This window comes from Streptosporangium sp. H13245 (assembly GCF_055690525.1).
Map to the genome: position 1 here is coordinate 1 of NZ_JBSZKT010000047.1, position 56882 is coordinate 56882.

At 72.4% G+C, this 56882-nt stretch carries 54 protein-coding genes; 34 read left to right on the plus strand and 20 right to left on the minus strand.

All coding sequences use genetic code 11. The features are described 5' to 3' along the window. From ACW9TB_RS35870 to ACW9TB_RS35880, 3 genes are all read right to left on the minus strand, one after another. On the minus strand, positions 1–662 hold a 662-nt coding region (locus ACW9TB_RS35870), incomplete at its 3' end, for an MFS transporter (RefSeq protein ID WP_472752564.1). 44 nt (positions 663–706) lie between these two features. Next, positions 707–1480: an SDR family NAD(P)-dependent oxidoreductase gene (locus ACW9TB_RS35875; RefSeq protein WP_472752565.1), complete on the minus strand. Its 774-nt coding sequence runs from the start codon at positions 1478–1480 to the stop codon at positions 707–709. Between the two features lie 14 nt (positions 1481–1494). Further along, positions 1495–1977: a MarR family winged helix-turn-helix transcriptional regulator gene (locus tag ACW9TB_RS35880; protein WP_472752566.1), complete on the minus strand. Its 483-nt coding sequence runs from the start codon at positions 1975–1977 to the stop codon at positions 1495–1497. Positions 1978–2095: 118 nt separating this feature from the next. On the opposite strand from ACW9TB_RS35880, the gene ACW9TB_RS35885 reads away from it, so the two are divergent. From ACW9TB_RS35885 to ACW9TB_RS35900, 4 genes are all read left to right on the plus strand, one after another. Then, positions 2096–5359 carry an efflux RND transporter permease subunit gene (locus tag ACW9TB_RS35885; protein ID WP_472752567.1) on the plus strand — a complete coding sequence of 1088 codons (3264 nt, stop codon included), beginning with the start codon at positions 2096–2098 and terminating at the stop codon, positions 5357–5359. A gap of 146 nt (positions 5360–5505) precedes the next feature. Next, positions 5506–6936: an adenylosuccinate lyase gene (purB, locus tag ACW9TB_RS35890; protein ID WP_472752568.1), complete on the plus strand. Its 1431-nt coding sequence runs from the start codon at positions 5506–5508 to the stop codon at positions 6934–6936. Positions 6937–6971: 35 nt separating this feature from the next. Continuing rightward, a complete protein-coding gene (locus ACW9TB_RS35895; protein WP_472752569.1) occupies positions 6972–7697 on the plus strand; it encodes a GNAT family N-acetyltransferase in 726 nt (241 codons plus the stop codon). A gap of 119 nt (positions 7698–7816) precedes the next feature. Continuing rightward, on the plus strand, positions 7817–8782 hold the full coding sequence (locus ACW9TB_RS35900; protein WP_472752570.1) for a DUF4037 domain-containing protein: 966 nt from the start codon (positions 7817–7819) through the stop codon (positions 8780–8782). Here the strand turns inward: ACW9TB_RS35900 and ACW9TB_RS35905 are convergent. Continuing rightward, a complete protein-coding gene (locus tag ACW9TB_RS35905; protein ID WP_472752571.1) occupies positions 8779–9084 on the minus strand; it encodes a DUF3817 domain-containing protein in 306 nt (101 codons plus the stop codon). The genes ACW9TB_RS35900 and ACW9TB_RS35905 overlap by 4 nt on opposite strands. A gap of 320 nt (positions 9085–9404) precedes the next feature. Here ACW9TB_RS35905 and ACW9TB_RS35910 point away from each other — a divergent pair, with 320 nt between their 5' ends. Then, the gene (locus tag ACW9TB_RS35910; RefSeq protein ID WP_472752572.1) at positions 9405–11306 is read left to right on the plus strand and encodes an ABC transporter ATP-binding protein; all 1902 of its coding nucleotides are present in this window, start codon (positions 9405–9407) and stop codon (positions 11304–11306) included. Between the two features lie 29 nt (positions 11307–11335). Here ACW9TB_RS35910 and ACW9TB_RS35915 read toward each other — a convergent pair whose 3' ends face one another. Further along, positions 11336–12175: a MerR family transcriptional regulator gene (locus tag ACW9TB_RS35915; protein WP_472752573.1), complete on the minus strand. Its 840-nt coding sequence runs from the start codon at positions 12173–12175 to the stop codon at positions 11336–11338. A gap of 23 nt (positions 12176–12198) precedes the next feature. Continuing rightward, complete coding sequence (locus ACW9TB_RS35920; protein ID WP_472752574.1) at positions 12199–13128, minus strand: zinc-binding dehydrogenase; 930 nt, start codon at positions 13126–13128, stop codon at positions 12199–12201. Positions 13129–13263: 135 nt separating this feature from the next. Between ACW9TB_RS35920 and ACW9TB_RS35925 the strand changes: the two genes are divergently transcribed. Further along, the gene (locus ACW9TB_RS35925; RefSeq protein WP_472752575.1) at positions 13264–13821 is read left to right on the plus strand and encodes a TetR/AcrR family transcriptional regulator; all 558 of its coding nucleotides are present in this window, start codon (positions 13264–13266) and stop codon (positions 13819–13821) included. 148 nt (positions 13822–13969) lie between these two features. On the opposite strand, the gene ACW9TB_RS35930 is transcribed toward ACW9TB_RS35925, so the two are convergent. Both ACW9TB_RS35930 and ACW9TB_RS35935 read right to left on the minus strand, forming a co-directional pair. Then, positions 13970–14923 carry an NAD(P)-dependent alcohol dehydrogenase gene (locus ACW9TB_RS35930; protein WP_472752576.1) on the minus strand — a complete coding sequence of 318 codons (954 nt, stop codon included), beginning with the start codon at positions 14921–14923 and terminating at the stop codon, positions 13970–13972. Positions 14924–15479: 556 nt separating this feature from the next. Further along, on the minus strand, positions 15480–16550 hold the full coding sequence (locus tag ACW9TB_RS35935; RefSeq protein WP_472752577.1) for a tyrosine-type recombinase/integrase: 1071 nt from the start codon (positions 16548–16550) through the stop codon (positions 15480–15482). Between the two features lie 613 nt (positions 16551–17163). Here ACW9TB_RS35935 and ACW9TB_RS35940 point away from each other — a divergent pair. Together ACW9TB_RS35940 and ACW9TB_RS35945 are read left to right on the plus strand one after the other, a co-directional pair. Beyond that, positions 17164–17439: an isoamylase early set domain-containing protein gene (locus ACW9TB_RS35940; protein ID WP_472752578.1), complete on the plus strand. Its 276-nt coding sequence runs from the start codon at positions 17164–17166 to the stop codon at positions 17437–17439. A gap of 628 nt (positions 17440–18067) precedes the next feature. Continuing rightward, the gene (locus ACW9TB_RS35945) at positions 18068–18271 is read left to right on the plus strand and encodes a hypothetical protein (RefSeq protein ID WP_472752579.1); all 204 of its coding nucleotides are present in this window, start codon (positions 18068–18070) and stop codon (positions 18269–18271) included. Here ACW9TB_RS35945 and ACW9TB_RS35950 read toward each other — a convergent pair. The 3 genes from ACW9TB_RS35950 to ACW9TB_RS35960 all read right to left on the minus strand — a co-directional run bounded on the left by ACW9TB_RS35950 (position 18258) and on the right by ACW9TB_RS35960 (position 20508). Then, positions 18258–19142: a hypothetical protein gene (locus ACW9TB_RS35950; protein WP_472752580.1), complete on the minus strand. Its 885-nt coding sequence runs from the start codon at positions 19140–19142 to the stop codon at positions 18258–18260. The genes ACW9TB_RS35945 and ACW9TB_RS35950 overlap by 14 nt on opposite strands. 23 nt (positions 19143–19165) lie before the next feature. After that, positions 19166–19699, minus strand: coding sequence for a SigE family RNA polymerase sigma factor (locus tag ACW9TB_RS35955; RefSeq protein ID WP_472752581.1), 534 nt, complete (start codon positions 19697–19699; stop codon positions 19166–19168). A gap of 383 nt (positions 19700–20082) precedes the next feature. Continuing rightward, positions 20083–20508, minus strand: coding sequence for a BlaI/MecI/CopY family transcriptional regulator (locus tag ACW9TB_RS35960; protein ID WP_472752582.1), 426 nt, complete (start codon positions 20506–20508; stop codon positions 20083–20085). Positions 20509–20590: 82 nt separating this feature from the next. On the opposite strand from ACW9TB_RS35960, the gene ACW9TB_RS35965 reads away from it, so the two are divergent. From ACW9TB_RS35965 to ACW9TB_RS35975, 3 genes are all read left to right on the plus strand, one after another. After that, on the plus strand, positions 20591–21523 hold the full coding sequence (locus ACW9TB_RS35965; RefSeq protein WP_472752583.1) for a M56 family metallopeptidase: 933 nt from the start codon (positions 20591–20593) through the stop codon (positions 21521–21523). A 423-nt stretch (positions 21524–21946) separates the two neighbouring features. Beyond that, complete coding sequence (gene efeO, locus ACW9TB_RS35970) at positions 21947–23083, plus strand: iron uptake system protein EfeO (protein ID WP_472752584.1); 1137 nt, start codon at positions 21947–21949, stop codon at positions 23081–23083. Between the two features lie 5 nt (positions 23084–23088). Then, the gene (locus tag ACW9TB_RS35975) at positions 23089–23808 is read left to right on the plus strand and encodes an ABC transporter substrate-binding protein (protein WP_472752585.1); all 720 of its coding nucleotides are present in this window, start codon (positions 23089–23091) and stop codon (positions 23806–23808) included. 30 nt (positions 23809–23838) lie between these two features. Here ACW9TB_RS35975 and ACW9TB_RS35980 read toward each other — a convergent pair whose 3' ends face one another. Next, positions 23839–24966: an AbrB family transcriptional regulator gene (locus ACW9TB_RS35980; protein ID WP_472752586.1), complete on the minus strand. Its 1128-nt coding sequence runs from the start codon at positions 24964–24966 to the stop codon at positions 23839–23841. Next, complete coding sequence (locus ACW9TB_RS35985) at positions 24963–25745, minus strand: COG4705 family protein (RefSeq protein ID WP_472752587.1); 783 nt, start codon at positions 25743–25745, stop codon at positions 24963–24965. The genes ACW9TB_RS35980 and ACW9TB_RS35985 overlap by 4 nt, the downstream gene beginning before the upstream one ends. 130 nt (positions 25746–25875) lie before the next feature. Between ACW9TB_RS35985 and ACW9TB_RS35990 the strand changes: the two genes are divergently transcribed. Both ACW9TB_RS35990 and ACW9TB_RS35995 read left to right on the plus strand, forming a co-directional pair. Next, complete coding sequence (locus ACW9TB_RS35990) at positions 25876–26541, plus strand: response regulator transcription factor (protein WP_472752588.1); 666 nt, start codon at positions 25876–25878, stop codon at positions 26539–26541. Further along, a complete protein-coding gene (locus tag ACW9TB_RS35995; RefSeq protein WP_472752589.1) occupies positions 26538–27854 on the plus strand; it encodes a sensor histidine kinase in 1317 nt (438 codons plus the stop codon). The genes ACW9TB_RS35990 and ACW9TB_RS35995 overlap by 4 nt, the downstream gene beginning before the upstream one ends. Before the next feature lie 22 nt (positions 27855–27876). On the opposite strand, the gene ACW9TB_RS36000 is transcribed toward ACW9TB_RS35995, so the two are convergent. Then, a complete protein-coding gene (locus ACW9TB_RS36000; protein WP_472752590.1) occupies positions 27877–29196 on the minus strand; it encodes a sensor histidine kinase in 1320 nt (439 codons plus the stop codon). Between the two features lie 67 nt (positions 29197–29263). Between ACW9TB_RS36000 and ACW9TB_RS36005 the strand changes: the two genes are divergently transcribed. The 20 genes from ACW9TB_RS36005 (at position 29264) to ACW9TB_RS36100 (ending at position 51234) form a co-directional block, all read left to right on the plus strand. Beyond that, the gene (locus ACW9TB_RS36005; protein WP_472752591.1) at positions 29264–30520 is read left to right on the plus strand and encodes an MFS transporter; all 1257 of its coding nucleotides are present in this window, start codon (positions 29264–29266) and stop codon (positions 30518–30520) included. A 147-nt stretch (positions 30521–30667) separates the two neighbouring features. Next, positions 30668–31243: a DedA family protein gene (locus ACW9TB_RS36010; protein ID WP_472752617.1), complete on the plus strand. Its 576-nt coding sequence runs from the start codon at positions 30668–30670 to the stop codon at positions 31241–31243. A gap of 57 nt (positions 31244–31300) precedes the next feature. Then, the gene (gene efeU, locus ACW9TB_RS36015; RefSeq protein ID WP_472752592.1) at positions 31301–32140 is read left to right on the plus strand and encodes an iron uptake transporter permease EfeU; all 840 of its coding nucleotides are present in this window, start codon (positions 31301–31303) and stop codon (positions 32138–32140) included. A gap of 36 nt (positions 32141–32176) precedes the next feature. After that, complete coding sequence (locus ACW9TB_RS36020; RefSeq protein ID WP_472752593.1) at positions 32177–32560, plus strand: BlaI/MecI/CopY family transcriptional regulator; 384 nt, start codon at positions 32177–32179, stop codon at positions 32558–32560. After that, on the plus strand, positions 32557–33453 hold the full coding sequence (locus ACW9TB_RS36025) for a M56 family metallopeptidase (RefSeq protein WP_472752594.1): 897 nt from the start codon (positions 32557–32559) through the stop codon (positions 33451–33453). Before ACW9TB_RS36020 ends, ACW9TB_RS36025 begins: the two co-directional genes overlap by 4 nt. A gap of 373 nt (positions 33454–33826) precedes the next feature. Then, positions 33827–34900: an iron ABC transporter substrate-binding protein gene (locus ACW9TB_RS36030; RefSeq protein WP_472752595.1), complete on the plus strand. Its 1074-nt coding sequence runs from the start codon at positions 33827–33829 to the stop codon at positions 34898–34900. 131 nt (positions 34901–35031) lie between these two features. Then, positions 35032–36525 carry an ABC transporter permease gene (locus ACW9TB_RS36035; RefSeq protein WP_472752596.1) on the plus strand — a complete coding sequence of 498 codons (1494 nt, stop codon included), beginning with the start codon at positions 35032–35034 and terminating at the stop codon, positions 36523–36525. Then, positions 36522–37589: an ABC transporter ATP-binding protein gene (locus ACW9TB_RS36040; protein ID WP_472752597.1), complete on the plus strand. Its 1068-nt coding sequence runs from the start codon at positions 36522–36524 to the stop codon at positions 37587–37589. The genes ACW9TB_RS36035 and ACW9TB_RS36040 overlap by 4 nt, the downstream gene beginning before the upstream one ends. A gap of 64 nt (positions 37590–37653) precedes the next feature. After that, positions 37654–38337, plus strand: coding sequence for a response regulator transcription factor (locus ACW9TB_RS36045; RefSeq protein ID WP_472752598.1), 684 nt, complete (start codon positions 37654–37656; stop codon positions 38335–38337). 190 nt (positions 38338–38527) lie between these two features. Then, entirely contained in the window at positions 38528–39154 is a 627-nt protein-coding gene (locus ACW9TB_RS36050; protein WP_472752599.1) for a hypothetical protein, read from the plus strand. Then, positions 39151–39801, plus strand: a complete 651-nt coding sequence (locus tag ACW9TB_RS36055; RefSeq protein ID WP_472752600.1) for an ABC transporter ATP-binding protein — start codon at positions 39151–39153, stop codon at positions 39799–39801. Before ACW9TB_RS36050 ends, ACW9TB_RS36055 begins: the two co-directional genes overlap by 4 nt. Further along, entirely contained in the window at positions 39798–40433 is a 636-nt protein-coding gene (locus tag ACW9TB_RS36060) for an ABC transporter ATP-binding protein (RefSeq protein ID WP_472752601.1), read from the plus strand. Before ACW9TB_RS36055 ends, ACW9TB_RS36060 begins: the two co-directional genes overlap by 4 nt. Next, positions 40427–43060, plus strand: a complete 2634-nt coding sequence (locus ACW9TB_RS36065; protein WP_472752602.1) for an FtsX-like permease family protein — start codon at positions 40427–40429, stop codon at positions 43058–43060. Before ACW9TB_RS36060 ends, ACW9TB_RS36065 begins: the two co-directional genes overlap by 7 nt. 13 nt (positions 43061–43073) lie before the next feature. Further along, positions 43074–43748: a phosphatase PAP2 family protein gene (locus tag ACW9TB_RS36070; RefSeq protein ID WP_472752603.1), complete on the plus strand. Its 675-nt coding sequence runs from the start codon at positions 43074–43076 to the stop codon at positions 43746–43748. A 118-nt stretch (positions 43749–43866) separates the two neighbouring features. Further along, positions 43867–44718: a hypothetical protein gene (locus tag ACW9TB_RS36075; protein ID WP_472752604.1), complete on the plus strand. Its 852-nt coding sequence runs from the start codon at positions 43867–43869 to the stop codon at positions 44716–44718. Then, on the plus strand, positions 44712–47396 hold the full coding sequence (locus tag ACW9TB_RS36080; protein ID WP_472752605.1) for an outer membrane protein assembly factor BamB family protein: 2685 nt from the start codon (positions 44712–44714) through the stop codon (positions 47394–47396). The genes ACW9TB_RS36075 and ACW9TB_RS36080 overlap by 7 nt, the downstream gene beginning before the upstream one ends. 233 nt (positions 47397–47629) lie before the next feature. Then, a complete protein-coding gene (locus ACW9TB_RS36085) occupies positions 47630–48175 on the plus strand; it encodes a hypothetical protein (RefSeq protein WP_472752606.1) in 546 nt (181 codons plus the stop codon). Continuing rightward, the gene (locus ACW9TB_RS36090) at positions 48172–49323 is read left to right on the plus strand and encodes a peptidoglycan-binding protein (RefSeq protein WP_472752607.1); all 1152 of its coding nucleotides are present in this window, start codon (positions 48172–48174) and stop codon (positions 49321–49323) included. The genes ACW9TB_RS36085 and ACW9TB_RS36090 overlap by 4 nt, the downstream gene beginning before the upstream one ends. Then, positions 49310–49975 (plus strand): ABC transporter ATP-binding protein, encoded by a 666-nt coding sequence (locus tag ACW9TB_RS36095; RefSeq protein ID WP_472752608.1) that lies wholly within the window; start codon positions 49310–49312, stop codon positions 49973–49975. The genes ACW9TB_RS36090 and ACW9TB_RS36095 overlap by 14 nt, the downstream gene beginning before the upstream one ends. Next, a complete protein-coding gene (locus ACW9TB_RS36100; RefSeq protein WP_472752609.1) occupies positions 49972–51234 on the plus strand; it encodes an ABC transporter permease in 1263 nt (420 codons plus the stop codon). The genes ACW9TB_RS36095 and ACW9TB_RS36100 overlap by 4 nt, the downstream gene beginning before the upstream one ends. An 8-nt stretch (positions 51235–51242) precedes the next feature. Here ACW9TB_RS36100 and ACW9TB_RS36105 read toward each other — a convergent pair whose 3' ends face one another. From ACW9TB_RS36105 to ACW9TB_RS36125, 5 genes are all read right to left on the minus strand, one after another. Continuing rightward, positions 51243–51917 (minus strand): response regulator, encoded by a 675-nt coding sequence (locus ACW9TB_RS36105; protein ID WP_472752610.1) that lies wholly within the window; start codon positions 51915–51917, stop codon positions 51243–51245. Then, positions 51914–53416, minus strand: coding sequence for a HAMP domain-containing sensor histidine kinase (locus ACW9TB_RS36110; RefSeq protein ID WP_472752611.1), 1503 nt, complete (start codon positions 53414–53416; stop codon positions 51914–51916). Before ACW9TB_RS36110 ends, ACW9TB_RS36105 begins: the two co-directional genes overlap by 4 nt. A 248-nt stretch (positions 53417–53664) precedes the next feature. After that, on the minus strand, positions 53665–54384 hold the full coding sequence (locus tag ACW9TB_RS36115) for a hypothetical protein (RefSeq protein ID WP_472752612.1): 720 nt from the start codon (positions 54382–54384) through the stop codon (positions 53665–53667). Then, complete coding sequence (locus ACW9TB_RS36120; RefSeq protein ID WP_472752613.1) at positions 54381–54896, minus strand: SigE family RNA polymerase sigma factor; 516 nt, start codon at positions 54894–54896, stop codon at positions 54381–54383. The genes ACW9TB_RS36115 and ACW9TB_RS36120 overlap by 4 nt, the downstream gene beginning before the upstream one ends. Positions 54897–55041: 145 nt before the next feature. After that, on the minus strand, positions 55042–55923 hold the full coding sequence (locus tag ACW9TB_RS36125; RefSeq protein WP_472752614.1) for an SDR family NAD(P)-dependent oxidoreductase: 882 nt from the start codon (positions 55921–55923) through the stop codon (positions 55042–55044). Positions 55924–56020: 97 nt separating this feature from the next. Between ACW9TB_RS36125 and ACW9TB_RS36130 the strand changes: the two genes are divergently transcribed. Next, positions 56021–56455: a MarR family winged helix-turn-helix transcriptional regulator gene (locus tag ACW9TB_RS36130; protein ID WP_472752615.1), complete on the plus strand. Its 435-nt coding sequence runs from the start codon at positions 56021–56023 to the stop codon at positions 56453–56455. 206 nt (positions 56456–56661) lie between these two features. Here the strand turns inward: ACW9TB_RS36130 and ACW9TB_RS36135 are convergent. Then, positions 56662–56882 (minus strand): calcium-binding protein (locus tag ACW9TB_RS36135; protein WP_472752616.1); only part of this gene is annotated, 221 nt, incomplete at its 5' end.

Below are 56882 nucleotides of genomic sequence, written 5' to 3' on the forward strand. Positions count from 1 at the left end.
CGCCTGCGGGCCGCGGCCATGTCGCCGCACAGCGCCAGAGCCTTGATCAGCCGCAGGGTCAGCAGCAGCCGTTCCCTGGTGCTGTCGGGCGCGGGGGGTGGGGTGGGGAGGAGGTGGTGGCGGGCGTACAGGGACAGGAGGGCGAGGGGGATGGCGACGGTGGTGAGGGTGGTGGCGGCGCTGAGGTTGAGCCAGGCGAAGAGGGTGCCGATGCCGGCGCCGGTGAGGCAGCCGATGCTGAACATGCCGTGGAAGGAGGACATGATGGGGCGGTTGTAGGCGCGTTCGACGTCGACGCCGTGGGTGTTCATGGAGACGTCGAGGAAGGCGTTGGTGAGGCCGAAGAGGAAGAGGGTGGCGATGAGGGCGGGCAGGGTGGTGGCGTGGCCGGGGGGGATGATGGACAGTGCGGTGGCGATGGCGGCGGGGGTGATGAGGCGGGCGCTGCCGAGGCGGTCGGTGAGGTGTCCGGCGAAGCGCATGCCGGTGACGAGGCCGATGGCGATGGCGAGGAGGCCGTAGCTGAGCTGGCCGTCGGTGAGGTCGAGGGTGTGTTTGATGGCGGGGATGCGGGCGGCCCAGGCTCCGGTGGTGATGCCGAGGAGGGTGAAGAAGTAGGAGACGGCTTTGCGGGCGTTGGCGGGGTGGTGGGTGGTGGTCATGGTGGCGGGTCCGGGGCGTGGTGGGGCGGGCGGCCGTGGTGGGGTCAGTGGACGGAGAAGCCGCCGTCGACGCAGATGGCCTGGCCGGTGATGTAGGCGCTGGCGTCGCTGGCGAGGAGGACGGCGATGCCGGCGAAGTCGGCGGGGTGGCCGTTGCGGCCGGTCATGGTGCGGGCGGCGAGTTCTTCGACGCGGCCGGGGATGGCTTGGGCGGGTTCGGTGAGGGGGGTGAGGACGAAGCCGGGGATGATGGTGTTGGCGCAGACGCCGTGGGGGGACCAGGCTTCTGCCTGGGAGCGGGTGAGGCCGGTGATGGCGGCTTTGGAGATGCCGTAGGCGCCGCTGTCGCCGAAGGCTTTGTGGGATTGCTGGGAGCCGATGTTGATGATGCGGCCCCAGCCTCGGCTGGCCATGCGGGGGCCGAAGTGCTGGCCGAGGAGGTAGGGGGCGGTGATGTTGACGGCCATGGTTTTTTGGTAGTCGTCGGTGGTGAGTTCTGCCATGGGGTGGCGGATGTTGTTGGCGGCGTTGTTGACGAGGATGTCGATGTCGCCGAAGAGGGTGGGGGCGTGCTGGCAGATGCGGGTGATGTCGTCGGGGTTGGCGAGGTCGGCGGTGATGGCGGCGGCGGTGATGTTGTGGTGGTGGAGTTCGGTGAGGGTTTGGGTGAGGTGGGTGGTGCGGCGGGCGACGATGATGACGGCGGCGCCGGCGTGGCCGAGGGCGTGGGCGATGGTGTGTCCGATGCCGGAGCTGCCGCCGGTGACGAGGGCGGTGCGGCCGGTGAGGGAGAAGAGGGTGGTGGTTGGTTCTGTCACGGGGACTGAACCTATCATCCGACCTTTTTGTGGGGGTGGTGGTTGTGGAGGGTGAGGGCCGCTTGCTGGAGTTTGTCGATGATGGTGGACAGGTCGCGCAGGGTGGGGGTGTCGAGGTGGCGCAGCAGGCGGCGGAATTCGGTGAGGCCGGCGTCGGCGATCTGCTCGGTGAGGGCGCGTCCGGCGGGGGTGAGGGTGACGCGGCGGATGCGGCGGTCGTGGGGGTCTTCGCGGCGGGTGACGAGGCCGTGGGCGACGAGGCGGTCGACGATGCCGGTGACGGTGCCGAGGCCGACGTCGAGGTGGGTGGCGAGGTCTTGGCCTGAGGCGGAGTCCTGGCCGGAGAGGATCATGACGACTTTGAGCTGGCGCATGGTCAGGTTGGAGTCGAAGAGGGGGGATGGGGCGCTGTGCTGGGCGAGGAGGCGGCCCAGGGCGCGTTGGGTGGCGCCGATCTGGTTGATCAGTTGTTCGCGGTTGTCGTCGTTCACGCTCACCTCTCGCTTCCTGAGAAGGTTATCAGGATTGGTAAGCGTCGTTAAATATTCGTATGAGGCGAAGTGTTAGTCTGGGGCGAATCTTGTTGTGATGTCCCTCCTTGAGGAGCCCGCCCCCATGACCTCCCTGGCCAGGTTGAGCCTCGCCAACCGCAGCCTCGTGATAATGATCGCGCTGGTGTTGAGCGCGTTCGGCCTGTTCGCGATTCCCTCGCTGAAGCAGCAGCTGCTGCCTTCGCTGTCGTTTCCGGGGGCGTTCGTGGCGGCCTCGTATCCGGGTGCCTCTCCTGAGATCGTCGAGGAGCAGGTGACCGAGCCGATCGAGAACAGCTTCCAGGGGCTGGAGGGGGTCTCGGAGGTGACCTCGACGTCCCGGGAGGGGATGGCGCAGGTCCAGGTGGCGTTCGAGTACGGCACCGACATCGACGCGGCGGTGGCGGAGATGCAGCAGGCGATCTCGCGGATCGAGGCGCAGTTGCCTCAGGGGGTCGACCCGCAGGTTTTGTCGGGCGGGACCGACGACATTCCGGTGATGCAGCTGGCGGTGGGTGACGGCGGCGATCAGCGGGTGATGGCCGAGCGGCTTGAGCGGCTGGTGGTGCCGGAGCTGCGGGGCATCGAGGGGGTGCGTGAGGCGACGGTGACGGGTACCCGTGACGAGGTGGTGACGATCACCCCGGATCTGGGGAGGCTGGCGTTGCTGGGGTTGTCGCCGACGGCGGTGGCCGAGGTGCTGCGGGCCAACGGGCAGCCGCTTCCGGCGGGCAGTGTGACCGAGGACAAGGTGTCGCTGACGGTTCAGGTGGGGGCGCGGGTCTCGACGCTGGAGGAGTTGCGGGATCTGTATCTGACGCCCGCGGCTCCGGTGGCGCAGCAGGCGCCGGCGCAGGCCCGGCAGGTGCCGGGGGGCGGGGCGGGTGCCACCCAGCAGGGCCAGCAGGCTCAGGCTGTTCAGGCGGGGCGGCAGCGTCCGCCGGCGGCGCCCAAGCCGGTGCGGCTGGGGGATGTGGCGACGGTGGAGCGGACGCTGGCCGAGGGGACGTCGCTGACGCGCACCAACGGGCAGCCGAGTCTGGGGTTGTCGGTGACGATGACGCCGGACGGGAACGCGGTGGCGATCTCGCACGCGGTGCGCGAGAAGCTTCCGGAGATGGTGCGGGCCATCGGGGACTCGTCGGAGATGACGGTGATCTTCGATCAGGCGCCGTACGTGGAGCGGTCGATCGAGGATCTGACGACCGAGGGGTTGCTGGGCCTGGCGTTCGCGGTGCTGGTCATCTTGATTTTCTTGTTGTCGGTGCGCTCGACGCTGGTGACGGCGGCGTCGATTCCGTTGTCGGTGGTCATCGCGTTGATCGCGTTGTGGGTGGGTGACTACTCGCTGAACCTGCTGACGCTGGGGGCGTTGACGATCGCGGTGGGCCGGGTGGTCGACGACTCGATCGTGGTGTTGGAGAACATCAAGCGTCACCTGGGCTATGGGGAGGCCAAGCGCAAGGCGGTGCTGGCGGGGGTGCGTGAGGTCAGTGGCGCGGTGACGGCCTCGACGTTGACGACGGTGGCGGTGTTCTTGCCGATCGCGGTGGTGGGCGGCATGGTGGGGCAGCTGTTCGCGCCGTTCGCGATCACGGTGACGGTGGCGTTGCTGGCGTCGTTGCTGGTGTCGCTGACGGTGGTGCCGGTGCTGGCGTACTGGTTCTTGAAGGCGCCGGTGCTCTCGCCGGAGCAGGCGCGGGCGGTGCGTGAGGAGGCCGAGGCCAAGGAGCTGCGCAGCCCGTTGCAGCGGGCGTATCTGCCGGTGTTGCGGTTCGCGACGCGGCGGCGGCTGGTGACGGTGCTGGTGGGTGTGGTGGTGTTCGCCGCGACGATGGGCCTGGCGGGCCGGTTGGAGACCAACTTCATCGACTCGTCGGGGCAGGACACGGTGTCGATCAGCCAGCGGATGCCTGCGGGCACCGACCTGGCGTCGACGGACGCGGCGGCCAAGAAGGTCGAGGAGGTCCTGGCGTCGCTGAAGGGGGTGCGCGACTACCAGGTGAACGTGGGCGGTGGTGGCGGCTTCCTGGGTGGTGGCGGCGGGGGCGGGGATCGGGCCTCGTACTCGGTGACGGTGGCCGAGGAGACCGACACCGCGGTGCTGGAGGAGCAGCTGCGTAAGCGGCTGGGGCAGCTGCCGGAGACGGAGATCGGTGAGGTCACGGTGGGCGGCGCCCAGGGCGGGCCGGGTGGCGGGGCGACCGACCAGCTGCAGGTGATCGTGCAGGCGCCGGATGTGGCGACGCTGCGGACGGCGACCGAGTCGGTTCGCGCGGCGATGGCGGGGATGGGCGGGTTGCGGGATGTGACCTCCAACCTGGCGGCCGGTGCCGAGCGGGTCGAGGTGCGGGTGGACCGGCAGAAGGCGGCGGCCAGGGGCCTGAGTGAGACGCAGATCGGGCAGCTGGTGGCGCAGCAGTTCCGGGGGGCGCCGCTGGGTGAGCTGACGCTGGACGGCCGCTCGGGCGCGGTGGTCTTGCGGACCTCGGACGCCCCTGAGGACGTCAAGGCGGTGGGGGCGCTGAAGCTGCCGACGGCGACGGGCACGGTGAAGCTGTCGCAGGTGGCGGAGGTGGCCAGGGTCGACGGTCCCACGCAGGTGACGCGGATCGACGGGGAGCGCAGCGCGACGGTGTCGGGGACGGCGACCGGCAGTGACCTGGGCAGTGTGACGACGCAGCTGACGTCGAAGCTGGATGCGCTGGCGTTGCCGGCGGGGGCGAGTTTCACCCTGGGCGGGGTGAGCGCGGACCAGGCCGAGGCGTTCGGGCAGCTGGGTTTGGCGATGCTGGCGGCGATCGCGATCGTCTTCATGATCATGGTGGCGGCGTTCCGGAGCTTCGTGCAGCCGCTGATCTTGCTGGTGTCGGTGCCGTTCGCGGCGACCGGCGCGATCGGGCTGCTGCTGGCGACGGGCACCCCGATGGGGGTTCCGGCCCTGATCGGCATGCTGATGCTGATCGGCATCGTGGTGACCAACGCGATCGTGCTGATCGACCTGATCAACCAGTACCGCGACCAGGGCATGGGCATCGTGGAGGCGGTGATCGAGGGGGGCCGGCGCAGGCTGCGGCCGATCCTGATGACCGCGGTGGCGACGATCTTCGCGTTGGTCCCGATGGCGCTGGGGCTGACGGGCTCGGGCGGGTTCATCTCCCAGCCGCTGGCGATCGTGGTGATCGGCGGCCTGCTGTCGTCGACGCTGCTGACGCTGGTCTTGGTGCCGACCCTGTATGTGATGGTGGAGCGGCTCAAGGAGCGGCTGCGGCGCACGCCCAAGGACGGTGGGGAGCGGCCGCCGTTGAAGGTCTACGACAAGGAAGAGCTGGCGCCGACGACCCGGTAAGTCGTTAAGGAAGGGGCCGCTCACCCGCACGGGTGAGCGGCCCCTTCCCGCTTCCCCCCGGGGGGCCGGGCAGCTCGCGTCGATCTTTCCCGGGGGGAGTGCCCCTGGTCGGGGCGGGCGGGGGCGGCGGAATATACTGCGGCAACGTGACTGCCAAGCCGCGTATCCCCAATGTTCTCGCCGCCCGCTACGCCTCCGCGCCGCTGGCCCGCCTGTGGTCCTCGGAGTACAAGGTGGTGGCCGAGCGGCGCCTGTGGCTGGCCGTGCTGGCCGCCCAGGCGCGGCTGGGGGTGGAGGTCTCGCCCGCGGCGCTGGAAGACTACGAGAAGGTCGTCGAGCGCGTCGACCTGGAGTCCATCGCCGCCCGCGAGCGCGTCACCCGCCACGACGTCAAGGCCCGCATCGAGGAGTTCAACGCGCTGGCCGGCCACGAGCAGGTGCACAAGGGCATGACGTCGCGAGACCTGACCGAGAACGTCGAGCAGCTGCAGATCCGCGACAGCCTGCTGCTGGTCCGCGACCGGTGCGTGGCACTGCTGGCCGCCCTCGCCACCCTGGCGACGCGGCACTCGGGGCTGGTGATGGCCGGGCGCTCGCACAACGTGGCCGCCCAGTCGACGACGCTGGGCAAGCGGTTCGCCTCGGCCGCCGACGAGCTGCTGGTGGCGTTCACCCGGCTGGAGGAGCTGATCGCCCGCTACCCGCTGCGCGGCGTCAAGGGGCCGGTCGGCACCGCCCAGGACATGCTGGACCTGCTGGGCGGGGACGCGGCCAAGCTCGCGGAGCTGGAGGACGAGGTGGCCGCGCACCTGGGGTTCGCCCACCGGCTGACCAGCGTGGGGCAGGTGTACCCGCGCTCCCTGGATTACGAGGTGGTCACCGCGCTGGCGCAGCTGGCCGCGGCCCCCTCCTCGCTGGCCAAGACGATCCGGCTGATGGCCGGCCACGAGCTGGTCACCGAGGGGTTCGCCGAAGGACAGGTCGGCTCCTCGGCGATGCCGCACAAGATGAACACCCGCTCGTGCGAACGGGTCAACGGGCTGGCGGTCATCGTGCGGGGGTATGCGTCGATGACCGGGGAGCTGGCCGGGGACCAGTGGAACGAGGGGGACGTGTCGTGCTCGGTGGTGCGCCGGGTGGCGCTGCCGGACGCGTTCTTCGCCTTCGACGGCCTGGTGGAGACCATGCTGACGGTGCTGGAGGAGTTCGGCGCCTTCCCCGCGGTGATCGCCGCCGAGCTGGAGCGCTACCTGCCGTTCCTGGCCACGACGAAGATGCTGATGGCCGCGGTACGGGCCGGGGTGGGCCGCGAGAGCGCCCATGAGCTGATCAAGGAGCACGCGGTGGCGTCGGCGCTGGCGATGCGCGAGGGCGCCTCCGGTAACGCGCTGATCGCCCGGCTGGGCGCCGACGAGCGCTTCCCGCTGGACCAGGCGCGGCTGAAGGCCCTGCTGGGCGAGCCGATCTCCTTCACCGGGGCGGCCCCGGCCCAGGTGGAGGCGGTCGTGGCGCGGGTGGAGACGATCGTGGCCCGCTACCCGCGGGCGGCGGGCTACCGGCCCGGGGCGATCCTCTGAACACCGAACCGGTACGGCTGAAAGACGCGGCCGAGGTGAGCGCCGCCTGCTCGGGAGACGCGCTCGTCGTGTGGGGCGCGCAGGGGATGGGGGCCGGGGTGCGGGCGTGGGCGCTGGGGCAGGCGGTCGCGGTGGCCTGCCCCGACCTCAACCGCCGCGACCGCCTCACGGTCTGCGGCCCGCCGGGGCAGGTGAGCGCCCTGGTGGGCCGGGTCCTGGCCGAGGTCGGCCCCTCCTACCGGGTGGTGGGCACGCGGGCCCTGGTGCGGGAGGTGGTGGCCCGCGACGCGCGGATGCGGGTGCTGGGCACGTTCGAGTGGATGGACACCCCGGCTGATGCCCCGCTCTCCTGGCCGGTGCGGGAGACGGGCCCGGAACAGGTGGGGTGGCTGAAGGAGGCCCAGGAGAGCGAGGTGAGCGCCCTGCTGGCACGGGCGGCCCCCTCGGCCTGGGCGGTGCCGGGCGTGCGGGGGGTGCGGCGCTGGGCCGGGGTCCGCGACCAGGACGGCAAGCTGGTCGCGGTGGCCGCCGACGCCTGGTCGTGCCCGCCGGTGGGTTTCCTCGCCGGGGTGGCCACCGAGGCGGCCGTGCGCGGCCGAGGGTACGGCGAGCGGGTGTGCCGGTTCGCCCTCGGCGAGCTGGCCGCCGGGCGCGAGCGGGTCGCGCTGATGGTCGACACCGGCAACCACGCCGCCATCGCCCTGTACGAGCGGCTGGGGCTGCGCGGGCGCCCGCTGGCCGCCGCCGCCCTGGACGGCTGAACGGGCGGGGCCGGGGGGAAAACCGGGTGCGGGGGGCGGTCCCGGCAGGCAGAGTGGACGAAATGATGTCCAGTTTCATACCTGGCCTGGAGCTTTCGCGTGCTTTCTATGCCCAGGTCGTGCGGCCGATCGTGGCCGACGTACCCCACAGTGCCGCGCTGATCGGCGCCGGGTCGGAGGTGCTGGCGTTCGACACCGAACGCTCCACCGACCACGACTGGGGGCCCCGGGTGGTGGTGTTCGTGGCCGGGCACCGGGCCGAGCGGGTCCGGCGCACGATCGCCGACGGCCTGCCCGCCGACTTCGGCGGCTACCGCACCGCGGTGACCGGGGACTGCCACGGTGTGCAGGTGAGCGATCCGGCGACCTGGTTCGTCGACCGGCTGGGGTTCGACCCGTCGCGGGGGGTGAGCGTGCTGGACTGGCTGTCGACCCCCTGGCAGCGGCTGGCCGAGGTCACCAGCGGAGAGGTCTTCCACGACGGCCTGGAGGTCCTGGAAGCGGCCCGTGCCGCGTTGCGCTGGTATCCGCCCGACCTGGAGCGCTACGTGCTGGCCGGGCAGTGGAGACGCCTGGCCCAGCAGGAGGCGTTCCCGGGACGGTGCGGGGAGGTCGGCGACGACCTGGGCTCGGCGCTGGTCACCGCGAGCCTGGCCCGCGACCTGATGCGGCTGGTGGTGCTGCTGCGCCGCCGCTACCCGCCGTACGCCAAATGGCTGGGCAGCGCTTTTGCCCGCCTGCCGGGGACGGCGGAGCTGGGGGAGGCGTTGTCGGCGGCGGGGGCGGCCACCGGCTGGCGGGAGCGAGAAGAGCACCTGGGGGTGGTGTACCGGCGGGTGGCGGCCCTGCACAACCGGCGGGGGGTGGCCGCCGCGCTGGAGGGGGACCTGCGCCCCTACCACCGGCGGCCCTTCCAGGTCCTGGACGCCGGCCGGTTCGCCGACGTCCTGGGCGCCGCCATCACCGACCCCCGGGTACGGGCGCTGCCCGCGGTGGGCTCGATCGACCAGTTCGGCGACGGCACCGACCTGCTGACCGATCCGCGGCGCTGCCGGGCGGCCACCCGCGCCGTCCTGGACCTCTAGACGGTGACCGGTTCCCGATGACGGGCGAGCATGCGCCGCTCGAACCACAAGGTGGCCAGCGGCGGCACCGAGCACACCAGGCCGACGATGACCCAGGCCCGGCTCCAGCGGGCCTGGCGGGCCGCGTACAGCACCGCGGCCAGGTAGAGGACGAACAGGGCGCCGTGCACCGGGCCGAAGATCTTCACACCGAGGTCTCCGGTGGCGGCGACGTACTTGAAGTACATGCCGATGAGCAGTCCCGCCCACGAGCACGCTTCGGCGATCGCCACGTAACGAAACAGGCGCAGTGCGGTCGGCACGGCGAGTACACCTCTCCAACGGGAACGGGGAAGACGCCCGGGAAACGCGGGGCGTCCGGGCGAGGGGGAAACGGCTCCCAGCCTAGAGGCGCGGGGCCCCGCCCGCCCCGCCGGGGCGTGCTCCCCGCTTCGCCCGCAGGGAAGGCGTACGGGGCGTGCGAAGCACTGATCACCGGGTGGGGGCGCCCTTGACCTGAAGTTAACTTCAGCTCCTAGGGTGGTGGTGTCGCGCCGCCACCCGCGCACGCCGGGCGCACGCCGCGGGCGGCCACCGGCGACGACCCCCCGCATGACGAGCACAGAAAACGTGGTGACGTGTGATGAGCATGGAAATGGCGGCCTGGCACTCGCTGTACAGCACGATGCACGCCCCACAGGACCGGCGGCCCTTCTCGGCGGCCACGCTGCGGCGCATCGCCGCCTTCGCCCACCCGCACCGCACCCTGCTCGGGTGGTTTCTGGCGCTGAGCGTGGTCTCGGCGGTACTGGCGGTGGCGACCCCGGTACTGGCCGGGCAGGTGGTCGACGCGATCGTCGGCGGCGCCGCGCCCAGCGTCGTGGCCGCCCTCGCCGCCCTGATCGCGGTGATCGCGGTCGCCGAGGCGGCACTGGGCCTGGTGACCCGCTGGATGTCGGCGAGCATCGGCGAAGGGCTGATCCTGCGGCTGCGCGGCGCCGTCTTCGACCACGTACAGCGCATGCCCATCGCGTTTTTCACCCGCACCCGGACCGGCGCGCTGGTCAGCCGGTTGAACAACGACGTCATCGGCGCCCAGCGCGCCTTCAGCGACACCCTCTCAGGCGTGGCGGGCAACCTGGTGACACTCACCTTGACCCTGGTGGTGATGGTCGGCATCTCCTGGCAGCTGACCGCGCTGGCCCTGGTGCTGCTGCCGGTGTTCGTGCTGCCCGCCCGCTACGTCGGCAGGCGGCTGGCCCGGATGGAACGCGAGGCCGCCGACCACAACGCGGCGATGAGCACCCAGATGACCGAACGCTTCTCCGCCCCCGGCGCCACCCTCGTCAAACTGTTCGGCCGCCCCGCCCAGGAGTCGGCCGAGTTCCTGGCGCGGGCCCGGCGGGTGCGCGACATCGGGGTCCGTACCGCGATGGTGCAGTCGGTGTTCGTCACCGCCCTCACCCTGGTCTCGGCGCTGGCGCTGGCCCTGGTGTACGGGGTGGGCGGCTTCTACGCGTTGCGCGGGCAGCTGGAGCCGGGCGCCCTGGTGGCGCTGGCGTTGCTGCTGACCCGCCTGTACGCGCCGCTGACGGCACTGGCCGGGGCTCGGGTGGAGGTGATGAGCGCCCTGGTCAGCTTCGAGCGGGTCTTCGAGATCCTCGACCTGCGACCGCTGATCACCGACAGGGCGGATGCCCGTACGGTGCCCGAGGGGCCGGTGACGGTGGAGTTCGACGACGTCGGCTTCGCCTACCCCTCGGCCGAGAAGGTGTCACTGGCCTCCCTGGAGGAGGTCGCCACCCTGGACGCGCGCGGCGGCGCGACGGTGTTGCACGAGGTGTCCTTCCGCGCCGAGGCCGGGCAGATGGTCGCGCTGGTGGGCTCCTCGGGAGCGGGCAAGTCGACGATCGCGCAACTGCTGGCCCGCCTGTACGACGTCGACGGCGGCGCGGTACGGCTGTCGGGGGTGGACGTCCGTGACCTGTCGGCCGCCTCGATCCGCCAGACGCTGGGCGTGGTGACCCAGGACGGGCACCTGTTTCACGACTCGATCCGCGCCAACCTGCTGCTGGCCCGCCCCGAGGCCGAGACCGAGGAGCTGTGGCAGGTATTGCGCCGGGCGCGGCTGGCCGACCTGGTCACGGCGCTGCCCGACGGGCTGGACACCGTGGTCGGCGAGCGCGGCTACCGGCTCTCGGGCGGGGAGCGCCAGCGGCTGACCATCGCCCGGCTGCTGCTGGCCCGCCCCCGGGTGGTGGTACTGGACGAGGCCACCGCGCACCTGGACTCCACCTCCGAGGCCGCGGTCCAGGAGGCATTGGCCGAGGCACTGGCCGGGCGGACCGCGCTGGTCATCGCCCACCGGCTGTCGACGATCCGCGCCGCCGACCTGATCTTGGTGGTCGAGGAGGGGCGGATCACCGAGCGGGGCACCCACGCCGCGCTGCTGGCCGCCGGGGGACGTTACGCGCAGCTGCACCGCACCCAGTTCGACCAGCGGGCCACCACCGACGAGCCCGACGCCGCCGTAACCGCCCGCTGACCCCGCGCCGCCGCTACGCGGACACGGGATCAGGGGGAGTGTTCGGCGCGGTCGGCGTTGGCGTGGATGGCGTCACGGATGTAGGCGGCCAGGCCGGTGACCGCGGCCTCGTAACCGGCGGCGAACCGCGGATCGGCGACGTACATCTCACCCAGGCCGCGATGGATGTCGTAGGAGCAGTCGTAACACCAGCGGGTGAGGTGCGCCCGGTGCCTTTCGGCCAGCTCCATCGCCCGCTCACCGGCGGCCGGCAACCCCGCGAGACAGGCGTCGGCGAAGTCACGCACCGTCTGGGCGGCCTCGCCGGTGAACCGGGCCCAGTCGGCCTTGGTCATCGAGGCCATCTTGGCGCGTGACTGCCGCCAGGCGCCGCTCTGCCCCCAGCGCTCGCGCGCCTCCGCGTCGTGCTCTTCGGGAACGAAGTCACCGAAGACCTCGAAACGCTCCTGGGGGGTCAGGGAGATGTTCATGAGGTTCGCCTCCATGGCGTGTTCGACCGCGGCGGCCATCGACCGCAGCCGGTCGATGCGCCCGGTGAGGAGTTCGTGCTGGCGCCGCAGGTGCGCCAGGGTGTCGGCGGCGGGGTCGTCGAGGATGGCGGTGATCTCCTCCAGCGCGAAGCCGAGCTCGCGGTAGAACAGCACGTGCTGCAGACGCTGCAGGTCGGCCTCGGTGTAGCGGCGGTATCCCGCCGCGGTGCGCCGCCCCGGCGAGACCAGCCCGATCTCGTCGTAGTGGTGCAGCGTGCGCACACTGACCGCGGCGACGCGCGCCACCTGCCCGACGGAATAGTCCACCACGCCGTCTTCGGTGTCCGCCGCCTGCCGCATGGTGGTCCCCTCCTTCACCAGGCCAGCCTGCACCCTCACGCTACGGCAGGGTCAAGCTCTCACTACGGGAGGGCGGGGGTGATGTCGATGACGGCCTTGCCGGTGACCTCGCGCTCACGCACCACCCGCACCGCCTCCTCGGCACGCTCCCAGGACCCGCGCCAGCCGACCTGCGCCGACAGCGCGCCCGAGGCGAGCAGACCGGCCAGCAGGCCCAGGTCGGCCCCGACGGCGGCGGCGTCGCCGAAAGAGCTCAACGACCGGGCCTCGCCGGGAAAGAAGGTGGAGCCGGGCGGGAAGACGGCCGGCTCGCCCCCGGCCCAGCCGATGCTCTGCAAGGTGGCCCCCGGGGCCAGCAGCGCCCAGGCGGCCACCAGGTGCGGCCCGCCGACGGTCTCCAGCACCACGTCGACCGGTTCGCCCACCTGCCGCAGGCCGGTGAGGCCGACGACGACCTCGTGGGCCCCCAGCGCGGTCAGGGCGGCGGCGTGGGCGCCGTCGCGGACCGAGGCCAGGACATGGGCACCGGCGCGGGCGGCCAGTTGCACGCCGTAGCGGCCCACGGCGCCACCGGCCCCGGTGACCAGCACCCGCCGCCCCAGGACGGAACCGGCGGCACGCAGGGTACGCAGGACCGTCATGCCCGCCATCGGCAGCGCCGCGGCCTCGGCCAGGGCGGCCCCGCGCGGCAGAGGGGCGACGTCGGCGCTGGAGACCGCCAGGAGCTCGGCCCACGCGCCGGGACCGAAGGCCAGCACGCGGGTGCCCGCCGCCGGGCCGGTGCCGTCGGCGGCGGGTCGGACGACGACTCCGGCCGCGTCGTAGCCGCCCACGTGGCCCGCGGGCAGCTGGGCGAGCATGCCCAGCTCGCCGGGGTTGAGGGAGGCGTGGTGCACCTGGACGAGCACCTGACCGGGACCGGGTTCGGGCTCGGCGGCCTCACCCAGGCGCAGGCCACCGGGGGCGGAGGGGTCGACGACGAGAGCGCGCACGGCGAATACTCCTGACAGGGGATGGGGGCGGCCCACGGGAAACCCCGCACACCGGGCTAACCGGACTAATAGTCCGGTTAGATATCGGCTAATATACGGACTAATGGTCCGGTTGCGCAAAGGGGGAGCGAAGCGATGAACGAACGCGCCGACGCCGCCCGCAACCGCCGCGCCATCCTGCGCGCCACGGAGGAACTCCTGGCCGCCCACGGCGACACCCGCATCTCCCTGGACCAGGTCGCCGCCCACGCCCAGGTCGGCAAGGGCACCGTCTTTCGGCGCTTCGGCAGCCGCACCGGGCTGATGCAGGCCCTGCTACAGGAACGGGCCACACAACTGCGCGAGGCACTGGAGTCGGGACCACCACCCCTGGGCCCCGGCGCACCACCCGCCGAACGCATCGTCGCCTTCCTGGACGCCCTCTCCCAGCTGGCCGCGGGCAACCTCGCCCTGCTCGCCGCCCACGAGCGCTCCTGCGCCACCGACCGCTACGCCGACCCCACCTACCTACGCTGGCACGCCCACCTGGAAACTCTGATCACCCAGGCCCGCTCCGACCTCGACGCCGCCTTCGTGGCCCACGCCCTGCTGGGCATGTTCGACGCCGACCTGGTGCGCCGCCTCACCGCAGAGGGCGACCCCGGCAGGTTCGCCCGCTCGCTACGGCAACTGGTGGGAGAACTCCTGACCTGACCGGGACCGGCCGACGCCGACGGCCACCGCGTGACGGACCGCAGCGAGTCCCCGCACGCGCCGCGCCCAGCAGGGCACCGTCGCCCGCCCCCGCCCGCGCGTGGTGCCTGTGCCCTTGCGTCTTTCTGACACCCCGGCACCTCAGGGGTCACTCAACCGTGAGGACGAGCTTTCCCGGCGCGTTGCCCGCCGCCAGGTCACCCACCGCCGCAGAAGCCTCGGCCAGGGGGTACGTACGCCCGACGGCCGGTCGCACGGCCCCGGCCTCGATGAGGTCACGCAGCGCCTCCAGATCGGCGGTGCGGGTCAGCGCGATCAGCGAGTCCAGGCGCTGACGCGTGAACGGGGTGAGCAGCCGGACGGCCAGCAACCGGCCGACCCCGCCGAACCACCGGCCACCGCCCTCACCGCCGACGATGACGAGCCGGCCGCGCTCGGCGAGCAGCCCGCGCAACTGCGCCAGCGGCCGGATACCCGCGATGTCGACGATCAGGTCGTAGGTCCCGGTGAGCGGCTCGCGCGTGTAGTCGATGACGGCCTGAGCACCCAGCGACCGGACGAGACCGGCCTTGGCCGTGCTGCACACGGCGGTGACGTGGGCGCCGCCGGCGACCGCGAGCTGCGTCGCGAAACTGCCCACTCCGCCACCGGCACCGATGACCAGCACCCTCTCACCGGCGCCGACCCGGCCGACGGCCCGCAACGCGGTCACCCCCGAGACAGGGACGGCCGCCGCCTCGGCGAAACTCACATTGGCGGGCTTGCGGGCGAGCTTACCTGGGCGGGCGAGCGCGAACTGCGCGTACGCACCGGTCGCCTCGCCGTACACCTCGTCGCCGGGGCGAAACGCGCTCACGTTGGCGCCGACGGACTCCACGACACCGGCCACGTCCATACCCGGCACCCGGTTGCGGGGCCGACGCAGGCCGAAGCCGAGGCGGCCGACGAGCGGCAGCCCGGTCATGACATGCCACACGCCGTAGTCGACGCCGGCCGCGTGCACCCGGACCAGCACATCATCGGCACCGGGCGCCGGAATCGGCACCTCACCGAGGCTCAGCATGTGCGGCGGGCCGTACTCGTCCTGGACGATCGCCCTCATGAGGGGTCTCCTTCGATGTCAGGGGAGTGGAGGACGCCGTCGCATCCGGCCCGGAACACCCGGGCGACGCGAACGCCATCTCCAGCGAGGGGGAGTAGCGACCCGGTCCGGTCGCGATGTCGCGATTCGGCTGGTTCGGCCTGGCCCGCGTCCGTAGGCGTCGGCGAGCGGGCCCGGGAGGGGCGCCACGGAGATCACGTACGCGCCGACGAAGAGCACGATCATCACCCGGGCGAACTTTTCCCCGAAGGCCATGCCCGCTCCTCATGTAAAACAAAGCCGACATCAACCAATGTAAAACGCCCTGGACATCATGTCAAAGTTTATTTACATGCCCGGCCGAGGTCCCCCTGGCCTCCGGCGCGGCGTTACTCCACAACCCACCGGACGGAACAGGGCAAGGGCCGAACCCAAAGCAGACGCCTGACCGCAGGCCAGAGCCACACCCGTCGAATTTTCGACCAGAACCCCAGGGACCCCCAGCCAGAGGCCCCCGCCGCGCCCAACCCGCCGAACATCCGGTCGGCGGACCCCGTACCGGCGGGCCAGCAGGCACTCAGCCCGACGCGGGACCGCGCAGCAACGGATGCGAGCGCATCGCCACCTCCAGCTCCCCGGGCAGCTCATCGCGGTAACGCCCCAGCGTCGCCAGATCACTGTGCCCCAGCACCCGCCGCACCGCGTCCATGTCCACCGCGTCGGCCAGCAGGTGAGTAGCCGTGGTGTGCCGCAACCCATGCGGCGTCACCGAACGACGACGATCGGGATCCACCATCCGCTGCACCCGGTCGATCACCGCCTGCACATCCCCCCGCGCCAGCCGCCGACCCCGCCACGACAACAACAACGCCTTGTCGGAGGAGACCATCCGCCCATGCAGCAGGTAAGCCTCCAGCACCAGCGCGACATCACCGGGCAGCGGCACATCCCGCGTCTTGCCCCCCTTACCGAAGATCCGCCAGTAACGCACCCCGTCGTTGGTGTAGAAATCCTCCACATTGGCCCGGACCAGCTCCGACACCCGCGGCCCCATCGTCGACAACATCAACACGATCAGCCCGTCACGCAACTCGGTGTGCTGATCGCGCCGCCGCGCCCGCACCGCACCCGCCACGGGCACCGCCACCTCGGCCACCCCACCACCCTTAGGGTCGCCCCCCAGCTCACGCGCCGCACCGATCAGCCCCCGCGCCTGCTCACGGGTCAACGCCCGCCGCTCCGGCCGCAGCCCCCCACGCTCCCTGGCCGTCACCGTCGCCATCGCCATCGGATTGACCTGCACCCACCCCGCCAGCACCGCGTGCTTGAACAACGCCGAGATCGACCGCCGAAACCGCGCCTGGGAGGAGGCCGACTGCAACGCCCCCGCCCTCTCCTCGGGCCGCGAACGCCGCCGCCCGTCGGGCTTACGAGCGAAGGCCAGCAGAACGGCGTCCACATCCTCACCGGTCAGGTCGTCCAGGACCACCTGCTCACCCGCCAGATCCACGAAGGTGGCCACATCACGCGCGTACACCTCGGCCGTCGACATCGACAGCGCGCCGGTCAGGGTCTTGGCCCGAACCAGCTCCACGTAACGATCGGCCGACTCGCCCACGCTGAGACGATTCAGATCAGCTGGCCGCATGATCCCGGCGACACCCCTCCCGCATCCGGGCCGTCGTCAACGGCCGCTCACCCGCCACCAGTGCCACATCCCCGCCCGCCGAAACACCACCCGAGCCCACCCGCCACGCCGCCGTCATCGAAAACAGCCCGAACGACACCGCCGGTCACGAGCGCGGGGGAGACGGGGGAGCGGCCCGCCCGCCGGGCCACCGATCATGTTCATCCCCCCACGGTAGACGAATGCCCGCCCCCCGCAGGGCTCGCGAGAAAACTCCCCCCACCCCGGGCGCGACCCGCCACGTACCGGGGGAGAGGGACCCCCTTCCGCCCACCCCGGGCCCATCGGCGGCCAGCCGCTTTCTACGGTCCGCACGACGCGCACGCCATGTGTCGGGCATCGGGTGCGGTACGGCGGGGGAGAGGCGTCCGTGAGGTTTTCCCTCGGAGGAAATCCAGGCCACTCATCCGAGCAGGTCGGAAGTCATAAATGCCTACAAATCACCCAGGCCGCAAACAACACGAAACCGGCGTGAACAATGTGTTACGGCCTGCACACACCCCTACCGAACCACCACGCCAACCGGGAAGCTGACCTCATTCCCCGCCCTCAGGCAGCCCCAGGGAGGACGTACATGCTCAGGCGCACCCGGTTGTTCGGCCGCAAGACCCGCGTCACCTTCGCCCTGCCCGCCGACCAGCCCTCCGGCACCGTCAGCGTCGTCGGCGACTTCAACGACTGGCAGCCCGGTCTCCACGAGATGCGCCGCCGACGCAACGGCACCCGTACCATCTCGGTCATCCTGCCGCCCGGAGTCCACCGATTCCGATACCTGGCCACCGGCGGCCTCTGGTTCGACGACGACACCGCCGACCACATCGACCACCACAGCAGCGTCATGCATCTGTGAACCCGGCGGCCGGGCAGATCCTCCGGGACAACCCCGCCGAAGATCGTGTGGAGATGATCGATTTTCGCTGGGACGAAGTCGTGTGCGAGGTCGCGGTCGCTAAGGCGGATTGATATGGATTGATGCCGCTTCGTAGGGCTTGATTCGGGACAATCTTTAACCGTACAGAATTGAGCTTCTGTACGGTTAAAGGTGTTTTGTGCTGATAGGGGCTACTCGGTGTGCCGTGCGGGTTTTTACCCGCCGTGTGTCCCTGTTATGGCATGACGGAAAGCGGTGCGGCTTTCTTCCGGGTGCGCCACGGCGTCCGGGCTCCTTTTCCGTGCATGATCACCCCCGCTTGATCGTTTCGCCAAACAAGATCCACAAGCCGTCGAGCCGCCCAAAATGATCAAGAGGTGGCGAGGTCTCGCCGGGTGTGAGGCTGTCCCGCCTCGAGTGACCTGCCCACCAAAAGGCGCTCGGTGATCGTGGCCGTTTCAAACAATCTGCTTATCCGAGCGATTTGTCTCATTTGACCTATTCCCTGGGCGTCTTCTTTCTGCGGCTGTTTGGTGGCAGTGGCTGTCATCGTCCGCAGGATCGGCGCCTAGACCGCTCCCCCGTGTCGTCAGGATGAATACTCGCTTTGACGGACGAATATGGGCAGATCAGCGCTTGTCTCAGGCTCGGCGCCCAGGTGCCTCTCCCCCGGACCTCTGTCGTGCTGGGCCCCGACCTCCTGGCCGCCAGGTCCGGGGCCCAAAGGGAGCGCACCCGGGCCGGAGCGGTGTCCGTCCCGGCCCGGGTGCGCTCCCGGCAGGTGCCGGGCGGGGTGGTCAGGAGGCTGTGACGGTCGGGGCGTCGGCCGGTTTGGGGTCCGGCGTGCTCGCTGGCATCCGGTCCACCTTGTGCTTCGGCTTGCCGTCGGTCGGCAGTTGTTCCACCTGGTCGGCGGGCGGGGCCGTGACCGTCACCGGGGTGCCGAAGTCCTCGAAGTCCAGGACGTTTCGCTGGCCGGTGTCGCCGAAGACGACTTCCAGGCGCCGGACCCGTCCCTGGTCGTCCACGTTCACGGCTCCGGTGATGTCCGTCGACCCGTTCACGATCTGCTTGAGGCCGGGCTCGCCCTCGTCCTTCAGTGAGAACGTGAACCTCTGGCCGCTCCAGCCCTGGCCGGAGGCGGAGCCGTTCTCACGGACGTCGGTGGCCGAACGGAGGCGTCGCAGGGCCGCCTGGGGGTCCAGCGGGGCGAGCTTGACCAGGGCGACGGCCTGCGGGGCGTTCTTCAGCTCTTCGTCGATGCGCGGGGAGACCATCCAGGTGCCTTCGCGTTGCTGGCGGACGTACATCAGGTCGCCGATGAACCGGGTTTCTGCGCCGTCGGCGGCCCTGGTGATGACGCCGACGCGCTGGGCGGGGTCGAAGGCGCCGTCGAAGGTCTTGGCGCCGCTGGTGCTGTGGATCCGGTAGCTCTCCCGGCTGGTGTTCTCGGCGGCGGCGGCCACCTGGGCCTGTGCCGAGGGCTGGCTCGCGGGCAGGAACAGTGCGACCACCCCGACCGCGGCCGCGACGCCTATCGAGGCGATCGGGACCAGGATCCGGGCCGGTCCGCGTCTCGGGGCCGCCGGTGTCGGTGCCGGTGGCGCGGGCATGAGGTCGATGCCCGCCGGGCGGTCCTCGGTGGCCCTGGCGAGCAGTGCGCGGATTTCTCTTTCGTTCATGGACGGCTCCTCGTGGTGGTGTTTCATCGGATCCCACTCCCCTGGGCCTCGGTTCGGTTGACCACGGTGTCCGGTGAGATCATCCGGCGCATCGCGCGCAGGCCGCGATGCGTGTGGGTTTTGACGGTTCCGGCCGAGCAGCCCATCAGGTCGGCGACCTCTGTTTCCGGCAGGTCCACGAAGAAGCGCAGTACCAGGGCCGTGCGTTGCCTGGTCGGTAGTCTGGCCAGCGCGTTTCGGACTTCTTCGGCCACTGCCCGGGCCTCTCCCCCGTCCCCGGAGCCGTCTCCGGGGACGGGCAGGTCGGGCAGGTCGGCGCGTGGGATCTCCCGGCGCCATCGGGCGCGCCACCAGGATCGGTGGGTGTTGACCAGGATGCGGCGCAGGTAGGCGTCCGGTTCGCTGCTGGTGTCCAGCCGGTGCCATACCCGGTACAGCTTGCCGAGGCAGGACTGCAGCAGGTCCTCGGCCGTGTGCCAGTCCCCGGTGAGCAGGACGGCCGTTCTCAGATGGTGGTCGCCCCGGTGTCGTACGAAGTCGGCGAAGTCCGCGTCCACCCGGTCTCCTCTCGTCGGTGAAAGCCACCCCTGACACTCTTTGGGGCACACCCCGGGTTGACCGGAAAGAACGTGAAGTATCGAGAGATTTCCGCTACGTACGGCAGTCGCTTCGGGCGGGTGGCCTGGCGAGGGGACGCGGCCGGTGGTGGGCGGCGTCCGGACGGGGGTGACGGCTGGGGACTCGCCGTCGTGGACATCGCCGCCGACGCCTCAGTCGTCGGGCCGGGGTCTCCCCCGGGTCGCCGTACGGGGCTCGTCGCTCGAGGATTGCCGTCCTTGACGGTGTTGCCAATCCGCCGCGATATTAGGTTAGCTTTACCTGATTTGTCGTTGAGCTGGGAGGTTTTCTGGTGCCTCGTCGCGCGGGGCGGGTGCGGCCTTCAGGAGCCGGGGCCGTCGAGCAGGTTTCGGAGGATCTCCTCGTCGCCGGGCTCAAGGCTGCTCACGAACCGCCGCAGTACCGAGGCCCGGTCGGCCTCTTCCGCGAGGAGGCGGTTCATGTGCGCGGCGACCAGGCCCGCCGCGTCCGCGATCGCGGTGTAGCGGAAGGCCTTGCCGTCGCGTTCGCGTGTCGCGGCGCCCTTCTTGGCCAGCCTGTTCAGGGTGGTGATCACTGTGCTGTAGGTGAGGCCCGCCGGGGCGCCGATGCGTTCGAGCACCTCGCCGGTCGTGAGTGGCCCGGTGGAGGCGGACAGGATGGTGATGACCTGTGCTTCGAGCTGTCCGGCCCGTCTTCTGGGCGCGGCGGGCTCGACGGGCGCGACGGGCTCGGGAGGCTCGGGGGCCGGGGGCCGACGGTCTGTCACTCGCTGGATTCTATTCGTCTTCACGGCACCGGCCGCCGAGGCGGGTCGTTGCCCGGGGCGGTTCGAGCGGCGGAGCGCGGGAGTGTTTGATCATTTCGTCTGGTCCGTCGTGGTGGTGCCGGTGGTGGTGGTCGCTCTCACGGCGTTTCTGGCCGAGCGGCTGCCGCCGTCGCCCGCCGCGGAGGTCCTCGCCTTCTCGGCCGCCGGGGCGGCGCTGGCCAGTCTGCTCAACCTGGTGGTGTTCACCGTGAAGGCGGCGGCGGAGGTTCCGCTGGTCGCCGGTCTTTTCGGGTGGTCGCATCAGGTCGTGGCCGACGACACCGGTCACGTGCGGTGGGTTCCGTGGTTGTGTGTGTTTTTGCTGGTGTCGGCCACGGTGGCCGTCTGGGGGGTGGTGAGGCGTCATCGCGGCGGGCGTTCGCGGGTGCGGCGGCTCACCGAGGTCGCGGCTCACGGCCAGGTCGTCGTGGTGCGCAGTGAGGAGATCGAGGCGTTCGCCGTGCCGGGCAGGCCCGGACGCGTCGTCGTCACGACCGGGATGAGGGCGATCCTCACCGACGGGCAGTATGAGGCGCTGCTGGCTCATGAGCGGGCGCATCTGGAGCAGGGGCATTTCAGGCTGGTGTTGCTGAGTGATCTGGCCGGTGCGGTCCATCCCGCGCTTCGGTGGGTCTCCGCCCGCGTCGGCTACCTTGTCGAGCGTGCCGCCGACGAGCACGCGGCCTCGGTGCTGGGAGATCGTGAGGTCCTTGCCAGGGCCATCGGCACGGCGGCTCTGGCCGCCGGTGGGCGGCCGGTGCTCAAGCCCGGTGTTTTCGTGTCCTTCGCCAGGCCCGGCCACCCCGGTGCGATACCGCGCAGGGTCGCCGCGCTTCTCGGCCGTCAGGGGCGTCGGCGCCGTGTGTGGCCGGCCGCGATTCCGGCCGTCTTGGCGGTGAGTTCGCTCGTGTGGACCGGGGAGGCCCTGTACGACCTGGTCGAGCTGCTCGTTTTCGCGTACGGGGCGCGTGGCTGAGGCTGGGCCGGTGGCGGTTCGGGGCTGGAGCAGGTGGGTCTCGTCGGTGTAGGTGTGCGGGAGGTTCTTCAGCAGGGCCGTTCCGTGTTCCGCGTTCTGCGTGAAGCCGGGCGAGCAGGTTCATGATCTCGGTTCCGGTGCCGAGGGCTGAGGTGATCTCGTCGCAGAGCAGTGGTGTCCGGCCGGGCGTGATTCCTCGCGGGGTCGAGGGCCGGGATGGGGACACCACCGGACCCCGAGAGCGAGGTTAGCCTATGCTAAGTTTTAGCGCGTGTAAAAGTACGCTCCCCCGCATGCGCCGCTTCGCCACCTGCCTGGCCGCCCGCTCCCCCGTCCTTTCCCGAGACGGTACGCGGCCGTGAACCCCGACTCCCCCGCCCTCAAGCGGCGCACCGCCGCGCCCGTAGCCTGAACAGGAGCATCATGTCCGTCATCGCCCGTCTCACCGTCGGTGTCCTCGCACTGGCCGGCCTGGCCGCCTGCTCGGCCGAAAGCCCTGACCCGGCCGGTTCCGCCGGGGCGCGGCAGCCGGGGAAGGTCGCGGTCGCGGCCAGCGACACCCGGTGCGAGGTGGCCGTCTCCGAGGTCGCGGCCGGGACCAGCACGTTCGCCGTCAGCAACGGCGGCAGCAAGGTGACGGAGTTCTACGTCTACGCCGCCGGTGACCGGGTCATGGCCGAGGTGGAGAACATCGCGCCGGGCCTGACCCGCGAGCTCATCGCCGAGTTGCCCGCCGGGGCCTACGAGACGGCCTGCAAGCCCGGCATGGTCGGCAAGGGCATCCGTGGCCCGCTGAAGGTCACCGGCGAGCACAAGCCGCTCACCGCCGACGCCAAACTCGCCGAGGCGACCGCGGGCTACAAGCGCTACATCAAGAGCCAGGGCGAAACGCTGCTGGTCAAGACGCAGGAGTTCGTCGACGCGGTCAAGGCCGGGGACATCGACAAGGCCAAGGAGCTCTTCCCGATCTCGCGTACCTATTGGGAGCGGATCGAGCCGGTCGCGGAGATCTTCGGTGACCTCGACCCGGCCATCGACGCCCGCGAGGCCGACCTGGCCGAGGGGGAGGAGTGGACCGGCTTCCACAAGATCGAAAAAGATCTCTGGATCACCAAGGACATCGGTAAGGACGGCCCCGTCGCCGACAAGCTGATCGCCGACGTCAAGACCATCGTGGACAAGGCCAACGCGGCCGAGCTGACCCCGCTCAACCTGGCCAACGGTGCCAAGGAACTGCTCGACGAGGTCGCCACCGGCAAGATCACCGGGGAGGAGGACATCTGGTCGCACACCGACCTGTGGGACTTCGCCGCCAATCTCCAGGGTTCCAAGGCCGCGGTCCAGTCGCTGCGCCCGGTCCTGGAGGAGCGCGCCGCCGGTCTGGTGAAGACGCTGGACGAGCGGTTCGCCGCCGCCGAGGCGGAGCTGGGCACCCACCAGAAGGGCGACGGCTGGAGACTGCACAACGAGCTGTCCAAGGCGGAGCTGAAGAGGCTGTCCGACGTGATCAACGCGCTGGCCGAGCCGATCAGCGAGATCGCGCCGATCGTGGCGAAGTAGGGGTCATGAGCGAACGGATCAGCCGCAGGACGATGTTCGGTCTCGGTGCGGCCGGGGTCGCGGTCGCCGGAGGCGGCGCGGTCGCCGCGCGTTCCTGGTTGCGGGAGCCGTCCGCCGCGCACGCCGCGTCCACCGAGGACTACGCCTCCCTGAGCCGGATCGCCCCCACCCTTTCCACCGTCTCGGGCTACAACCGCGACACCTGGCAGGTCACCACGGCGAGGGTCGGTGCCGTGCTCGGCCGCAAGAGCCAGGCCGACGCCCTGGTCGCCGAGGTGGAGAACGCCATCCTCGCCGCCAAGACCGCCAACCCCGGCTTCGCCGGCCGTACCTTCACCATCGGCCCGGTCACCGCGGAAGGCGTGATCAACACCGTCAACAGCCCGGCCGACGCCTCGGCGCTGTTCATGTCCCAGCTCGGCCTGACGCTCTCGCCGAAGGTGGCCGCACTGCCGAAGGGCGCCTTCCCCGGGCGCGCGATCGTCAGCCCGGAGCTGATCGAGGCCATCGACGCCGACGTCGTGATCCTCACCTTCAACAGCCCGCAGGCCCGCGCCAGGCTTGAGGCCGACGAGCTGTTCAAACGCCTGCCCGCCGTGCGCCGGGGCTCCTACATCGCCCTGGACCTGCCGACGGCGATCGCCATGGGTTTCCCCTCCGCGCTGAGCATCCCCTACGTCCTGGAGAAAAGCGTGCCGCTGATCGCCGCGGCGCTGAGGACCTGAACCGGACCCCGGCCCCTTCGGCCGGCCGGGTCAGCGGTGCCGCGGGGGGCCGGTCCGGGACCTGCGGACGCTCAGGCGGATCAGCGGCGGCGCCAGGAAGGCCATCACGAAGAGCCGCAGGCCCTGCACGCTGGAGATCAGCGGCAGGTTCGCATGCGCGCAGGAGGCCGTCGCCAGGACCGCGTTGATCCCGCCCGGCGTGGTGGCGAGATAGGTGTCGCCGAACGGGGTGCGGGTGAGGGCGGAGACCGCCCAGGCCAGGGCCGCGCACGCGGCGCCGACGGCCAGCGTGCAGGCCAGCGCGGCGGGCAGGACCCGGCGCAGGTGCCGTACGGTCCGCCGGGAGAAGCGCAGGCCCACATCGAGCCCGACCATGGTGAACAGCAGGGTCCGCAGCAGCCCGCTGGGGGCGAACCCGGGCGCGAGACCGCTCACGGTGAGGGCGGCCGACACCAGCATGGGGCCCATCGTGGCCGGGCTGGGCAGTCTCAGGAGAGAGCCCAGCAGCACCCCGAGCGGCGCGATGAGCGCGAGCGCGAGCAGGCCCCCCGCCTGGTCGTGGCCGCCGACCAGGTGCCAGGGGCCGCCGTCACCACCCGGCGCCCCGCCGCCTTGCTGCGGCCGGGCGGAGATCCAGGTCAGCAGCAGCGGCGTGCTCGCCACGATGAGACCCAGCCGCAGATACTGCATGAACGCCACCAGGCGGCCGTCGGCGCCGAGGTCCTCGGCGCAGGCGACCGCGGTGGCCGACCCTCCGGCGATCATGCCGAGGGTGGCGGTGGCCCGGTCCACCCCGCCGAAGCGGACCATGGCGGCCGCGGCCACCTGGCAGAGCAGGAGCGTCACCACGGTCACCGCGGCCAGGGGCGCGATCGAGCCGGCCACCTGGCCCAGTGCCGGCGGGTCCAGGTAGGTGCCCATCAGCACCCCGAGCAGCACCTGCGCGGCGCGGCCGAGCGCGGCGGGGACGCGTTCACGCGCCAGGCCGCTCAGCGCGGCCGCCAGCCCCAGCAGCAGCGGTATCAGGAGGTGCGGGGAGGGCAGGGCCGGTTCGCCCAGCTCACCGGCCGCCACGGTGACCGCCAGGACCGCCGCCCACCCCAGGAGCCCGGCGATCCGGCGGGTGAGGCCACGGGAGGCCGCGCGGGCCGGGTTCACGTCCCGCCGCCCTCCGCGGCGGCCTCGGCGGTGCCGGTTTTCGCGGTGGCGGTCAGGTAGAGCACGAAGCCTGCGATCGTGAGCAGGAAGAGCGCGCTGGTCACGACGGCCCCCAGGCCGAGGCCGCCGTCGACGCGGGCCTGGGACAGGTAGTCACCGGCCGAGGCGCCCAGCGGCCGGGTCAGCACGTAGGCGATCCAGAAGCTGAGGACCGCGTTCAGCCCGGCGCCGAAACGGGCGAGGGCGACGAGCGCGATCAGCGCGCCGAACGCGAGCGCCGACACCCCGTACCCCAGGCTCAGCCCTTCCGCGGCCAGGTCGCCCGCCGCGGTGCCCAGGGCGAAGGTGAACAGGATCGCCGACCAGTAGAAGGCCTCGCGCCGGAGGGTGAAGATGGTGTGGATGGACAACGTTCTTTCGCTGGCGTACCAGGCGGCGAAGGTCACGGCCAGTGCGACGCCGAAGACGACGGTGGCCGTCTGCAGGGGGACGCCGAGGTTGTCGACGAGATTGTCGGTGATCAGCGTGCCGACGACGCTGATCAGGATCACCGCGAGCCAGTAGACCCCCGGGATGTACCTCCTGGCCCCGAACTGCAGGGCCAGTGCGATGACCAGCAGGGCGCCCATGATGTAGGTGGTGGTGGTCAGGCCCAGGCCCAGGTCGGCGTTCAGGAAGTCGGCCGCCGTCTCGCCCACCGTGGTGCACAGGACTTTGATGATCCAGAAGGAGAGCGTCACTTCCGGGACCTTGTTCAGCGGCTTCGCATGAGGTGTCATCGCGCCAGGCTGACACGGTTCACCTGAACACAACCTGACTGCGTTTCCTCCATAAGGGCAGGTCGGACGGCCGCCGCATACCCTGGGGAGTGGACGGGACCCGCCGGTCACCGGGAAGGGGGATGGTCGTTTGGCGCCGAGTGTCGCCATCGTCGAGGACGATCTGGCCCTGCGGGCCGGTCTGAGCCGCGGCCTGCGCGAGGAGGAGTTCGAGGTCCGCCTGTCGGTGGCCTGCGGGGCCGACCTGTTGCGGGCTCTGAAGGAGCCCTCCCCCGACGTGTTCGTCATCGACATCGGCCTTCCCGACGTCGACGGCCGTGACCTGTGCCTGGCCCTGCGCGCCCGCGGCGTGCACGCGCCGGTCCTGCTGCTCACGGCGCGCGCCGGCATCACCGACCGGCTGTCGGGCTTTCAGGCGGGCGCCGACGACTACCTGCCCAAGCCGTTCCACTTCGAGGAGCTGGTGGCGCGGCTGCGGGCCCTGCTGCGGCGCGCGGGCCAGGCCGCTCAGCCGCCCTCCGGCCTGCGCCTGGACCCCGCGGCGCACGAGGTGCGCTACCAGGAGCGGGGGGCCGCTCTCACCCCGACGGAGTTCCGGCTGCTCGCGGCCCTGCTGGCGCGCCGCGGGGAGGTCGTCCGCCGCCATGCGCTGATCGCGGCGGCCTGGCCGCCGGGGGCGATCGTCCACGACAACACCCTGGACGCCTATGTCGTACGGCTTCGCCGCAAGCTCGACGGCATCGGCCAGGCGTCGGCGATCACGACGGTCCGCGGCGTCGGATACGCGGCCGGGTGATCCGCCGCCGGCTCGTCGTCACCGCGAGCGCGGCCCTCGCCGCCGCCCTCGCCGTCTTGACCATGGGTTTCTACCTGCTGCTCTCCTGGCAGCTGGAAAGCGGCGCCGACGGTGTCCTGCGGGCCCGGGCCGCAGCGGCGGCGGCCACCGTGACGACCCTGCGGGGGCGGCTGAAAGTCAGCGAGACGCCCTACGACGAGGTTCTCGACCGCGGGGTGTGGGTGTTCGACGCCGCCGGAGCCCCGGTCAGCGCACCGCTCGTCCCCGGCCCCCTGGACGCGCCCGCCCGCGAGCTGGGCACGGTCTCGCGTCCCACCTTCCGTGACTTCGGCCATGACCTGAGGATGCTGGCGATCCCGCTGCACGAGCCTCCGGCGCCTGACGCGGTCGTGGTGGTCGCCCTGTCCCTGCTCCCCTACGAGAACGCCGAGCAGACCGCGCTGATCGGCGCGCTCGTCTTCGACGTGCTGGTCCTCGGGCTCAGCGCCCTGCTCGTGCGGCGCTCGGTGATCCAGGCCCTGCGGCCCGTCGCCCGGATGACCGCCCAGGCGGCCCGCTGGTCCGAACGCGACCTCGACCGCCGATTCGGCCTCGGCCCCGCCCGCGACGAGCTGACCGGCCTGGCCGCGACGCTGGACGGCCTGCTCGGCCGGCTCGCCGCCGCGCTGCGCCACGAACAGCGCCTCACCGCCGAGATCGCCCACGAGTTGCGCACTCCGCTCGCCCAGCTGCGCCTGAACACGGAGGTGGCCCTGCGCAAAGACCGCCCGGCCGCCGAACTCCAGGAGGTGCTGCGAGAGGTCCTCGACGGGACCGACCGGATGGCCGCCGCCCTCGACACCCTGATCGGCCTGGCCCAGCGCAGCATCGACCCCGGCGCTGGGACGGCCACGGTCGCCGAGATCGCGGCGGACGCGCTGCGCGCCTGCCGGGCCCGGGGCCGGGAGATCCAGCTCGACACCGGGCCCGCCGCCGCCCTGGTCGTCGGCTGCGATCGCGAGGTCGTCGGGCGGATGCTCCAGCCGCTGCTGGACAACGCGCTGCGCTACGGCCGGTCGGCGGTGCTGCTGCGGGTGCGCCGATGCGGCGAGGAGGTGGTGGTCGCCGTCGGCGACGACGGCCCCGGTTTCGATGCCGGTGAGCTGGAGGCCGTCCTGGCCCCCGGCGCCCAGGGGCGGGCGACCGCGCCCGGCCAGGGCGCCGGGCTGGGGCTCGCGCTGGCCCGCAGGCTGGCCGAGGCCGGCGGCGGCACCCTGACCCCCCGGGTCTCCCCCCAGGGCGGCCTGATCGAGCTGCGCCTCCCGCTGGCCTGAGCCCGCCGGGGATCAGGCCAGGTCAGGTTTCCGCCGACGGTGACAGCAGCAGGCTGAAGATCGGCGGTGAGGCGCGGCGCAGCAGGAGCCGTCCCGCCTCGGCCTCGGCCAGGGAGCGGGCCAGCGCCAGGCCGATGCCGTGCCCGTCGTCGGCGGCGGAGCGGCGCGCGAACGGGTCGGCCTCCTCCAAAACGCCTTCCCCCTGGTCGCAGACCTCGATGGCGAGGGCGTCCCCGACCTCGGTGACGTCGACGCGGACCTCCCCCGCCCCGTGCACGAGCGCGTTGTCGATGAGCACCCGCAGGATCTGCCGTACCGCGGGCAGTGAGGCGACCACCGAGGGCAGCTCCGCCGGTACGGTGATGGTCAACCGGCGGCCCTGGGCCGCGAGCCTGCCGTGCCAGTCCGAGCGCACCTCCTTCAGCAGGGCGGCCACGTCGAGGGGTTCGGAGGCGGTGCGGGTGTCGCGGGTCAGCCGGACGAGGTCGTCGATGATGGTGTGCAGGCGCTGGCCGCGCTGGACGGCGACGGCGACGGTGCGCCTCAGGTCGGCGCCGGGCCGGGTGAGGGCCGACTCCAGGCCGAGAAGCAGGCCGGTGAGCTGGGTGCGCAGCTGGTGGGAGACGTCGGCGCTGAAGGAGCGCTCGCGGTCCAGGACGTCGCCCAGGCGGCGCGCGGTGGCCGCCAGCGCCTGCCCGGCGGCGTCGGCCTCGCTGATGTCCGAGCGGGGCGGCCTGATGGAGAAGTCCCCCTCGCCGAGCGCCTGGGCGGCTTTGGTCAGGTGCTCCAGCGGCGCGGCCAGGCGCGCCGACTGGCGCAGTCCGTAGGCGGCGGCCAGCGCGAGGGCCAGGGCGGCCAGGCCGGCCATCAGCAGCCACGCCAGGTGGATCCGCTCCTCGACGCCCTCGTACGGTGTGGCGACCCGGACGACGCCGAGCTGGGTCTCGTCGGTGGGGATCGGCGCGGAGGCGACGAGGAAGCCGGCCTCGGCGCCCTCGTGGGGGTGTCCGTAGGCGGCGTCGGCGACCAGGGCGGAGACGGCGGGGCCGCCGCCGTGCAGGAGGTGGCCGGAGGTGGAGTAGACGCCGACCGTCAGCCCTGCGGGCACCCCGGCCGGTAAGGTGATCGCCCGCGCGCCCTTCTCGACGTCGTCGTCGGGGATGGCGGCGGCGATCCAGGTGGCGTCCCGGCCGAGCGCGGCCATGGTCTCGCCGCGGTAGAGGTGGCTGACCGCGACGGCGAGCGGCACCGCGAACAGCACGACGGTGAACGTCGCCACGGCCGTGATCGCGGCGAGCACGCGCCGTCGCAACGGAGCAGGTCGCGGCGGGGTCGAAGGCACCGGGCCAGGATCGCAAGTCGAAGGTAAACGCCACGCTAACCTTACTTTTCGTATCGTCGAACTCACTATGAGTAACGAGAATCTGGTGCGGCTGCTGCTGCTCAATCAGTTCACGATCAAGCTCGGCTTCAACATGCTGATGCCCTACCTGGCGTTCCACCTGACCCACCAGCTCGATCTCGCGGCCTGGGTGGTCGGGCTGGTGATGGGGGTGCGCAACGCGAGCCAGCGCGGGATGGCGCTGGTCGGCGGCTACCTGGCCGACCGGCTGGGGGCGCGCGCCACGGTGGTGGGCGGATGCGCGCTGCGCGCGGCCGGGTTCGCGCTGCTCGGCTTCGCCGACGGCGTCTGCGCCCTGGTGGTGGCGTCGGTGGCGACCGGGTTCGCCGGGGCCCTGTTCGATCCGGGGACGCGCTCGCTGCTGGCCGTCGCCGCCGCGGACCGGCGGGTGCGGGTGTTCGGCTGGTTCAACATGGCCGGGCAGACGGGGCTGCTGCTCGGCCCGCTGGCGGGGCTGGCCATGGCGGGACTGGACTTCCGGGCGGTGGCGCTGGTCTCGGCCGGGGTGTTCGTGCTGCTCACCGCCCTGCAGGGGGCCTGCCTGCCGTCCGTGGTCCCCGAATTGCGCCGTGAGCGCGGCGGGTGGCGGGCCGTGCTGGGCAACCGGTCCTTCTGGCACCTCTCGCTGGCGATGTCGGGGGCCTACCTGCTGTCCTTCCAGGTCTACCTGACGCTCCCCCTGGCCCTGGGCCAGGCGTTGGGCGTACGGCGGGAGCTGGGCGTGGGGGTGATGTTCGCGCTGTCGGCGCTCCTGGTCATCACCCTGCAGGGGCGCGTCGGCGCGCGGGCGGCCCGCACGATGACCGCGCCGCGCGCCATGAGCGGCGGCCTGCTGGTCATGGGGCTGGCCTTCGTCCCGCTCGCGGCGACGACCGGCGTGGACCTCTCCGGCGTCCCCGGGCACCTGTGGTGCCTCGCCATGGCACCGGCGCTGGCCTCGGCCGCGCTCCTGGCGCTGGGCACCATGCTGATCCACCCGTTCGAGATGGAGGTGATCGTCGCGATGTCCGGCGGACGGCTGATCGCCACCCACTACGGGCTGTACGCCACCGTGTCGGGCATCGGGGTCACGGCCGGCAGCGTGCTGACCGGCACGCTGTGGGACGCCGCCGGGCGCTGGGGCCTGGCCTGGCTGCCCTGGGCCGTCCTGGCCGCGACCGGCGGGGGGTGCGCGCTGGCGATGAGACCGCTGGAGCGGCGGCTGGTCACCTCTTTCGCGGCGGAAGGTAAACGCGGCGTTAACCTCGCCCTCATCGGGCGCTGACGGGCCGGTTCGTACCGTGACGGGTATGCACGCAAGGCACCGCGCTCCCCGCCCCATCCTCCGCCCGGCCGACGGCCGGGGACCTTGGGGGTGCCCGGCGTGCTGACGGCCGGGCCCGGTGGGATCGCCGGGTGGGCGACCGGGCTGATGGAGACGCTGGGCGCGCCGGGGGCGGGCATCGCCATCGCCCTGGAGAACCTGTTCCCGCCGCTTCCCAGCGAGGTGATCCTCCCCCTGGCCGGATTCACCGCCAGCACCGGCGCCATGTCTCTGTGGGCGGCGCTGACCTGCACCACGCTCGGCTCGGTGGTGGGGGCGCTCGCGCTGTACGCCGTCGGCGCGCTGCTGGGCAGGGCGCGCACGGTGGCCCTGGCGGCGAGGCTGCCGCTGGTCAAGGTCTCCGACATCGAAAGGACCGAGGCGTGGTTTTCCCGCCACGGCCGCAAGACGGTGTTCTTCGGCCGGATGGTCCCGCTCTTTCGCAGCCTGATCTCCATCCCGGCCGGGGTCGAGCGCATGCCCCTGGTCACCTTCACGGTGTTCACCACGCTCGGCAGCCTCGTCTGGAACACGATCTTCATCATGGCCGGGTACCTCCTGGGGGCCAACTGGTCACTGGTCGAGACCTACGCCGGTGTCGCCACCAACGTCGTCGTCGGCCTGGTGGTGCTCGCGATCGTCGTGTTCGTCGGGGTGCGGCTGTCTCAGCGCCGAGGGCGCTGATTCGCAAGGTTCCCCCCCGCCTCGTCGAGGCAGGTCTTCCCACCGTCTAGGAGTGACGTGTTCGCCAGTTATCTCATCGGTCTGCGCGAAGGGCTGGAGGGCGCGCTCGTGGTCTCCGTGCTCGTCGCCTTCCTGGTCAAGAGTGACCACCGAGACCGCCTGCCCCTCGTGTGGGCGGGGGTGGTCGCCGCCGCCGTCCTGTCCGTCGGGTTCGGCGCGCTTTTGACCTTCACCGCCGCGAGCCTCGGGCATCAGGGGCAGGAGCTGTTCGACGCGGTCACCTCGTTGCTGGCCACGGTCTTCGTCACCTGGATGATCTTCTGGATGCGCCGGGCCGCGCGGTCCCTGTCGGGCGAGCTGCGCACCCGGCTCACCGAGGCGCTCCGGCTGGGCCCGGTCGCGGTCGTCGTGATGGCCTTCCTGGCGGTGGCGCGCGAGGGCCTGGAGACCGCGCTGCTGTTCTTCGCCTCCGTCCAGGGCGCCACCACCACGGCCAGCCCGCTGATCGGGATCAGCCTGGGAGTGCTCACCTCGATCGTGATCGGCTGGGGCCTGTACCGCAGCGCGCTGCGGATCAACCTCACCACCTTCTTCACCTGGACCGGCCTGCTGCTCATCCTGGTCGCCGCGGGCATTTTCAAGTACGGGGTGCACGACCTGCAGGAGGCGAACCTGCTGCCGGGCCTGTCCGCCCACGCCTTCGACATCAGCGCCGTCCTGCCCCCCGACTCCTGGTGGGGCGCGCTCGTCTCGGGCATGTTCAACATCACCGCGCAGCCGACCGTGCTGGAAAGCCTCGCCTGGCTCGCCTACGCGCTGCCCACGCTCCTGCTCTTCCTGCGCCCGCCGTCTTTTCGGCGCCCGGCCTCACCGTCACCCGCTGGGAAAGCTGTCTGACGACGGGCCGGCGGGCGGGGCCGCTATGGTCATCCGATGAACGCTCGCCGATCCCCCGGAGCCCTGGAGACGGAGATCCTCGCCGTGCTGCACGAGGCGTCCGGCCCCCTGTCGCCCGGCGAGGTACGGACCCGGCTCAGCGACAAGGGGGGCGGCGAGCTCTCCTACAGCGCCGTGGTGACCACCTTGACCAGGCTGCACGAGAAGGGCGTCGTGACGCGGGAGCGGGCCGGGCGCGCCTACCGCTACGCCGCGCCCGCCGACCCCTCGGGGCTGATCGCCTGGCGGATGAGACGGCTGCTCGACGCCGAGGCCGACCACGCGCCCGTCCTGACGCACTTCATCTCCGGCCTCTCGGCCGGGGACGAGGAACTGGTCCGGCGGCTGCTGCTGGGCGACGACGAGAACGAAACCCGATGATCGACCACTTCGTCCTGTCGACGCTCCTCGCCCCCGCGGCCCTGGTCGCCTCGATGGCGGTGCTCGCCGACCGGCAACAGCCGGCCCCGGCGACGGTGGTCTTCATCACCTGCGCCGTCGTGGTCGCCGCCGCGAGCTCGGTGAGCGTGGCGGCCGTCTCGGCGCACGCCGTCCTGACCCTCGCGCGGGGGGACGCGCCGCAGTGGCCGTACTGGGCCGCCCTGGCTTTTCTGGCGACCGCCGTCGCCACCTTCGTCGGCGGCGCCCGGCGAGAGCGGCGGTCGCTGTGCGCCGCCCGTGACCAGGCCGCGGCCCTGCCCGACGGCGACGTCGTCGTGGTGGTGGCCGAGCGGCGCCCGGCCGCCTTCACCCTTCCCGGACGGCCGGGAAAGCCGGGCCGGATCGTGGTGACCCAGGGCATGCTGGACGCGCTCGGCGAGGAGAGCCACGCGGTGCTCGTGGCGCACGAGCACGCCCACCTGAGCGGCCATCACCACCGGTGGCTGCTGGCCAGCCGGTTGGCCGTCGCGGCCCACCCCCTGCTGTGGCGGGTTCGCCACCTGGTGGGATACCTGATCGAGCGCTGGGCCGACGAACAGGCCGCCGCGCAGACCGGTGACCGCAGGGCGACGGCCCGGGCGATCGGTGTGGCGGCCCTGCTGTCCCCGGACGGCGCGACGCCGTCGGGGGCGATGCCGTTCGCGGCCCGGCGGGCTCCCGGGCCCGTGCCGCGCCGGATCGCCGCCCTGCTCAAACCGCTGCCCGACCCGCGCGGCGCGTTCCTGCTCGCGGTCCCCGCCCTGGTGGCGCTGGGGTCGGTGGTGTGGACCGGGGAGGCCATCGTCGACCTGACGGAGTTCGGCCGCCCGTGCCGGCGCGAACCTGAGCGCTGAGCGACCGCCCCTTTCACCCCGGCGCCGTACCGAGGCCCCTTTTCGTCTCAGCGCCCGTACCGGCGCGAACCCCGCCGCCGGGCGATCGCGCGCCTTTCAGCCCGCCGCCGCATCAGCGGGCATCCCGGCGCCGAGCGACTGCGTCCCTTTTCAGCCTGCCGCCGTACCGGCGCCGGGCGTCCGCGTGCCCTTCGTCCCAGCGCCGTACGGGCGGGGACCTCGGGCGCGTCCGTCACCTCGCCGCCGGGTGACCGGTTGAGGACCTTTGCGGCGCCCCCTGGCCCCGCCGTGCGTTCTTAGGTTAGCCTCTGCTAACTTCTACAGCGATGTAGTTGTCATTGAGGCAGTCTCGCATGACCGAAGGAGCACCGCGGTGCCGTTTTCCCTCCCCAGAACCGTGCTCACCCTGGCCACGACCGGCCTGCTCGTCCTCGGCCTGGCCGCGTGCGGCGGCGCGTCCACCGACACCACCGGCACCGGCGAAACCGCCGCGAGCCCGGCGGCCGACAAGAAGATCACCGTCTACAGCGGGCGCAGCGAGTCGCTGGTCAAGCCCCTGCTGGAGAAGTTCACCGCGCAGACCGGCATCGCCGTCGAGGCCCGCTACGCCGCCACCGCGGCCATGGCCACCCAGCTTCTCGAAGAGGGCGAGAAGTCGCCCGCGGACGCCTTCTTCGCCCAGGACGCCGGCGCGCTCGGCGCGGTCGCCAAGAAGGGCATGTTCGCCCCCCTCCCGGCCGCCGCGCTCGACCAGGTGCCCGCGACCTACCGCGCCAGGAGCGGCGAATGGGTCGGCGTCACCGCCCGCTCGCGGGTGCTGGTCTACAACCCCGGCCTGGTTCCCGCCGCCCAGCTGCCCGCCTCGGTGTTCGACCTCACCGACCCGGCCTGGAAGGGCAAGATCGGGGTGGCCCCGACCAACGCCTCCTTCCAGGCGTTCGTCACCGCCGTGACGGTGCAGCACGGCCAGGACAAGGCGAAGGAGTTCCTGGCCGGGCTCAAGGCCAACGACCCGCAGATCCGCGAGGGCAACGGCCCGATCCTGGAGGAGGTCGACTCCGGCAAGCTCGCCGTCGGCCTGATCAACCACTACTACCTGGGCGAGCTGGCCAAGGAGAAGGGCACCACCCCCGACACCCTCACCGCCAAGCTGCACTTCTTCCCCGGCGGCGACAGCGGCGCCCTGGTCAACGTGGCGGGCGTCGGCGTGCTGAGGAAGGCCGCCGACAACCCCGACGTGCGGGCCTTCGTCACCTACCTGCTCAGCGCCGAGGCCCAGAAGTACTTCGCCGAGGAGACCTTCGAGTACCCGGTCGTGGCCGGCGCCGCCCCGCCCGCGGGAGTGCCCGCCCTGGACGAGCTGAAGGCCCCCGCGGTCGACCTCAACGACCTCGACCAGCTGGAGGCGACGATCGCGCTCATCAAGGATTCGGGACTGGTCCCCTGAGCACGTCACCGCCCCTCACCTCGCGGCCGGGTCGCGCCGGACCCGCGCCTTCCGGCCGGTCCGGCGCGAGTCGGCCGCGACCTCGCGGCCGGTCGCCTAGGCCGTCACGGCCCGCGCTGCTCACCCTGTCGGTGCTGGCCGTGGCGGTCGCCCTGATCCCGCTGGCCTACCTGGCCGTACGGACCGCCGAGGCGGGCTGGGCCCGGATCACCGCGGAGTTGTTCACCGGGCGGGTCGCGGCGCTGGCGGCGGGCACCCTCGCCCTGGCGGCCGTGGTGACCGCCGCCTGCCTGCTGCTCGGGGTCGGCTCGGCCTTCCTGATCGTGCGCACCGACCTGCCGGGCCGCCGCCTTTTCGCGGTCCTGGCCGTCCTGCCGCTCGCGGTGCCGACCTACATCGCCGCCTTCGCCTGGGTGTCGGCGCTGGACGGCTTCGAGGGGTTCTGGGCGGCGGCGCTGGTGCTGACGCTGTGCTCCTACCCCTACGTCCTGCTGCCGGTGGCCGCGGCCCTGGCCGGGAGCGACCCGGCCCAGGAGGAGGTGTCGCGCTCGCTGGGTCACGGCGGCTGGCACACCTTCACCCGGGTGACGCTGCGCCAGATCCGCCCCGCGGTCGCCGGGGGCGGGCTCCTGGTGGCGTTGTACGTGCTGTCGGACTTCGGCGCGGTCGCGATCTTGCGGGCCGACACCTTCACCCGCGCCATCTTCCTCGCCTTCGACCTCGGGTTCGACCGGACCGGCGCGCTGGTGCTGTCGGCCGTGCTCGTGGCGCTGACCGTGCTGATCCTGGCGGCGGAGGGGGCGACCCGGCGGCGCGGGGCCCGCTACGCCCGGCTGGGCGGCACCCGCCGCCCACCGGCCAGGATCGGCCTGGGCCGGGCGCGCCCGCTCGCCGTGGCCGCCCTGCTCGCCGTCGCGGCGGCGGCTCTCGGCGTCACCGCCCTCAGCCTCGCCCGGCGGATGGCCGAGGGCGTCTCCCGGCCGGGAACCTGGCCGGAGGTGATGGCGGCCGCCGGTAACTCCCTGTGGCTGTCGCTGGCCGGGACGGCGCTGACCATGCTGCTCGCGCTGCCGCTGGGGGTGCTGAGCGCCCGGGTGCCCGGCCGCCTGAGCGGGGCGCTGGAGCGGCTCGGCTATCTCAGCCACGCCCTGCCCGGCGTGGTGATCGGCCTGTCCCTGGTGTTCTTCGGCGTCAACGTCGCCTACCCGCTGTATCAGACGACCTGGTTGCTCGCGCTCGCCTACGGCGCCCTCTTCCTGCCGCTGGCCGTCGCCGCCGTCGCCGCGGCCACCGCCCAGGCGCCGCCCGTCCTCGAAGAGGTCGCCCGCTCCCTGGGCCGCGGGCCGCTGGCGGTGCTGGGCACCGTGACCGTGCCGCTCACCCTGCCGGGCATCGGCGCCGGTGCGGCGCTGGTCTTCCTCACCTGCATGAAGGAACTTCCGGCGACGCTGCTGCTGCGCCCGACCGGCGTCGACACCCTCGCCACCGAACTGTGGTCCAACACCGCGGTGGCCGCCTACGCCGGTGCGGCGCCCTACGCGGCGCTGCTCGTGGCGTTGTCGTCGGTGCCCGCCTGGCTGCTGGCCGCCCGTACCGGGATTCTCAGCAAGGAGCCCCACAGATGAGCACGCTGGAACTGCGTGGCGTCACCCGGCACTACGGGCCCGTCGCCGCCCTCGGCGGCGTCGACCTGACCGTGCCCGGCGGCAGCCTGACCGCGGTGCTCGGCCCCTCCGGCTGCGGCAAGACGACCCTGCTGCGGTGCGTGGCGGGCTTCGAGCGGATCGACGCGGGCGAGATCACCGTCGACGGGCGCGTGATCGCCGCTCCCGGCGCGCACACGCCGCCCCAGCGGCGCCAGATCGTGATCGTGCCGCAGGAGGGCGCGCTCTTTCCCCACCTGCCGGTACGCGACAACGTGGCCTACGGGCTGAGCCGGGCCGATCGGCGCCGTGGCCGGGCCGAGGAGGTGCTGAGCCTGGTCGGCCTGGCCGGGTACGGCGGGCGGATGCCCCACCAGCTGTCGGGAGGCCAGCAGCAGCGGGTCGCGGTCGCCCGCGCCCTGGCGCCGCGCCCCTCCCTCATCCTGCTGGACGAGCCGTTCAGCGCGCTGGACGCCGGGCTGCGCGCCGAGTTGCGCCACGACGTGCGGGCCGCGCTGCGCGCCGACGGGGCGACCGGCATCCTCGTCACCCACGACCAGGCCGAGGCATTGTCGAGCGCCGACCGGATCGCGGTCATGCGCGAGGGCGTCATCGTCCAGGACGACTCCCCCACCGGCGTCTACCACCGGCCCGCCGACGCCTGGGTGGCCGCCTTCGTCGGTGACGCGATCATGCTGGCCGCCCCGGCCGGAACCGGGCACGGCGGCGATCCGGCGACGGCGCGCACCGCGCTCGGCCCGGTCACGGTGGCCGATCCTCCCGAAGGCCACGGGCCGCTCACCGTGCTGGTGCGGCCGGAACAGGTCAAGATCACCACGTTGCCGGCGCCGCGGGCCGTGGTCGCGACCGTGGTCGGCGACGACTTCCACGGCCACGACGCACTCATCACCCTGAGACTGCCCGACGGCACGCGCGTCAGCGCGCGGGTCGCGGCCCCGACCGGCCCGATGGCCACCGGCACCAGGGTCGGTGTCCGCGTGGAGGGAGCCGTCAGGGCCTGGCCGGACCGGCCAGGCGCCGGGTGAAAGCCGGGTGAAACGGGTGGCGCCGCTCCCGTACGCGCCCGCCGGTGTCCCTACCATCGGTTACATGACGCGGGTACTGATCGTCGAGGATGACCCATCCATCGGCTCGGAGCTGACCGAGGCGCTCTCCAGCAGCGGCTACCAGGTGGGCTGGGCGGTCACCGGGGCCGAGGCGCTGGACCAGGCGCGCCAGGCCGTCCCCGACCTCATCCTGCTGGACCTCGGCCTTCCCGACACCGACGGGGTGGTGGTCTGCCGGCGGCTGCGGACGGCCCTGCCACAGGTGGTGATCGTGGTGCTGACCGCCCGCGTCCAGGAGCTTGAGGTCGTGGTGGCGCTGGACGCCGGGGCCGACGACTACCTGACCAAGCCGTTCCGGCTCACCGAGCTGCTGGCCAGGCTGCGCGCGCATCTGCGCCGCCAGACCCTGCCGCAGCACGAGTCCAGCGTGTCCGTCGCCCGCCTGCGCCTGGACCTGCGCGCCCGGCGCGCCTACATCGCCGAAGAAGAGGTCATGCTGCGGCCCAAGGAGTTCGACCTGCTGGCGGTGCTGGCGTGCCGGGCCGGTGAGGTGGTCACCCGCGAGGAGCTGATGGAGCAGGTCTGGGACGCCAACTGGTTCGGGCCGACCAAGACGCTGGACGTGCACGTGTTCGCCCTGCGCCGCAAGCTCGGCGAGTACGGGGAGGACCCGCAGCGGATCACCACGCTGCGCGGGCGCGGCTACCGCTACGAGATAGACCTCTGACCCGGGCCGGAGCGTCCGGTCTCCACCGGTCCGGCGTCCGGGCCCCGGTGTCTCGGTCCCGGTGTCTCGGTCCTGGCGTTTCGGTCCTGGCGTTTCGGTCCCAAGGTAAGCGCAAAACTAACCGGCCGCTCATCGAGCGCTCACCGTTCGCTGCGCGGGCGTTGACCAGCCCCTTTCTACCGTGGCGAATATGGTCAAAAATCCGTATTTCCTGGTGGCGTTGCTGGTGGCTCTCGCCATAGTGGCCGCCTGCGGCGGCACGCGGGCGGCCCCGCCCCCGCCCCGCCCGGCCACGACCGCCGCGACGGCACAGACCCCGGTGCGGGAGCCGGACCCGAACGCCACCGAGTCCAGCCCGCCCGGCGACATCCCCGACGACACCGCCTTCATCCCCTACCGCGACAAAAAGTACGAGATCAGGGTCCCGGAAGGCTGGGCCCGCACCACCACCCCCGCCACGGTGAGTTTCACCGACAAGCTCAACACCCTCACGATCACGGTCAGGCCCCGGTCGGCGGCCCCCACCCTGGAGGCGGCCAAACTCCAGGAGGTGTCCGAACTCCAGGCGGCCGGCGGCAACTTCGCCCTCAGGGCGATCAACACGCTCACCCGCGCCGGCGGCCGGGCCGTCCGCATCGCCTACCGGGTGGACTCGGCGCCCAACCCGGTCACCGGCAAGGTCGTCCGCCAGGACGCCGAGCGCTACGACTTCCACCGTGGCGGCCAGGAGGCGGTGCTGACCCTGTCGGGCCCGGCCGGCTCCGACAACGTCGACCCCTGGCGTACGATCTCCGACTCCTTCCGGTGGCGTCCATGATCTGCGCCCAGGAGCTGTACCGCTTCTACCGGGCCGCGGACGAGGAGGTCAAGGCGCTGCGCGGCGTCAGCCTGGAGGTCGCCGCCGGAGAGGTCGTGGTCGTCACCGGCCCCTCGGGATCGGGCAAGTCCACCCTGCTCGCCTGCCTGGCGGGACTGGACGAGCCCGACGGCGGCGCCGTATGGATCGATTCGGCCCGGATCAGCCACCGCCCCGAGGCGCGGCGTGCGGCGTTGCGCGCCCGCCGCGTCGGGGTGCTCCTGCAGTCGGGCAACCTGGTCGAGCACCTCACCGTCCGCCAGAACCTCGACCTCGCCCAGAAGATCGCCGGGCGCCGTGACGCGCGATGGGCCGAGGAGGTCCTGGAGATCACCGGCCTGAGCACGCGGGCCAGGGCCTGGCCGAGCACCCTGTCGGGGGGTGAGAGCGCCCGGGCGGGCCTGGTCGTCGCGCTCGCCAACCGCCCGGCGGTCCTGGTGGCCGACGAGCCGACCGCGGAACTCGATCGCGGCACCGAGAACGCCGTCCTGACCCTGCTGCGTGAGCGGGCCGACCAGCACTCGGCGGTGGTGATCGCCTCGCACAGCCCCGCGGTCCGCCGGTTCGCCGACCGCGTCGTCGCCCTGCACGACGGGCGGATCGCATGACAACGATCATTCGCTGCGCCGGAGTCTCCCGTACCTACGGCACGGGTGACGACGCGGTGGTGGCCGTCCACGGCGTCACCTGCGCCGTCAAAGACGGCGACCGGATCGCGGTGACGGGCTCCTCGGGGTCGGGCAAGACGACGTTGCTGCATCTGCTCGCGGGACTGGACGAGCCGACCACCGGAGAGATCCACCGCCACGACGTCCCCGTCGGAGTCGTCTTCCAGGGCCCCAGCCTGCTGGCCCCGCTGAACGTGACCGAGAACGTGGCCCTGCCCCTGCTCATCGCCGGACGTCCCCGGGACGAAGCCGACGCCAAGGCGGCGCGGGCGCTGCGGCAGGTCGGCTTGGCGGCCCTGGGAGACCGCCTGCCCGAGGAGCTGTCCGGCGGGCAGGCCCAGCGCGTGGCCGTCGCCCGCGTCCTGGCCGCCGCCCCCCGCCTGATCATCGCCGACGAGCCCACCGGCCAGCTCGACGCCGCCCACGCCGCCGACGTCGTCACCCTGCTGATCGAGGTCGCCGCTGAGCTGGGGGCCGGCCTGGTCGTCGCCACCCACGACCCGGCCGTCGCCGGACGGCTGCCACACCGCTGGGAGATGCGCGACGGCAGATTGGAGGAGCCGCCATGCTGATCTGGCTGCGCGGCCTGCTGGCGCGCCGTACCGGACGGCTGGCCGCGGCGTCGGCGGGGGTCGCCGTCGCCGTCGCACTGCTCGCCTCACTGGGCGTCTTCCTGGCCGCCGCCAAGTCCACCATGACCGCGCAGTCACTGCTTCGCGTCCCGGTGGACTGGCAGGTCGAGGTCCAGCCCGGCGCCGACCCCGCCGCGGTGACGCGCGGCCTGTGGCAGGCCCCGGGAGTCCACACCGTCCGCCAGGTCGACTTCGGCGCCGTGACCGGATTCGAATCCCGTAAAGACGGCCAGGTCCTCACCACCGGCCCCGGCCAGGTCCTGGGCCTGCCCGACGACTACACCGGCGTCTTCCCCGGCGAACTACGCCCGCTCACCGGAGCCTCCCGAGGGGTCCTGCTCGCCCAGCAGACCGCCGCGAACCTGCACGCCGCCACCGGCGACACCGTCACCCTGCACCGTACCGGCCTGCCGGACGCCGCCGTCCGGGTGGACGGCGTCGTCGACCTGCCCGAGGCCGACTCCCTGTTCCAGAAGGTGGGCGCCCCCCGGGGAGCACAACCCCAGGCTCCCCCGGACAACGTGCTGATCGTGCCCGCGGCCCAATGGCGGCGCCTGTACGACCAGCCGCTGCACCGCCAGCTGCACACCCGGCTGCTCCACCGCTTCGCCGACGACCCCGCCACCGCCTACGAACAGGTCACCGGAGCCGCCCGCAACCTGGAGGCGCGCCTGGCCGGTACCGGGCTGGTCGGCGACAACATCGGCGCCGCCCTGGACGCCGCCCGCTCCGACGCCCTCTACGCCCAGGTCCTGTTCCTCTTCCTCGGCCTGCCCGGCGCCGTCCTCGCCGCCCTGCTGACCGCCGCCGTCACCGGGTCGGGAGCGGCCCGCCGCCGTAGCGAACAGGCCCTGCTGCGCATCCGGGGCGCGAGCGCCCGCACGCTGGTGCGACTGGCCCTCGCCGAGGCGGCCCTGGTCGGCGCGACCGGCGTCGCGGCCGGGCTCGGCCTGGCGGCGGTCATCGGCGCGCTCGCGTTCGGATCGGCCCGCTTCGGCGCGTCCCCGGCCCAGGCGGCGGGGTGGGCGGGCCTGTCGGCCCTCCTCGGCCTGCTCGTCGCCGCGACGACGATCGCCCTGCCCGCGGCCCGCGACGCCCGTACGATCACCGTCGCCTCGGCCCGCCGCACCCTCACCGCCGCCCGGCCACCGCGATGGACGAGGTACGGCCCCGACGGCTGGCTCCTGCTCGGTTCGGCCGCCCTGTTCTGGGTCACCGGCAGGAACGGCTACCACCTCCTGCTGGTCCCCGAGGGCGTCCCGCAGATCTCCGTCGACTACTGGGCCTTCGCCGGACCGGCCCTGCTGTGGGCCGGCTCCGGGCTGCTCATCTGGCGCCTGACCTACCTGACGCTCGGCGCCCGGCGCCTGGTCACCGCACTCGCCCGGCCGCTGGCCGCCGGTCTGGCCGGCACCGTCGCCGCCAGCCTGTCACGCCAACGGCTGCCGATCGCCCGGTCGGTGACGATCGCGGCACTGGCCGTGATGTTCGCCATCTCCACCTCCGTCTTCACCGCCACCTACCACCAGCAGGCCCTCGTCGACGCCCAGCTCACCAACGGCGCCGACGTCACCGTCACCCAGTCCCCCGGCGCCGACGCCTCCCCCTCGCACGAGCAGCTGATCACCTCCCTGCCCGGCGTCGCGGCCGTGGAGCCGCTCCAGCACCGCTTCGCCTACGTCGGCTCCGACCTGCAGGACCTCTACGGCATCCGCCCGCAGACCCTGCCACGCACCACCCGCCTGCAGGACGCCTACTTCGTCGGCGGCAGCGCGCGGGAGATGATGGACCGCCTCGCCCACCGGCCCGACGCGATCCTGGTGAGCCAGGAAACCGTCCACGACTTCCAGCTCCACCTGGGCGACCAGCTGCGCCTCCGCCTCCAGGACGGCCGTACCAAACAACTGCGAACCGTCGTCTTCCACTACGCGGGCGTCGCCGCCGAGTTCCCCACCGCCCCCCGCGACAGCTTCCTGGTCGCCAACGCCGCCTACGTTGCCGCCCAGACCGGCTCCGACGCCGTCGGCTCCTTCCTGGTCAGCACCGACGGCACCCCCGCGAAAACCGTCGCCGACCGGCTGCGCACCATCATGGGCCCGCACTCACACATCACCGACCTGGACACCACCCGCAAAGTGATCGGCTCCAGCCTCACCGCCGTCGACTTCGGCGGGCTGGCCACCATCGAGCTGACCCTCGGCCTCGCCCTGGCCCTCACCGCCACCGCGTTGTTGCTGATCCTCGGCTTCACCGAACGCCGCCGTACCTTCGCCCTGGCCACCGTCCTGGGCGCCCGCCCCCGCCAGCTCGGCGCGTTCGTCTGGACCGAGGTCGCGCTGGTCGCCGCCGCGACGACCCTGTTCGGGGCGCTGGGCGGCTGGGCGCTGTCACACATGCTGGTCACCGTCCTGCGCGGTGTGTTCGATCCGCCTCCCGACGCCCTAGCCGTGCCCTGGCCCTACCTCGGCGCCGTCGCCGCCGTCGCCGCCCTGGGACTCCTCAGCGCCGGGATCGTCGCGCTGCGCGCCGCCCGCCGCCCGCCGCTGACCGTCCTGCGCGACCTGTGATCGGAGAGCTCCCATGAACGACGGCCGGGCGGATCGCCTCGCCAATCCGACCCTCGCCGCGTTCGGCCCGCCCCTGCTGTCGCTGGTCCTCGCCGCGCTGCTGGGCTCGTTGTCGAAGACCGCCGCCTGGACGCGCGCCGACCTTCGCCTGGACGAGCTGGTCCAAAGCGTCCGCACCCCCTGGCTGAGCACCGTCGCCCGGGGATTCGACGCCTTCTTCGCCCCCATGCCCGCCCTCGGCCTCACCGTGCTGCTGGCCACCGTCCTGATCACGACCGGACGTCTGCGCGCGGCGGGAACCGCCGTCTCGATGATCGCCGCGGGCTGGGGCACGAGCTCGCTGTTCAAGACGGTGGTGGCCCGGCCGCGCCCGCCCTTCGACCACCAGCTCATCACCCACTACGGCCACGACAGCTTCCCCAGCGGGCACGTGTCGATCACCCTGGTGCTGGTGATGGCCCTGGCCGTGCTCGCCCGGGGCACCCGCTGGTCCCGCACCGTGGTGATCATCGGCGCCGTCCTGGTGACGGCCCAGGCCCTCGCCCGCCTCTACCTCGGCGTGCACTACCCGACGGACGTGATCGGCTCCTGCCTGACCGCCCCCGCCGGAGCCCTCATCGCCCTGGCCCTGTGGCGACGCCACGACACCCACCGTCCGCGTCCGCACACCACGGCGTTGCCACGATGAGGCGGCGTCGGGCGCATTCAAACAAAAACGTTGTTCTGGTGCGCGGTGGGCGACGGGCGGGCATATTCGTGGGTGCATGGTCGGAATCAGCCCATTCGACAGTCATCGAAAGGCGGTCATGGCCAGAGCGCGTCAGCGCGGGAAGAGCGGTGGCGGCCGGGGCGGCGGCGGTCAGCCGGAGCCGGGCCCGGAAGGCTGGAAGGCCGCGCGCGCGTGGGTGGCGGGGGTGGCCAGCGCTGTGCTCATCGCGGCGGCGGGCGTGGTGTTCACCACCTGGTACACCGCGAGCGGGTCCGACGCCATCGACCGGATCGGCAACCAGCCGCCGCTGACGGTCGGGCACGTGGAGGTCTCCCTCGACGAGCGCCCGCTCGTGCTCAGAGAACCGGTGACCGACCCCCGCGACCGGGCGATCCTGCTGGGCAAGGCGGCGAGCGACGCCGACGTGGACGCCATGCTGGCCCGGCACCACGTCGCCACGATCGGGGAGATGACGGCCACCGTCGTCTTGAAGGGCAACCGCAGCAGCGTGCGCATCATCGACATCGAACCCCGGGTGCTCACCCGCGCGGCCCCCTCCGATGGCGCCTACCTGCTGCCGGGCAGCGCCGGGGAGGCCAACACGGTGGAACTCCTCGCCGACCTCGACCGGCGGCCGGTCCGCTTCACCACCAAGGAGGACCCGCGCACCGCGTACTTCACCAAGAAGCAGATCGACCTCAAACGCGACGAGGTGGTCACACTCAGCCTGTCGATCGTCGGTGCGAAGGCGTACTACGAGTTCGATCTGGTGGCCACGGTGCTGGCCGGGGGCCGTTCCGAGGAGATCGTGATCAAGGGGCCGGGCGGTGTGCCGTTCCGGCTGACGGGCCGGGCCGGCTCCTACCGCACCGCCTACGGCAGAACGGGGGGCGGCTTCTGGGTGCCGCGACCCTCCGGCCTGGCCTGCACGACCGCGAAAAAGTGCTGAGCGCGCGGGCCGCCGCCGTCCTGGTGACGATCGCGCTGCTGCTCGGCGCCGCCGCGGACGCCCCCGGCGCCAGGCTCGTCCCCGTTCAGTGGCGGCCGGCGTGGCCGGCGCCCGCCAACGACCCGAAGTCGGCGTTCGAGGTCCTCTTCAGCGACGCCTCCGAGCAGGTGCTGGCCCTGGCCGGCGAGAACCGGGTACGCGTTCTCGACGCCCGCACCGGCGGGCACGTCCGCACCCTGTACCCGCCCGGCTACCCGGTCACCGGCGTGTGGGTGACGTCCGGCACCGTCTTCGTGCTCACCGGTGAGGTGGAGGTGTTCGAGGGCGAGCAACGGCTACAGGCCTACGACGCGGCCAGCGGCGCGGCACTGTGGGGGCGCACCGTCGCCCTCCTCGACCAGGAGCGCGTCCCCGGCACCGGCCGTTACTCCGGGCCCCGGGTCGTGGTGACCGAACGCGGCGTCGTGCTCGCCGAGCGAGTGTTCGAACCGCTGACCCTGCTGTCGCTGGACCCGCGCTCGGGCGCCGCCGTGGCCAGGACGGTCCACGAGCGGCGCTGCGACCTGACCGCCGCCGCCGGCGCGCACTCGCTGCTGCTGCTCGACCACTGCGCGGACAACCGGATGCGGCTCTCCTCGGTGGACCCGTCCACGCTGCGGGCCGAATGGAGCCGCACGATGCCCTCGCCCGCCCGCGACTTCCCGGACCCGGTGCGGCTCGGGGACCCGGACAGGCTCGGTCTCACGGTCAGCGGTGACGGATACGTCGAGATCGGCGACGCGTTCTACGCGCCGGACGGCCGCCGGCTGCCCGCCTCGCACGAGACGCCGCGCGCCGCGGGGGGCGGCCCGTGGAGCGAGCCGCTGTATCTGAGCAGAACCGATCCCGGAATTTCCGTCCTGTCCACCTGGCCGCTACCGGCGTTCCTGACCTTTCTCGACCTGCGCACGGGCCGCCCGCACTCGCTGCCGCTCGACGTGCCCTCCGGCGCCGCCACCCTCGTGGGAACCGCGCCCGGCACGGCGTTCGTGCTGCTCGACAGGGGCCGCGTCGCCGCCTACACCCTGACCTACGGGATCCCGACCGGACGCGAGCCGTTCGACGGTGTCTCGCCGGAGGCCTGGCCGGACGCGTGCGGCCTGCTGAGCGCCGCCGACCTGCGCCCCATCGCGGACGGCTACACGCCCGTACCCGCGACCCCGGCCCTGTTCGGCGAGCGCCTGCCGCGTCCGTCCCGGTGCGACTGGATCCCGCCCACCGACGACGCTCCCGTCGTGTCCCTCGCGGTGGAGTGGGTGTCGTCCTCCAGCGCGACCGCCCGGCGGATCTTCGCGACCGAGACCGCCAACCTCAAGCAGGCCATGGCCTACGACGTGACCACGGAGGATCCGTACCTGCTCGACTACCTCGTCCCCACCGCCACCGGCAGCAGCGGCGCGCCCGAGGCCGTCGTCGGCGTGGGCCCGGTCATCGTCCGGCTCGTCTCCACCTCGCGTCCGGCCCTGCGGCTCTCGGCCCCGCTGGTCCGGGACGAACTCCTGACCCGCTACCGGCTTGCCCGCCACACCCCCGCCCCGCTCCCGCGGCTGCGCTGGAGCTTCCCCGCCGACGGCCACCTGATGCGCGCGCCCACGGTGAGCGGCGACACCGTCTACGCCGCCGGCGGCGGCCGCGTCTACGCCTTGGACGCCGTCACCGGCCGCCCGCGGTGGAACCGAATGATCGGCGACTACGTGTCCGGGCCGGTACGGTTCGCCGGCGACCTGGTGTACGCCCAGGACTCATTCATCCTGCACGCCCTGGACGCCCGCACCGGCCGCCCGCGATGGCAGTACTCCTCGCATGAGGTGGGAGATCACTTCCTCGTGACGCGGGGGCGCGTCGTCTTCTGCGCCGGAGGCGAGACCATCGCCCTGGACGCCGCCACCGGCCGACGGCTGTGGCGTTTCCGCCTTGTCGAAAACTGCAGCTACTCCCGTCTCGTCCAGGCCCGCGGCACCGTCTACGTGGACGACAGGGCGGGCACCGTACACGCGCTGGATCTGGCCACCGGCGCGCGGCGGTGGAGCGTGCGGACGGGAACCGGCGAGGCCGCCAGCACCTGGGTCACCCCGGCCGGGAAGGTCGTCTACGTCGCGGGCGCCGACCGCCGGATCCGCGCCCTGGACGCCGCCACCGGCGCGCAGCGGTGGAGCACCCGGCTCGGCGGCGCGCTCACCTGCGCCCCGCTACCCGCCGACGCCACCGTCTACGTCAGGGGCGCCGACCACCAAGTGCACGCGCTCGACGCCCGTACCGGCGAGAAACGATGGAGCGCCCCGACCGGCGTCATCGACCCGGCCCTCGGCCTTGACCCGATCGTCAGCCGGGACCACCTCTACGTGGTCACCGGCACCGGCATCGTCACCGCCTTCGACACCGGTACCGGCGAGGAACGGTGGAGCACGCCGGTGGGCGGCGTCATCACCGTGGGCCCCGTCGCGCACAAGGGCGTCGTGTACGTGTCGACCGAAAGGGGCACCGTCCACGCCCTGGACGCCGCCACCGGCGCGCGGAAATGGCGCGCGCACACCGGCGACGCGCTGGTAAGCAGCTTCATCGACGGCAACACCCTCACCCACGCCAACGGCCTCCTCTACACGGGCGGCGGCGGCAACGTGTACGCCCTGCGCCCCTGAGGGACCCGGTACGGGCATCACCGCAGGCTCGTCCGGCGATGCCGCGACGGTGAACAGGGGTTCTCCCCGCCGGGGACCCGCTTGACGGCGTCGGACGGGGTCCCCGCGCGGGCGCCGATCGAGTTCGCCGGGTAAAGGCCGCCGCGCCGTTTTGTCGATACCCCAAATGTGGGGGGTGAGGTCATCACGTTCTGGGGAATCGCCCGTGGCGGGCCGGTGGCGAACCTGGGTCCATGCTTGTTCACCGGATCCACCGCAATACGAAGACCACGTCCGGCGCGCTCGCCGTCGCCGCCGCACTGGCCGGGCTGGCCGCACTCGCCGGTTGCGGCGCGGGCGAGACCACCCCCCCGAAGGGCGGCGAGGCCACGGTGGCCGCGCTTTACCGGAAGCTCTCCCAGTGCGTCCGTGACAACGGAGTGCCGGACTTCCCTGACATGATCTTGGGCGACGACGGCAGGTGGAAGCTGCCGTCGGGTGCCACGCCGCCGCCGGAGGCGGCGGAGAAGGCGTGCGAACCCGTCCTGCGGGAGATCGCGCAGGCGGGCCAGGAGACCGGCGCGCCCGCCTCCGAGAGCGACATGGCCGCGTGGCGTGAGTTCGCCCGGTGCATGCGCCAGAAGGGCGTCTCCGACTGGCCCGACCCCGACCCCGACGGCTACTTCACGCTGCCGCGGCGGCTCGCCGACCGCGACAATCCCGACGTGGCCACGGCGCAGACCGAGGCCTGCCGGCCCAACCTGCCCAACGGCGTGCTGAAGGCGAGGGGCGGCAAGTGACATCCGCGACGCCGGGACAGCGAAAAGGAAACACCCCCGACCGGCTCCCCGCACGGCGCCACCGCCGCTCGCGCGGCCTGCTCGCGCTCGCGGCGGCCTCGATCGCCGGCGCGGCCGGGACCGGCACATGGTTCGTCGTCAACCACTCCGGCGGGGCCGCGACCCCCACGCCCACACCGGGCGTGACGACCTCCACCGCCGAGGTGGTACGGACGGACGTGGCCGAGCGCCGCCTGGTGAACGGCACGCTCGGCTACACCGGGTCGTACGAGCTGACGGCGGGCCGTGGCGGCGTCGTGACCTGGCTCCCCAAGGTCGGCGCCGTCCTGCGGCGCGGCATGGCCGCCTACGAGCTGGACGGAAGCCGCGTCCGGCTGATGTACGGCGACCGCCCGGCCTGGCGCGGCCTCGGCCCCGGCGTCACCGACGGGGCCGACGTGCTCCAGCTGGAACGCAACCTCGCCGCCCTCGGCCACGGCGAGGGCCTGACGGTGGACCGGCACTTCTCACCGGCGACGTACCACGCGGTACGGCGCTGGCAGAAGGCGGCCAAACTGACGGTCACCGGCGAGGTGCCGCTCGGCCAGGTCGTGTTCACCCCGGCGGCGACGCGCGTCGGCGGGCACGACGTGAAACTCGCCGCCATCGTGGGACCCGGACGGCTCGTCCTGCACGGCACCGGGCGGAAACCGGCCGTACGGGTCGCGCTCTCGCCCGGCGACCTGCCACGGATCCAGGCGGGCGACCCGGTGGTCGTGACACTGCCCGACGGGTCGCCGAGGGAGGGGAAGATCAGCTCGGTCGGCGCGGTCGCCCTTGCCGCTCAGGGCGACGACGCCGCCGACGGCACCTCGGTGGCACCGGTGACGATCACGCTGTCGGGCAGGGAGAGGATCCGCGGGTTCCTGGACCAGGCGGGCGTCCAGGTCGCCATCGTGGCCCGCGAGCGCGAGGGCGTGCTCGCCGTGCCCACGACGGCGCTGCTGGCCCGGCCCGACCGGACCTACGAGGTCGTCGTCGTGCGGGGCGCCACCCGAAGGCGCGTGGCCGTGGAGACGGGCCTGTTCGACGAGTCCAGGGGGCTGGCCGAGGTGACCGGGGACCTGTCGCCCGGGATGCGGGTGGAGGTGCCCGGTGACGCTTCTTGAACTCCGCGACGTCCGCAAGACCTACCCGGGAAACCCCCCGGTGGAGTCGGTCCGCGGCGTGAGCCTGGCCGTCGAGGAAGGCGAGATGATCGCCGTCAGGGGCGCGTCGGGGTCCGGAAAATCCACCCTGCTCCACCTCATGGCCGGTCTTGACCGGCCCACCGGCGGCTCGGTCCTGCTGGACGGCCAGCGGATCGAGACGCTCACCGACCGGCGGCTCGCGGGCCTGCGCGCCTGGCGGGTGGGCGTGGTCTTCCAGCGGTTCTTCCTCCTGGAGACCCTGACGGCCCTGGAGAACGTCGCCGCGGGCCTGCTGTACCGGGGGGTGCCCGCCAGGAGGCGGCGGCGGGCCGCGGCGGAGGCGCTGGAGGCGGTCGGGCTCGGCCACCGGCTGCATCACCGGGTGACCAAACTGTCGGGCGGCGAACGGCAGCGCGTGGCCATCGCCCGCGCCACGGTGGGCCGCCCGGCGATCGTGTTCGCCGACGAGCCGACCGGCAACCTCGACTCCGCCAGCGGCGCGGGCGTCCTGACCCTCATGCGGGAGCTGAACGAGGCGGGCACCACCCTGGTGATCGTCACCCACGAGGAACGGGTCGCCGCCGCCTGCCGACGCCGGATCGAACTGCGGGACGGGGTGGTGGTCTCGTGACCGGCTCGCCGAAGACAACCCCGGACACGAACGCGGGCACGACTCCGGGGACGCATGAGGACCGGCGGCCGAGGTGGCGCAGCCACCTGCGGCCCGGCGACATCATCCCGACCGGCACGCTGGGCCTGCGTTTTCGCCGGGTCAGGACGGGACTGTCGGCGCTGGGAATCGCGATCGGCATCGCCTCCATGGTCGCCGTGCTCGGCGTCACCCGCTCCAGCTCCTCGCAGCTGCTCGGCCAGCTGGAGGCGCTCGGCACCAACCTGCTCACCGTGGTCGGCGGCACCAACCTGAGCGGCGCCGAGGTCATGCTCCCTGACGAGGCCGCGCCGATGATCCGGCGGGTACCGGGCGTGCTGGGCGTGGCGCCCACCGCGCGGATCGGCGACGCCGACGTCTACCGCAACGACCACATCCCCTCGGGCCAGACCGGCGGCCTGGCCGTACGGGCGGCGGACGAGACGCTGCTGAGGACGTTGCAGGGTTCGGTCATGGCGGGACACTTCATGGGCGCGGGAGCGGCGCCGGTGACCGTACTCGGCAAGGACATGGCCACCCAGCTCGGCATCGCCCGGCTGGACGCCGACACCCGGGTGTGGCTCGGCGGCCAGTGGTTCACCGTGATCGGGATCCTCAACCCGTTCCCGCTCCAGCCCGAGATCGACAGGTCGGCGCTGGTCTCGTTCGCCGCGGCCAGGGAACGGCTGGGACACACCGGGGCGCCCAGCCGCGTCTACGTGCGGACCGACCCCGCCCGGGTGACGGACGTGGGCCGGATCCTCGCCGCGACCGCCAACCCGGCCAGCCCGTTCTCGGTGCGGACCAGCAGGCCCTCGGACGCCCTGACCGCGCAACTGGCGGTCAAGCGGTCGGCGGGCGCGCTGTTTCTCGGGCTCGGCGCCGTCGCGCTCCTGGTCGGCGTCATCGGCATCGCCAACGTGATGGTGATCTCGGTACTGGAACGGCGCTCGGAGATCGGCCTGTGGCGCACCCTGGGGGCCACCCGGGGGCACATCGCCGTGCAGTTCCTCACCGAGTCGCTCGTCCTGTCCGCGCTGGGCGGCGCCTGCGGGGTGGTGATCGGCTCAGCCGTCACCGCGGGCCTGGCCCTGTCCCAGGGCTGGGACCTGGCGATCCCGCCCGCCGCGCTGTGGGGCGGCTTCGGCGTCTCGCTCGTCGCCGGGGCGCTCGCCGGGCTCTACCCGGCACTGCGCGCCGCCCGGCTGTCACCGACCGACGCCCTGCGCACCGGCGGCTGAGCGGACGGTCAGCGCCGGCCACGATCGCGGACCGGCGCCGACATCGCCTCACCGAGAGGCACCAGGCCGCACTGCAGGCCGAAGATCGCGGCCTGCGTGCGGTCCTGGAGCCCGAGTTTGGCCAGCAGGCTGGAGACGTAGGACTTCACCGTCTCCTCGCTCAGCGACAGCACGCGGGCGATCTCCCGGTTCGAGCGGCCGTGCGACAGGGACGCCAGCACCTCGCGCTCCCGGGGCGACAACACGCGCAACGGGTCGTCGGGGCGGCCGTGCGCCTGCTGGACCAGCAGCGCCGCCACGGCGGGGTCCAGCACGCTGCGGCCCTCCGCGGCCGCGCGCACCGCCGCCACCACCTGGTCGCTGGCGCTCGTCTTCGTCAGGTACGACAGCGCCCCGCCGCGCAGCGCGTTCAGCACCTGGTCGTCCTCGACGTAGGAGGTGAGGACGATCACCGGCGGCCGGTGCGGCTCCTCCTTCAGCCGAGACAGCACACCGAGACCGTCCAGGCCGGGCATCACCAGGTCGAGCACCACCACGTCGGGCCGTAGCCCGGCGATGGCCGCGAGGGCGGACTCCCCGTCGGCGCACTCCCCGGCGACCTCGACGTCCGGCTCCTCCTCCAGCGCGTACCGCAGGCCCTGGCGGACGACCTGGTGGTCGTCGACGATCAGCACGCGGATCACACCGCACCTCCCGTGGTCCGTGGAAGACGGACGCGGACGGTGGTGCCCGCGCCCGCCGCGCTCTCCACCTCGATGGTGCCCCCGGCCTCGGCGATCCGCTCACGCATCAGGCGCAGCCCCAGCCCGTGCCGCCCGCCCGCCAGCTCCGGATCGAAACCCCGGCCCCGGTCGCGGACCAGCACCTCCACACCGTCCCCGGAGGCGGTCAGGCGAAGTTCGGCCGTCCGCGCGCCGCCGTGCCTGGCCGCGTTGCCGAGCGCCTCCTGCACCACGCGCAGCAGCGTGTGCTCCGCCTTCGGGCCCAGCTCCACCTCGTCCAGGTCGGCGGTGACCGACATGCCCAGCCGCGTCTCGTACGTCCGGCACAGTTCGAGCAGCGCCGCGACCAGGCCCGCCTCCGCCAGCTCCGCCGGACGCAACTCCAGCAGCATCGCGCGCATCTCCCACATGATGCGCGCGATCGTCTGCTCCATCGTCTCGGCCTGGGTGCCGGCGCGCGAGCCCGCGGGCAGCGTCCGCCGCAGCGTGCCCGCCACCAGGTTCAGCGAGAACAGGTCCTGGGACACCGAGTCGTGCAGCTCCCTGGCCATCCTGCTGCGCTCGACCAGCCGGGCCCGCGCCCCCGCCGCCTCGCTTTCGGCCCGTACGGCGGCCTCGATCCGCTCGCTCATCGTGTTGAAGCTCTCCTCAAGGCGCCCGACCTCGTCGGTGCCCGAGACCGGGACGCGCGACCCCAGATCGCCTCGCGCCATCGCCGAGGTCCCCCGGGAGAGCCGCTCCACCCGGGAGATCAGCTTGCGCGTGCTGAGCAGGCCGAACCAGGCGCACAGCGGGACGAGCAGCAGCCACGCCAGCACGGTCGTCCCCAGCCAGCCGGTCCCGTTGGATTTCCAGCCGGAGGTGATGACGGGCGTGGACGGGGCGGAGCCGTGCGCGGCGGGTGCCTCCCGCGCCCACACGTACACCACCCCGAGCACCCGCCCGCCGGCCCGGATGGGGCTGGTCGCCCAGGCCACGGGGTGGCCCGGCCTGGTGCCCATCCCGCTGCGCGCCGCCGTGCCGCCCGGGAATCCGGGCGGCGTCGAACCCACCTCGCCGGCCGGAGGGACCGGGGGGACCACCAGGCGGCCGTCCGGCGCCACCACCGCCCGGGTCATCCTGATCCCGGCGAGGTCGTGGACGGCCTCCGCCACCCCTGAGGCCTGGCCCGTCCACCGTTCGGCCACCCTGAGCAGCAGCTCCCCGTCGGACAGACCTTCGTTTCGCCCGGCCAGATCGGCCGCGGCCAGGGCGAGCCCCATGGCGTCCCCCGCCGCGAGCACCTCCGCCTGGTCCTGCAGCGGGCGGCTCCCGTCCTTGGGGTACTCCACGTGGATCCACGGCGACAGCCCGCGCGGGATGACGAACCAGCCGATCATCGCCGCGAGGAAGGCCGCCACCGCCGAGATCAGCACGTACGACACGGCCATGCGAACCCTGAGGCCGGTACGGGAGAACATCGAAGCCTCCGCCCAGAATGGCAGGCCGGAACCGGGTCCGTGCTCTGCGCCGCACTCCCAGATTCTCATGAACGCCCCCTCTCCGGGAGCAAGATCAAGAAAGGGGGGGCGAGGCGGTCAGGATCGACGACTCCTCTCGGGACTCGTTCTCACCCGAGGCTTCGATCCGATCGGTCCAGCGGCGGCCGCGTGGCCGGATCCACCTTCCCTGCCGTGGGCCCGGCCCCCAGGCCGCACCCGGTGAACGGTCAGTTCGTTTCCGCGGTTTCCTTGGTTTCCTTGGCTTCCTCCGCCTTCTTGGCGGCGTCCTTCATCGCGTCCTTTTCCGTGTCGCCGAGCTTGTCGCCGACCGGGTGCCTGTCGCGCCCGGGCTTGTAGGGGATGTCGGTCGAGCAGGTCAGCGGCGCGTCCGCAGGGACCAGGCTCATCGTCGCGCCGAGCGGGTTGGGGTTGTCCGGCTGGTAGTCGGGGGTGCGGATGCCGATCAGTAGTTTGGTGCCGGTGGGCATCGCGCTCGGCGTGATGACTATCCGCGGCGGCTGGTCGCCGGTCTTGTCCGTGGTGATGACGTCGTCCAGGCCGTCCTGGCCGCCGGGAGGTGTGGTGTCGCACCATTTGTTGATCGTGACCTCGGCGGGCACCCCGGCCTGGGCCAGAGCGTTCTTCATCGTCGTGGGATCCAGGGACTCCTGCTTGGTGAGCTTCACGGTCACGGTGCCGTCGGCGTTGGAGTCGACGGAGAAGGCCGCCATCCGCACGTGTACCGCCGACGGCGCGTTGACCTGCTGACCGCCGAACGTCAGGGTCCAGGCGACCGTCGCGGCGAGCACGCCGCCACCGGCCGTGGCGGCAAGACGGCGATACCGCCGGCGGGCGCGGGCCGCCGAGATCACCTCATGCGCGGGTGTGCTCATCCGGACGCCTGACATCGAGTCGCGCACCGCGTTCAGTACGTCGTCGTCGTTCATCTGTGCTCCTCCAGGCTGGTGGCGGTGGTGATGGTGAGGTCGTCGCGCAGTGCCGCGATGGCGCGCGACAGGTGCGCGGTGACGGTTCCCGGAGCGATCCCGAGGGTCGTGGAGGTGGTGTGGGTGTCCAGGTCCAGGAAGACCCGCAGTGCCACCACCTCCCGCTGCCGTTTCGGCAACCGCCGCAGGGCGGCCAGCAGGGCGGGATCCACGTCCGGCGCATCGGGGCGTGCCGGTTGGGCGCTGTCGTGACCGGCCAGGGTGACCTCGTGACGACGACGCCGCCACCAGCTCACCCGCGTGTTCAGCGCCACCCGGACCACCCACGCGCGTGGCGCGGGATGCCGCCTGACCGTACGCCAGGACAGCCACGCCCGCGTGAACGCCTCGGCGACCAGGTCCTCGGCCAGCTGCCGGTCCCCGGTGGCCGCCACGACGGCGCGCAGGCACGCGTCCCGGGCGCTTTGGTAGAAGTCCTCGAACTCCATGTGCTCCACACCCCCCTCACGCATAAGCCGGCCAATCCGCTTACTTCGCACCTTGATTCGATAACGCGGACGTCCCGGCGACCGGCGGGCCCGCTCGTCGCCCTCCGGCACCCACGGCACCGCGCGGGCCCAGACGCGGCAACGGGAAGTCGGCTGCGGTCCGCGCGGTTCAGGTGCCGCCGGGCCGGTGGGTGTCGTGGAGGAGTTCGGCGGTGGTCCGCCACAGCGCGCGCTGGACCGCCTCGTCGCGGCCGATCTCGGGGCACTCCAACGGCTTGGTGGTCTTGGCGGCGAAGTAGCCTCCGGTGACGTGGGCGAAGGCGGGGTCGGTCGCGAGTTTCACGATGATGTCGGCGCCGTGGCGGGGGTCGCCGATGTTCAGCCGGGTGAGGGTCTTCTCCAGGGTGCGGGCGAGGGGAAGTTCGCGCCCGAGCCCGGTGGTGTTGAAGCCCGGGCACAGGCAGGTGACCGCGACGCCCGTTCCCTCAAGCCGGCGGCCGAGTTCCTGGGTGAACATGATGTCCATCAGCTTGGTCCGGCCGTACAGCGGGCCCGACTCGCGGCGGGTGAAGGCCGTTGTGTCGGTCAGGTCTGTGAGCGGGTCGATGGTGTGGACCCGGCGCGAGGCCCGGGAGGCGACCGTGACGATCCGGGCGGGGGCCGAGGCGGTGAGCTTGTCGCGCAGGGCGTTGGTGAGCGTCCAGGGGGCGAGGTAGTTGACCGCGGTCATCTCGGCCAGCCCCTCGGAGGTGATCCGCTGGGAGAAGGCGTGCAGGCCCGCGTTGTTGATCAGTACGTCGATCCGCGGGTAGTGCGCGTCGATTCGCTCCGCGGCCCGCCGGACCTCGTTGAGCAGGGACAGGTCGGCGAGGAAGACGTCCACCGGGGTGCCGGGGGCGCCCTGTTCGATCTCCCGGCGCAGCGCGTCCGCCTTGGTTTGGCTGCGGGCGATGACGCCGAGGTGGGCGCCGGTGCGGGCCAGGTCGAGAGCGGCCAGGCGGCCCAGGCCGTTCGTCGCCCCGGTCATCACGATGACGGGCCGGGTGTCCATGGATCTCCTTTTTTCACGATAATTGGTGAGGTACCTCATTAAGGTAACATTTCAATGAGGTACCTCACCAACTGGGTGACGGCGAGAGGAGACGACCATGAGGGACCGGACGGCGACGCCCGCGGAGATCGGCCTGCGGTATCTGTCGCTCGGCTACCGCCTGCGCAAGGTCGTCGACGACGGTATGACGGCCAACGGACCGTCACTGGCTCGTACGAAGGTCCTGCGGGCACTCGACGGACGCGGCGCCATGCGGCAGTCGTCACTGGCGCGAGAACTCGGTCACGCCCCCCGCTCGGTCACCCAGGCCGTCGAGGCCCTGGAGCGCGAGGGACTGATCGAACGGGCGGCCGATCCCGAAGACGGGCGTTCCAAACTCGTCAGCCTCACCCCCGAGGGCGCCAAGGCACTGGCCGCCGGTACGGCGGCGGGCGAACGCGTCCTGCGCGAGATATTCGGAACGCTGGACAGCGGACAACTGGCGGACCTGGGCGAACTCCTCGACGCCATCGACGCGGGCCTCGACACCTGACACCCGCCGCCGCGCGCCGCGCCGCCGGTAAAACCGAGACCGTCGTGGCGTACCTGTCCGGTTCCCTCGTGAACCCGCGGTTCCGGCCGCTCACCACATCCGCTACGTCCCCGGCGCCCCTGCTTCGCGCATCCACGCCTGAAGGCCGGGCGTCCTCGTTGGACGCCCGGCCCGTCACCGGCCCCGTGTCACGGGGGCCGGTGGGCTCAGAGCTCGCAGTTCTGCTCGGTCTCGCCGGTGCAGGTGTCGGTGTTGGCGCCCCCGTCGGTGGTGTCGTTGCCGCCCCGGCCGTGCAGGAAGTCGTCGCCGCTGTCGCCGACGAGGACGTCACGGCCGCTGCCGCCCCACAGGGTGTCGTTACCGGCCGAGCCGAAGATCTCGGTGAACCGGTTGACGGTGTCGTTGTTGACGATGTCGTCGCCCTGAC

What these genes read in the sequence shown, in the direction of transcription:
- ACW9TB_RS35885 (WP_472752567.1), top strand. Translation starts at nt 2,096, where the DNA reads ATGACCTCCCTGGCCAGGTTGAGCCTCGCCAACCGCAGCCTCGTGATA.
- ACW9TB_RS35910 (WP_472752572.1), top strand. Translation starts at nt 9,405, where the DNA reads ATGAGCATGGAAATGGCGGCCTGGCACTCGCTGTACAGCACGATGCAC.
- ACW9TB_RS35925 (WP_472752575.1), top strand. Translation starts at nt 13,264, where the DNA reads ATGAACGAACGCGCCGACGCCGCCCGCAACCGCCGCGCCATCCTGCGC.
- ACW9TB_RS35930 (WP_472752576.1), bottom strand. Translation starts at nt 14,923, where the DNA reads ATGAGGGCGATCGTCCAGGACGAGTACGGCCCGCCGCACATGCTGAGC.
- ACW9TB_RS35935 (WP_472752577.1), bottom strand. Translation starts at nt 16,550, where the DNA reads ATGCGGCCAGCTGATCTGAATCGTCTCAGCGTGGGCGAGTCGGCCGAT.
- ACW9TB_RS35940 (WP_472752578.1), top strand. Translation starts at nt 17,164, where the DNA reads ATGCTCAGGCGCACCCGGTTGTTCGGCCGCAAGACCCGCGTCACCTTC.
- ACW9TB_RS35950 (WP_472752580.1), bottom strand. Translation starts at nt 19,142, where the DNA reads ATGAACGAAAGAGAAATCCGCGCACTGCTCGCCAGGGCCACCGAGGAC.
- efeO (WP_472752584.1), top strand. Translation starts at nt 21,947, where the DNA reads ATGTCCGTCATCGCCCGTCTCACCGTCGGTGTCCTCGCACTGGCCGGC.
- ACW9TB_RS35975 (WP_472752585.1), top strand. Translation starts at nt 23,089, where the DNA reads ATGAGCGAACGGATCAGCCGCAGGACGATGTTCGGTCTCGGTGCGGCC.
- ACW9TB_RS35985 (WP_472752587.1), bottom strand. Translation starts at nt 25,745, where the DNA reads ATGACACCTCATGCGAAGCCGCTGAACAAGGTCCCGGAAGTGACGCTC.
- ACW9TB_RS36005 (WP_472752591.1), top strand. Translation starts at nt 29,264, where the DNA reads ATGAGTAACGAGAATCTGGTGCGGCTGCTGCTGCTCAATCAGTTCACG.
- ACW9TB_RS36010 (WP_472752617.1), top strand. Translation starts at nt 30,668, where the DNA reads ATGGAGACGCTGGGCGCGCCGGGGGCGGGCATCGCCATCGCCCTGGAG.
- ACW9TB_RS36020 (WP_472752593.1), top strand. Translation starts at nt 32,177, where the DNA reads ATGAACGCTCGCCGATCCCCCGGAGCCCTGGAGACGGAGATCCTCGCC.
- ACW9TB_RS36025 (WP_472752594.1), top strand. Translation starts at nt 32,557, where the DNA reads ATGATCGACCACTTCGTCCTGTCGACGCTCCTCGCCCCCGCGGCCCTG.
- ACW9TB_RS36040 (WP_472752597.1), top strand. Translation starts at nt 36,522, where the DNA reads ATGAGCACGCTGGAACTGCGTGGCGTCACCCGGCACTACGGGCCCGTC.
- ACW9TB_RS36045 (WP_472752598.1), top strand. Translation starts at nt 37,654, where the DNA reads ATGACGCGGGTACTGATCGTCGAGGATGACCCATCCATCGGCTCGGAG.
- ACW9TB_RS36050 (WP_472752599.1), top strand. Translation starts at nt 38,528, where the DNA reads ATGGTCAAAAATCCGTATTTCCTGGTGGCGTTGCTGGTGGCTCTCGCC.
- ACW9TB_RS36055 (WP_472752600.1), top strand. Translation starts at nt 39,151, where the DNA reads ATGATCTGCGCCCAGGAGCTGTACCGCTTCTACCGGGCCGCGGACGAG.
- ACW9TB_RS36060 (WP_472752601.1), top strand. Translation starts at nt 39,798, where the DNA reads ATGACAACGATCATTCGCTGCGCCGGAGTCTCCCGTACCTACGGCACG.
- ACW9TB_RS36065 (WP_472752602.1), top strand. Translation starts at nt 40,427, where the DNA reads ATGCTGATCTGGCTGCGCGGCCTGCTGGCGCGCCGTACCGGACGGCTG.
- ACW9TB_RS36070 (WP_472752603.1), top strand. Translation starts at nt 43,074, where the DNA reads ATGAACGACGGCCGGGCGGATCGCCTCGCCAATCCGACCCTCGCCGCG.
- ACW9TB_RS36075 (WP_472752604.1), top strand. Translation starts at nt 43,867, where the DNA reads ATGGCCAGAGCGCGTCAGCGCGGGAAGAGCGGTGGCGGCCGGGGCGGC.
- ACW9TB_RS36085 (WP_472752606.1), top strand. Translation starts at nt 47,630, where the DNA reads ATGCTTGTTCACCGGATCCACCGCAATACGAAGACCACGTCCGGCGCG.
- ACW9TB_RS36110 (WP_472752611.1), bottom strand. Translation starts at nt 53,416, where the DNA reads ATGTTCTCCCGTACCGGCCTCAGGGTTCGCATGGCCGTGTCGTACGTG.
- ACW9TB_RS36115 (WP_472752612.1), bottom strand. Translation starts at nt 54,384, where the DNA reads ATGAACGACGACGACGTACTGAACGCGGTGCGCGACTCGATGTCAGGC.
- ACW9TB_RS36120 (WP_472752613.1), bottom strand. Translation starts at nt 54,896, where the DNA reads ATGCGTGAGGGGGGTGTGGAGCACATGGAGTTCGAGGACTTCTACCAA.
- ACW9TB_RS36125 (WP_472752614.1), bottom strand. Translation starts at nt 55,923, where the DNA reads ATGGACACCCGGCCCGTCATCGTGATGACCGGGGCGACGAACGGCCTG.
- ACW9TB_RS36130 (WP_472752615.1), top strand. Translation starts at nt 56,021, where the DNA reads ATGAGGGACCGGACGGCGACGCCCGCGGAGATCGGCCTGCGGTATCTG.